This is a genomic window from Bacillus sp. ABA4_010 (assembly GCF_056159105.1).
This window is the reverse complement of record NZ_JBSWUN010000003.1, coordinates 2418819-2476489: the sequence shown is the minus strand read 5'-3', so window position 1 is coordinate 2476489 and position 57671 is coordinate 2418819. Positions and strand designations below refer to the sequence as shown.

Here is a 57671-nt window from a genome sequence, read left to right as displayed (position 1 = left end):
CCAATAAAAAACCCAAAGGCAGGTTAACTTGCTCTTGGGTTTTTTTGTTTTCGTTTAGCCTAAAAAGGTGAATAAAAGGGGATATGACTGTCTAAATTTCTCATTCGACAAAACTTATAAAGATTAGATAAAGGAATCGACAAAGCTTATTCCGAATTAATTTCAGCAGAAGAATGGAAATAAAAAGGAATAAGAAGGGGGAAGGGGATATGTTTAGCAGACTGCTTGATGTAAAAAAAGTTGTCAAAAGAGCTGTGTCGTATGATGTAACGATTATGCAAACGCCAAGTAAAGGTGAAGACAAAGGGTATCGTCAAGTGTATCGATTGGCTATTCCAGCATCTTGTCATCAGGAAACCATCCATAAAATCTTTCGGATGTTCAACGTGGCAGATACTCTTCCGGAAGATTTTAATGCACGATTTATTAGCACAGGCGATATCCTTTTAATTGATGAAGGAGCAAGAGGTCAATTTTATTATAAGCTTTTACCTGGTGGATGGAAACTTATTAACCGAATGCATATCCGTTAAAAGAATAAATAAAAGAAGGGAAGCATTCGTTCCAAAAAAATGCTACCCTTCTCTTAATCAGAATGCTATTTTAAGCGTAGTATGTGATGTTTGTTGTTTAGTAGTCCTTGCCATTATGGCCGGGACCATTTTTTCGTTTTTCGGCACTATATTCTTTGCCGTGAGCTTCCTGTTCGGCAATAATTCCTTCCGGAGGAATATGATTGTTTTTCTTTGGTGCGTTAATGCGATTTCGATGTTTTTTTCCCATGTGTGTCTCCTGTTATTATAATTTTTTATCTGATTTTGATGTAACGGGTTTATTTCTCGATCTTGATTTTGGATTGGTTTCATTTGCGTGTTGAACGGCTTGAGCGAGTTTTTTGCTCATTGCTTGGTTTGCCATGGTTCATCACCTCTTTCGCTTAATAGCATGGCCTTTCAAAGAAGGAAATAGTCACCCATATTTTGCAAACAAGACGTAATGAAAATGAGTGTAATGGGCTAAGCTATAGTTGTTGTAGCGGCGTTCGCTAAAATACGGACTTCGCCGTTTATCCGTTTTTGTGGTATAGTAAAGTGGCAGTGAATACGAACTGAGGAGGAAAATCATGAGCGTACATATTGGAGCAAAAAAGGGCGATATTGCGGAAACGATTTTATTACCAGGAGACCCACTTCGTGCAAAATATATTGCAGAAACTTTCTTGGAAAACCCAACATGCTATAATGAAGTTCGCGGGATGCTTGGTTTTACTGGTACATATAAAGGGAAGCGCGTATCTGTTCAAGGAACAGGCATGGGTGTTCCATCCATTTCTATTTATGTAAACGAATTAATTCAAAGCTATGATGTACAAAATTTGATTCGTGTTGGCACATGCGGCGCCATTCAAAAAGATGTAAAGGTTCGTGATGTCATTTTAGCAATGACTTCGTCTACCGATTCTCAAATGAACCGCATCGCGTTCGGGGGGATTGATTATGCTCCGACAGCAAGCTTTGATTTATTAAAGAAGGCATATGATGCTGGCACAGAAAAAGGGTTAAACTTAAAGGTAGGGAATGTATTTACAGCAGATCAGTTCTACAATGAGGATGCACAGTTTGAGAAGTTGGCGCGTTACGGCGTACTGGCAGTCGAAATGGAAACAACGGCTCTTTATACACTTGCATCTAAGTTTGGTCGAAATGCTTTATCTGTATTGACGGTCAGCGATCATATTTTGACAGGTGAAGAAACGTCAGCAGAAGAGCGTCAAACAACATTCAATGAAATGATTGAAGTGGCGCTTGAAGCTTCTGTAAAATAACAAACATGCTTTGTGAATGTTCGCCGATGCATCGTCCCACTAAAAGGGCTATTGAGAGTTGTTGCTCAATAGCCCTTTTTAGTATAGAGCTAAAATCGTTTTTCCCGCCTTTTATGCGCATCATCGTTTTATATAGTGTTTTTTATTCGATTCGGATATACTAAAACATACATAGTCATAGGAGGTGTACATCATACAGTTCGTACTGTATGATTGATGATTTGGAAGTATTTAATTTAGTCATGGTAGCTGTTCTTATTGCCTTTTCTGGTTTCTTCGTTGCATCGGAATTTGCCATTATAAGAGTCCGTTCTTCTCGAATTGACCAACTTGTAGCAGAAGGAAGCAAGCAGGGGGCAGCAACCAAAAAAATTATTGATAATTTAGATGAATATTTATCAGCCTGCCAGCTTGGAATTACCTTAACATCACTCGGATTAGGGTGGCTGGGTGAACCAACGGTTGAACATTTACTCCATCCTTTGTTTGAAAAATTAAATGTGAGCCCAGCGCTTGCCAGCATTTTATCGTTTGCGATTGCTTTTGGCGTCATCACGTTTTTACATGTTGTCGTTGGTGAGCTTGCGCCGAAGACGTTAGCCATTCAAAAATCAGAAACAGTCAGTCTCTGGACAGCGCAGCCTCTTATTTGGTTTTATAAAGTGATGTATCCATTTATTTGGTTCCTAAACGGCTCGGCCCGCTTTGTCACGAGAATATTTGGACTTGAACCGGCAAGTGAACATGAGCTTGCCCATACAGAGGAAGAGCTTCGCCTCATTTTATCCGAAAGTTATAAAAGTGGCGAAATTAATCAATCGGAATTCAATTATGTTGAGAATATTTTTGAATTCGATGATCGTATCGCCAAAGAAATTATGGTCCCTCGAAAAGAAGTGACTGTTTTGGATAAAACGAAGTCCATCGCAGAAAATCTTGAAATCATTAAGCAAGAAAAATATACACGTTATCCAGTCATTGATGGAGATAAAGATCATATTGTCGGTATGATTAATATGAAGGAAGTCTTTACGGATGTAGTCGTGCACAACGTAGACCGGACAAAGACGATGGAACAGTATGTGCGCCCAATTATTCAAGTTATTGAGTCTATTGCGATCCATGATTTGTTACTGAAAATGCAAAAAGAACGGATTCATATGGCCATTTTAGTTGATGAATACGGAGGAACGGCAGGACTTGTAACGGTTGAAGACATTTTAGAAGAAATTGTGGGAGAAATCCGTGATGAGTTTGATACGGATGAACTTCCGATGATTCAAAAACTAAATGATTCTCAAACGCTCCTAGACGGCAAAGTATTAATTTCCGAAGTCAATGATATGTTTGAGCTACATATTAACGATGAAGATGTTGATACGATCGGCGGATGGGTATTAACTGAAAAATATGATGTGAATCAAGGAGACATTATCGTTTTCGGGGATTACCAGTTTCTTGTGAAAGAGTTGGATGGACATCATGTTCGATGGATTGAAGTAACATATGATCCTTCGTTAAGTCAAAAGGAATTGGAAGAACGAGAAATGGTAGAAACAGATTAAAACACAACCTGTTAAGGCAATGTCTTGACAGGTTTTTTCATGATTACAAGCTGCGTAGGTTCAAAAATATTTTTCGTCTTTCGAAAAATGATGATTTTAATGAGCATAAGCGAGGAAAAAGGAGAAGAAAGCGGAAAAACGGGATGTTATCCGCTTTCACTTAGATTTTCATCGTATGAAAAGTATGTTATTCTTTTCTTTGTTCAAAACGGCCCCGGTTTTCATGAGAGTTGAAAACCATAAAACTAAATAGAGGTGATGTGAGTGAACACAGCAACATTAAAACAAGAGTGGTTCTCAAATATAAGGGGAGACGTATTGGCCGGGATGACGGTAGCGTTGGCCCTTATTCCTGAAGCCATTGCCTTTGCAATCATCGCAGGAGTAGATCCAATGGTCGGTATTTACGCTTCTTTCTGTATTGCCGTGGTGATTGCGTTCGCTGGCGGACGTCCAGGAATGATTTCTGCAGCAACAGGAGCAATGGCCTTATTAATGATTACCCTTGTCAAAGACCATGGTATTGAGTATTTATTTGCAGCCACGGTACTGACAGGTATTATTCAAGTCTTGTTAGGTGTTTTAAAGGTAGGTCGATTTATTACGTTCTTGCCGCAAACCGTCATGATTGGGTTTGTAAACGCATTGGCCATTTTAATCTTCATGGCCCAGCTTCCCCATTTTGTTGGGGCAAACTGGATGATGTATGCGATGGTAGCGGGAACGCTTGCCATTATTTATCTTTTTCCACTTATAACGAAAGTTGTTCCGTCTCCGCTTGTCGCGATTATTATTATGACCGCTGTCGCGATTTTTGGAGGTTTAGATTTAAAGACCGTTGGAGATATGGGGGAAATTACAAAAACTTTCCCGCTTTTCCACATCCCAATGGTTGAGCTATCATGGGAAACGCTTATGATTATTCTGCCATATTCGTTTCCACTTGCCATCGTAGGTATTTTAGAGTCTTTATTGACAGCAACCATTGTAGATGAATTTACGAACACGAAAAGTGATAAAAACCGTGAAGTAAAAGGTCAAGGACTTGCAAATATCGTAACGGGCTTTTTTGGTGGAATGGCTGGCTGTGCAATGATTGGACAATCGGTTATTAATGTAAAATCAGGTGGGAGTGGACGCTTATCTGCGTTGACCGCTGGTGTGTTTTTAATGTTTTTGATTATTGTATTAGGGGATGTTGTTACCCAAATTCCGATGGCAGCATTAGTCGGGGTTATGATTATGGTATCGATTGGTACGTTTGACTGGCAATCTATTAAAGATTTGAAAAAATATCCATTGCCAGATGCCGTTGTTATGGTTGTAACAGTAGCCGTTGTCGTATACACACATAACTTAGCTCTTGGTGTAGGGTTAGGCGTTGTGTTAAGTGCGCTTGTATTTGGCTGGAAAATGGCCCAAATTAAATCAACAGCTGTTAGCAAAGAAGGTGTGAAAGTTTATACGATTTCAGGCCAATTATTTTTTGGAACCATGGCACATTTTGTAGATTTATTCGACTATCAGCATGATCCGCAAACCGTTCATATTGATTTTTCAAACTCTCACGTATGGGATCACTCTGCTGTAACTGGGATTGCCAAAGTCGTACAAAAATATAAACGTTATAATAAAGACGTGATTGTGACCGGGTTAAATGAAGAAAGTAAATCAATTATTAACCGAATTGGTTTAGATTCTGTATCAGGTCATTGAGAATGTTAATGTAAAAAACGGGCTTCTTTTTTAAGAGTGCCCGTTTTTTTGTATATATTTAATGAAGGCTCTGAAAAAAAGCGACAATGCTTAAAGTGGCTTTTTTTATAAAATGCTCAAATTGAAGTACGGTTTGTTTCATCTCTTTATTGGCGTCGTTTATGATGTCGTCTCGTTGTTTTGTCGCTAATTCATGGGCCATGCGGCGATATTGATAATCCATCATGTCAACCATCTCCTTTGCCAAAGAGTGAAAATTCAATTAAATGTAAGCGTTTTCCTTTATTGTAACATAAAAAGAGAGGAAATTCCTCTCTTAAAAGACAGTTGTAAATAAAAATCGAACGGCAATAATTAAAAACCATACAACCCCAAAAAACATAACGAGGTAGGCGGCGGCTTTTAATAAAGTAATTCGAGGTTTGGCCGGACGGGGGTCTTTTTTCTTTTTTATTATTTTCATAGCTGACATATTAAATTCCTTCCTTCTCGCTCTTTTTAATGATATACCCTCATGCAACAAGCCTAAACCTTCACTGCGTGCGTTAGAATAAATGCGAAAGGAACAGCCATACTACGGGAAGGAAAGGAGCTGATTCTTTAATGGAAACCATTAAATCCGTACGTCGGGACGGGGATGGCTATATTTTAAATGTTCGCACATCTGGAGAAAGAGAAATTGGACATGAAGAAGCTATAATAGAATTAGAACGAGGAACAATTAGTGATCCTGAGGGGAAAATGGGCGATATTGTTCGGTAAGGAAAAGAACCCTTCCCTCCATTCAGTAAAAAGAATGGAGGGAAGGGTTCTCTCTATTAAAAGCATGCGTAGAACTTATTTGACAGCTGCGTTCGGGTTATTCTGAACTAAACATATAACGTTTATAATGGTAGGAAACACTAAACATGAGTCCCATTGCTAACATATTTCCCATTAGCGAACTTCCGCCGTAAGAAATGAAAGGTAGGGGAATCCCCGTAATTGGAACGACACCAATTGTCATTCCAATATTTTGGAATACGTGGAACGTAATCATGGAAATAACGCCTACACATAAGTAAGAATTAAAATCATTTTTCGTCTCAAGACCCAGCTTAATTAAATGATAAATGAGCACAAAAAACAGACTGATCACAATGCTGCATCCCATAAAGCCGAACTCTTCCCCGATGACTGCAAAAATGAAATCGGTATGGCTTTCTGGGAAATAAACTTCGCCATTTGTGAATCCTTTTCCATTAACCATGCCAGAACCGATGGCAAGGAGAGATTTCTGTAAATGATAGCCTTCTCCACCGCTATAACTGTATGGGTCCAGCCAAGAGTAGATGCGACCGAGCTGATATTGTTTTACGCCCAAATATTTTTCAAGAACCGACGGGAAATAAATAACCATCGCTAAAATCGAGCCGCCCATCGTAAATGCCCCGACAAAAATAGGTGTAATAATTTTCCATGAAATGCCGGATACGAATACCAATCCTGAAAAAATGGACAGCAGAACGAGTGAAGTCCCTAAATCTGGCTGCTGCATAACGAGCATGAGCGGGAGCAATAGTGTAAGTCCCATTTTAAACAAAAGTAAAAAGTCTTCGCGCAGCGTCCGTACACGATATTTCTCATTATGTTTAGCAATCAGATTACTTAAAGCAATGATAAGAAACACTTTTACAAACTCAGACGGCTGAAGGGAACCGATACCTGGAAGCTTAAACCAGCTTTTCGCTCCATTAATAACAGGTGCAATAGAAGAAGGAGCGATAATTAAGATGACCAGCAAGGCATTCCCTAGCCCGTATAAGTACCATGATAACTTTTGAAATTGCTCTGAATCCAAAAACATAACAGATGAAATGATAATGGATCCAACGACATACCAAATAATTTGTTTAACTAAAAAATTTTCGCCATATTGCCCAATGGTTTGTGCACTATAAATGGCAATACAACTGACACAGAAAAATAAAAAGAGAATAAACGCTAAATTTAAATCAAATTTACTCACATTTTGTTGGTTATTACTCATATTATCCACCTAACAACTTGGGATGTATACAGCACATTATTATACCTTAATTAATTAATAACATAAAGTGAAACTTTCTATATAAATCAGTCTAGAACATTCGGCATGACGAAAGAACAGCCTTGTCGAATAGGTTAGAAAAAATCTTTGAGTGCTCATGTAAAGGTTCATCTAAACGAATAAGACTAAATCTATTAATCCTTGCATATAGTAGAACTATAATGAATTGATATAAAAGAAAACTATAGGGGGAGGGAGAGAGATGACCCTGCTGTTTGGCATAGTTGCTCTATTATTTATATGGATTTTCGTTTATTTATGTCGTTACAGCCTTTTTATTACGAAGTATACAGGAGCAACAGCTGCGCTTGCTGCTGGTATGATGACAGGCTTTTTGGTGTCCACTTCAGTCAGTTTGCTGACAAATATGCATGATGAAAAAAGCATCATTCTCAGTCTTATTTTAAGCATGTTAACAGGGATGATTGTTGGTGTTCCTCATTCTTTTATAGCATGGTCAGCAGGGGCGTGCGGAGGCCTTCTCAGCGCTCCATTAGGGACAGCGGTGGCCTCACTCCTCGCACCTGATAGAGGCGAAAGTTATATAACCGTTCTATTAATTGTATGTACTGTTTTTTTATTTTGGTTGCTCGGAATGATTACGGCTGAAATTCCTTATTATTATCATGTAGCTTTTCGGAAAATGGTGCTGAACCCTCTTATCGTCGGTATTCCTTTGATTTTCATTTTCTATGTATATGAACGTTGGGCGAATAGTTTGTTTTCTACTCGTAAAAAACAAACAACCCGCCATAATAATGATGGGTTGTTTGTTGGGAAATAACGATTAATAGCAACGGAATGCAATGACTCTTCTCGTATCAAATCCGACATAGTTCCATCTGAATCCATTCCAGCGATAACCAGCGACAGAGCGTCTGCCGATATAAGTAGGGTAGAACCAGAAAGAACGGCCGCTTCGCATCCAAACATATGTGTAGCGGTATAAGCAACCGCGAAATGCCCCAGAGTCTACTGCATATGTGCTAACTCCGTTTTTCGTCCCTTGAAGGGATTGCGCTTCACTAAGAGAAGGGGTGAAAGACGGGGGAGGCTGAAGAGGCGGCTGCTGCCCACCACCGCCTGGAGGAGGACCTCCAGGAGAACCGGTGCCAGGAGGAGGTCCAGGTGGAAAACCGAATCCGGGAATATTTTGACGATACATAGTATTGCTCCTTTCCATTATATGACTAACATACTATATGAAAAAAAGGGGGGGTGGGTGAATGTCCGTTTGTGCAGAACCATTTAAAAATCAAAATAAAAGTGTTGACGAAATGAAAAATGTAGTTGTATAATAAATCTTGAAGTTGAGATAATTACTTTGAACGTAAATGTCTTATATTTTTTTGTAATATATCTCGATTTAAAAATATTTCATTTAAAATATCTCTATAAAAATAATTTAATAACGTTGGAGGATGAGAAACATGGCAAAAGTATTATATGTAAAAGCAAATCCGAAATCAGATGAAATGTCTTTTTCAGCAAGATTGGCGAATACATTCTTAGATGCATATCAAGCAGCCAATCCAAATGATACAGTTGAAGTAGTAGATGTGTATAACACATACGTTCCTTTAATTGATCGTGATGTATTAAATGCCTGGGGTAAACTAGCAACTGGCGGGGATATGACAGAAGAAGAAGCGAAAAAAGTAACTCGATTAGGGGAACTAGTAGATCAATTTTTAGCGGCAGATAAAGTGGTATTTTCAGCTCCGATGTGGAATTTTGGCTTTCCTCCGTTAATGAAAGCGTACATTGACTCCATTTCAGTAGCAGGCAAAACGTTTCGATATACAGAGAACGGTCCTGTCGGATTAGCAGGCGATAAAAAAGTTGTTTTATTGGAAGCACGCGGAGGGATTTATTCTGAAGGACCGGCCGCACCGATGGAACATACACAAAGCTATTTAAAAGCGGTTATGAGCTTTTTAGGTATTCAAGACTTTACGGTCATTGCTGCTGAAGGTATGGCGGCAGCTCCTGCCGATGCTGAAGTTATTTTGGAAGGTGCAGCAGCAAAAGCAAAAGAACTTGCTCAAACTTTCTAATTTGTTCATCAAATCATTTTTGATGGAGTAACATTTTGTAAGGGATAGGCGATTTCTAACAAATAAAATTTGCTAATCTTTTTAATGAAGAATGAAAAGTTTTTTCATTGCAAACATTTTTCGACTGTGATTTAATGGAAGATGTTAAACGAGAAAGCGTGGCAGATGGGATGTGCCCATCGTTCATGCTTTTTTGTTTTTTCAAAGGGGCGGATGGGTATTATAGTAGTAATTACATAGAAAAGGAAAGGTGAAAGTTATGTTTAAAAAATTGTTCGGTGGAAAAACAAGTCAGAAAGACGTTACTATTGCAGCACCTTTAACAGGGCAAGTTGTTTCAATTGAAACTGTGCCAGATCCAGTGTTTTCTCAAAAGATGATGGGAAATGGTTTTGCCATTGAACCGACTGATGGACAAGTTGTGTCTCCCGTAGACGGAGAAGTTATTCAATTGTTTCATACGAAACATGCAATTGGATTAAAAACGAATGCTGGTGTTGAAGTGCTTATCCATATCGGACTGGAAACAGTAGCGATGAACGGAGAAGGGTTTGAAGCACATGTAAGTCAGGGCGATAAAGTAAAAGTAGGAACACCGCTTGTGACGTTTGATTTAAATTTGGTGAAAGAAAAAGCGAAAAGTACCATCACTCCAATTGTTATTACAAATACAGATAATATGGAAAGCTTTGAAATGTTGGCGGATGGTTCTGTAGAAAAAGGTTCCACACCATGCTTGAAAGTTGTGGCGAAATAATCAGAAAATAAACGGTTGACGAAATATGTCGAAACAAATATAATGTAATTAACATATTTTTTGTCACATTGTGTAATATGATGACCACCCAAGGCCTAAGGTGCGCAAAGAGTGCGTATCTTAGGTTTTTTTCATAGATGCATGAAACTTTCTTCGGGTGACAACGTAAAACAAGAAGACATGGAGCTTAATTGCGTAAACGGTAATAAAGTGTGTTAAAATAGAAAATGTTGGATTGAAAAGCTATCGTGAAAGAGAGCATCTACTATATGGAAATCTACAGTGATTTACTATTGTTGTACGCGCTATATGCGAGTCCGATCGTTTTAATTGTCCTCGTTTTCTTTTTATGCCGCCATCTTTATGTGGTGCGTCCTGCGGCTAGCTCGAGTTATCAGCAACGAGAAACGAGCGTGTACGAACAAAGCAAATGGGTATCTCTTCGCTATTTGTGGCGATTCACTTACCTATTTGTTCGAAAGCCTGTAAAAGAAACGGACAAACAAGATGATGGTGAAGAACGTCTTTTCCTTCAAACAGGATCTTGTATATAACTAATCAAATATGTTGGAGGAAAGAGAAAAAGATGAAGAGCAAAGTTTTTGTTTTAGCTTCACTATTACTTGTTATATTAGCAGGGTGTAATCTAAATGAACCCATTACATCAGAGAGCACGGGCGTGTGGAACCATTACTTCGTCTATCCAATGTCGTTACTGTTAACGAAAGTGGCAGAAGCAGCAGGGGCAGCTACGGTTTATCGATTATCATTGTTACAATTATTATTCGTTTAGTCTTGCTTCCGCTCATTATGAGACAGCAAAAAAGTACAATGGGAATGCAGGCACTTCGCCCAGAAATGGAAGAGTTACGTAAAAAATATTCATCAAAAGATATGGAAACACAGCAAAAAATGCAAAAAGAAATGATGGAATTGTACCAAAAGCACAACATTAATCCACTTGGAGGATGTTTGCCGCTGCTCGTCCAATTTCCAATTATTATGGCATTTTATTATGCGATCGGACGTACGGAAGCGATTGCGGACCATTCGTTCTTATGGGTAAGCTTGGGGAATCCAGATCCATTTTTCCTTTTACCAATTATAGCTGCCGTCACAACATTCATTCAGCTAAAAGTAGGAATGACAGATGATATTCCTCCACAAATGAAAATTACGATGTACATTATGCCGCTGTTTGTTGTGATTGCGGGGGTTACATTGCCTTCAGCATTGGCGCTTTACTGGGTTATCGGAAATCTTTTTGGGATTGCTCAAGGGATTTATTTGAAAAAACGAATGGCTCTTCTGCAAAAAAGCGCGTAATGGTGAAAGTATTGATAAATAAGTAGAGTATATTTTCTTGACGTAGTAAGATGCTCTGTTGCTTTATAAAACTGCTTAAGGAGAAGAGTGACTGACAGGGGCTGTAATACTTGTCAGTTGCTCTTTTTTCGTTTTTCTTTACGTTCTTTTAGAAGGCACTGTGCATTTGTATGCAAAAGATCAGTTCGAGAACTTGTATACTAATAGCATTTACGGAAGGGGGCAATGTGTAATGGAGATGAAAGTTATATCAATTAACATTGGTATGCCGAAAGAAGTGCTTTTTCAAAAGAAAGCTATTCAAACGGGAATTTTTAAAACACCGGTGAACAAACGTGTATTTGTTTCACAGCTTGGTGTAAAAGGAGACGGACAAGCGGATTTAACAGTTCATGGAGGGATTGATAAGGCAGTTTGTATATATTGTATGGAGCACTACGCTTATTGGGAAAGTATGTTGAAACGCCCTTTAAGTCCAGGAGCTTTTGGAGAGAATTTGACGATTTTAGGCGCGACGGAAGAAGAAATTATGATTGGAGATATTTATCAGATGGGGGAAGCTTTATTTCAAGTGAGTCTACCGAGGCAGCCATGTTATAAGCTGTCGGTCAAATGGGCAGAACCGCGTTTGCCTCTCATGGTGAAAGAGACTGGATATTCCGGTTTTTATTTTCGGGTATTAAAGGAAGGTGCTATTGAGCCGGGACAGGTATTGAAACTAGTTGAACGCCATCCGAATGGGGTTTCTGTTGCATTTGCTAACCATATTAAATATAAAGATAAGCAAAATGAAGAAGGTTTACAAAAGCTTGTAGAAGTAGAGGTGTTAGCCGAAGCGTGGAGAGGTAAATTTCAGGAACGTTTAGCAGAGATGAAAAAAATGGATGAAACATCTTGACATGAAACCCATTTCATACTTTAAACTACAAACAACTCCATATAATCCCATATGGGCCGGCGTTACTTATCATGGTATAAGGCGTAACGGCATTCAATCATGAAAAGAAGGAGCGGTTCATCAGTCGCCCTTCTTTTTTTTGAGGAAAAATACATGAAACGTTTTCCATCATCCCAAAATAGAAAGAGGAGGATGGAAGAGATGAAGAAAATAAAAAAGTGCCTAATTACATTGTTTGCCTTGCTGTCTTTATATCCATGTAAAGCTGAAGCGAGTGAATCCCCCTTAAAAATTGCGTTTATTCGAAGGGGAGATGTATGGGTAAAGATGCAAGAACGCGAATATCGTCTTTCGTACACCGGCAATATGTCGCATCCGCAATGGTCTCAAAATGGACACGTTGTTTCCTTTTACCGAAAAGACGCGTTATATGTTCGAAATCTGATTCAGGATCGCTTTAATCAAAAAATTGCTGAACATGTTCAAGTGGCCAGGTGGTCGCCGCTTGAAGAGAAAATCGCCTATCTGACAGATGGAATCCTTCATATACATGATTTGAAGACGAACAAATCTGTACCGGTTATTACAGGAGTCGATCAGTTTTCTTGGTTTCCGGACGGAAAGCGTCTGCTCGTGACAAGTGGGGCTAAAATTCGTCCAAACGGATGGGGACAGACAGAACTTTTTGAAGTGCCAATTGATGCAAATTTAAATTTTGAAAAAAGCCGGTTGTTCTTTATACTTCCGAAACCGTCTGAAGATTTTTTTGCAGTAACGACAAGTGCCTTTAAATGGTCACCTAATAAGGAATGGCTTAGCTTCATCGCCGTCCCGACTGCGTCTTGGTCAGCTGACTCCAATACGCTTTGTTTATTGTCGGCCGACGGTGGGAAGTTTCAACAGCTTGGGAAAATGCTTAATAAAGAAGAATGGATGAATTGGGCGAGTGAGGAGGCGACTGTTGGTTTTATTAATGGAGAAGGAAGGATTGCGACCCAAAACAAAAGATTGACGATAAAGGAATTAGCGACGATGGGGAAAGAGGCGGTGACACCAAAGGGCTATGTGGATTGGGATTTTACATGGCATAATAATGAAACCATCACGGTTTCTAGGGATGAAGAAGCAGAGTGGAGCAATGATACAAATAAGCGTCCATTGCCTTCTTTGTATCAGCTATCTTTAAACGCAAACGAGCAAAAAAGAATTACTGCTCCACCCAAAAATGCCGGAGACTTTCACCCTATTTATTTATCTTCTGTTAATCAATTAGCATGGATACGGTCAGATCGCCAAAAAGCGTTTGTTTGGTTAGGAAGTAGCAGTGGACGTCAAAAGCGCATTTGGGTTCGCTATCTGGATGTCCCTGTCTCTTATTATGGTCAATATAATTGGGACGAAGTGATAGTTATTCATCAAAGCAATAGCGGAAAATGATTTTTCAGCTGTTAAGAAATGTGGGGGAATGAGCAGGGAAATAAACGTACGGGGGTGTTTGAAAAGAGAAAAACGCTCTCTTTTCAAACACCCCCGTAAGATGGAGCGTTACGAAGAGCAGTAATACGAATGATTTTTTATAAACGGGCCATTTTGAATCAGAAGAAAAACTATCATTTTCTGACCTTATTTTCTTGAGTGATGCGGGCTAAGCGGTCAGGGTAGTTTGTAAAAATTCCATCTACTCCCCATTTAATGAGTTGTCTCATTTGCTTCTCATCGTTGACTGTATATGGATGAATATGAAGACCTGCTTCATGCACTGCTTGAATGTATGGCTTCGTTAACAAACGGGCGTCCGCTCCTACACCGACAGCGTATTCTTTAATGTCTTTTAATTGATGATTGGTAATAAACCGAGAATGGTGTGAAGGGAGCAACTGAATAAGCTGTAAGGAAGGGTTTAATGTTTTTAGTTTTTGTAGACTTTGTTTACTAAATGACTGAATATATACTTGCTCTGGCGATAGATGATAAACATCCATCAATTGAAGTAGTTTTTCTTCCATTCTTTCATATTCATTAGGTGATTTTGTTTCGATGTAATAGTGATGGGTGTTGCCGAACGTTTGGAAAATCTCTTCAAGGGTTGGAATTTGCAACCCTTCGTAGTCCGCCTTTGCTTGTTGGCGGTTTAAGTGATTAAAGGAAGAACCGGCATCGAGCTGTTTTATTTGTTCTAATGTCAATTGTTTTGCTAGTCCGCTTTTGTTCGTTGTCCGATCTACTTTTTTATCATGAAGTGCAATCAATGTTCCATCTTTTGTCATTTGTAGGTCAATTTCCAAATGAGTGCTGCCTTGCTGGACAGCGAGTTCATAAGCTTTAATGGTATGTTCTGGGGCATATCCAGAAGCGCCTCGGTGGGCAATGATGAGAACATCCCGTTCAAGTGCTAAAGAAGGTGAAAGAGAGTGTGTGAAAACGAAAGCTGTTAATAGTAGCATCCATTTATATGTAATCAAATAACATCCCTCCAAATAATTATGATCTCATGAGCATCGTTTTAGTGGCAATTGTCTCTATATATTCTACTTAATAACTTGACACAGCTTCATTTGATTCAAGAACATGGACAATGATTATTGAGACCATTTGAATGGGACCTCAAATGGTCTAGATCGATTTATATATAACAAAAAACCGCCCCCGATTATGAGTGATATCTGCAATTTGGGAGCAGCTTGTTTCATGTTTTACCTTTCTGTTTTACCTGTTCTTGTGCAAGAAGAGTCGTATAAATAACGAGCCTTTTTTCATGTGTGCCAGCTACTCGGTTGAAGGAGCCTGTACATGTGATTAAATTGAGGCGCTTGGCGCTCGTTGGACCGAAAATAATTGGAAGCGGGGCATTATCTCGGTCGTATGCTTCTTTTTTCGTCACAACAAACGTGAGACGCTGCCCATTTCTATCTTCTACATGAATGAAGTCTCCTGTCGTTAAACGGCTAAGATAGAAAAAGACAGCAGGTCCTTTTTTATCATCGACATGACCTGCCATTACCGCATTTCCTTGCTGACCAGGCATGGTCCCAGGAGAAAACCAGGCGACTGTATCCCGATTGTCAGGAACGGCCATCTGTCCAGTAGCGAGCAAGCCCTTCGGTTCGATACGGGCGGTTAAAGCAAGCTTTGGAATCTCTAGATGGACAGGTGATAAAAAGTCGATGTCTGTTTGTTGAACATCTTGCTTGAAAAGTAGGTTCGGTAAGGCTGCTTCATTGTGAGAGCAGCCTGAACTGAGAAAAAGGAAGATACTCAAGTACCACGTTAATTTATGCACGGTACCGACGAACCGCAAGTAAAAGTAGACTAATGACAGCTAGGCTAGCAAAGGCGTAGAGCACGTTTTGAAACCAGTAATTGACTGCTGTTCCACCCATCCCTGTTTTTGGCATTTCTAATGGTACGACCGGTTGATCTTCGAGTATGAGTCCTTCGAGCTGGTTTGCAGTATTAATGGCAAAAATGTGGTAAATAGTATTTTCCGTTAGTTCTGTTTTAGCTAAATCAAGAACAAGTTCATTGCCGTTTACTGTTGTAACAGCTAAGTCATACGTATTTGGTTCAAGTTCTTCATAATTGGTTGTCTGTTTGAATGTTAAATCATTAAACAGCAAACCTCCACTTTTTAGACCAACATTGACGGGTGGTGCGTCAGGAGAAAAGTGTGAAACACGAATTTTCGCCTTACCGTTCGTCACCCCCATGTCGTCTTCCAGTACAGTCAAATCTAAATTTGGCAATGTATCGACAGCGACAACAGTATAAGCCAGTCCGCCTTGTAAATTAACGGTTTCTGAAAGAACAGGCGCTTGCTGCCCCTTTGTTCCGGACGCGTATATTTCTACCAAATTAGAACCTTCCGGGACGCTAAAATAATTGGTTGCATCTGCAAAAACTGCTTCAGAAACCATTTGCTCATCATTTATGTAAATATCGACAGCTGGTGCATCTGGGGAAGCGTGAACAAGACGAATGAGGGATTCCATTTGCATTTCAGCACTAGAGTGAGCTGTCGTCAAAAGCGTTGACGCCATGAGAAACAACATGAACGCAAGCGATACTTTTTTCATTCAATATCTCTCCTTTTCATCAATAATGGTTTACTAATAGACGAATTCAAAGTACATTCTTTATCATGTATGAATTTGGAAGTTTGTATACAAAAAAGAAAAAATTTCCTGTCTATTTCGTAACAAAAAAGGTGGCGAGCACGTTCACCACCTTTTGAGTATTTATTTAACAAAAGACTAGCATAGAGAAACAGGGACGTACTGTCAAAAAGAATGAGAAGGAACAAGAAATACTAAAAGGGATTTAAAATTTTTTTCGAATGAGAAGGCTTGAAGCATAAGCAATCCCAGCATAACTCGCTCCAAACATCAGCCATAATCCAATCCGTTGCATTCCTGAAAAACGATATGGAATAAACCAAAAGGGCAAGAAAAAAGAGACAAAAGCCCCTGGCCATGTTCGTTTAAAAAGGAATTGATACAACATACCTGAAACAATCGATAAAATGGGGAGACCGACGAAAAGATGTGCATATAGCAACAAGGAACCCCTCCTCGTTTTCTTATAGTATTTGATAAATCTCAATTTCTTCACATGTTAAACCTTTCTTCCTTTTCATATATATTCCACGTTATAACTTCCTATTTTTGTGCTAAGTTCAAAGGTGTTTGCTATAGTTGGTAAATTTTTGTGGTTGAGATTTTACGAGACTTTTAGCATGATAGATGCAGGGGGTCGTTAACCAACAAGGTAAAACCAAGGAGGAAAACGACATGAAAAAAACAACATCCATTTTAGCAACAGCAGCTTTAGCCACAACCATTTTTGCAGGAGGAGCAAGTGCGAATGCACAGGCACCAAACGTAATGGTTCAAAAAAAGGTTTATGTGTATAACGGACAAGCCATTAATCACACATGGATTCAACAACTTTTAAATAAATATGGATTGAAATATAATGTAAACGAGTCTGTTCCTAAAACAGCAACGACAGAAAAAGAACAGACAGAAACAGTGGAACAGCCAGCTCAAGCAACACAACAAGCAAACTCAACAACACAACAACCGGCAGAAAAGACAGAAACAACAGAAGCCGCAACTGCATCAAATGTGAGTGAATTTGAAAAACAAGTAGCCAATCTTGTGAATGAAGAAAGACAAAAAGCAGGCTTACAATCGCTTCAGCTTGATACACAATTAAGCGATGTGGCACGCGAAAAATCAAAAGATATGATGAACAACGGATACTTTAGTCACCAATCGCCAACATACGGATCACCATTTGACATGATGAAGCAGTTTGGTATTACTTATACGGCTGCAGGTGAAAATATTGCAAAAGGCCAACAAACACCGCAAGAGGTTATGGATGCTTGGATGAATAGTGAAGGGCATCGTGCGAATATTTTAAACGGCAATTTCACACATATCGGAGTTGGGTTCGTAACAGACAGCAGTGGCATGACATATTGGACTCAAATGTTTATTGGAGAATAATGACAGTAAAAGAAACAGGACATAGGCAGAGCGCCCATGTCCTGTTTCTTTTACTGAAAAAGCGACAGTATGCAAATCACTAAGGAGTTTGTATGATGAAAAACCTTGTTTTCGTTTTATTTTATTCACCAGCATACGAGCTGTTTTCATCTTCTTTTTGAGCTTTTGATAATTTGGCAGCTTGAAGGTTCTGTTCTTTTGCCCATTCTGTATCAAACTGTTTATCGGTTGTGAATGTTCGACTTGTTTTGTTGGCATTTGATGAAAACATCCCTTTATTCGGCTCGTGTTTGTTCGCCATTATCATCACCTCCATAAAAATTAATGTACCCCGTCTTTTAAGAGGTTATCCAGGCCATGGATGAGTGATAACAAGTTGACTTTACACCTAAAAGCGCGGTTTAATAGAAAATAAGGGACAAAGGCCGCAAAAAATCGATGGAGCGGCATACAGAGGATAGCTGATATTTGCTTTAGGGAAGGAACGGTTATGACAGAACAAAAAACACCAAAAAAACAGACAAACGTTTTATTTGATTTGATTTTTTATATTGTTGTGCCTTATTTAATTTGGAATCAAGGGAGAGAGTTGATTGGTGATTATTATGCCATTTTGTTATCAACTGCTCCAGCTTTCTTTTATACGATTTATAAATTTATTAAAGAGCGCCAATTCAACATTACCGGGATTTTTATCGTCGTCTCTTTGCTAGCGCGAACGATTATTGACCTCATATCGGGTGAAGCGGAAAGAATGCTTTATAACCAAGTATATTTTATGATTGGACTAGCTCTTTTCTTCTTGATTACCGTTTTAATCAATAAACCAATGGGCATGTACTTCTTTGGTGATACAGCTCAGCTTATGGGATATGAGCGTAAAGAAATTATGGTTTACTTAAAAGAAAAAGAGATGTTTAAAATGCTTCGTATCTTAACAGTCCTGTTCAGTGTTCGTTACGGAGCGGTAGCTGTGGTCAAATTGTGGCTTATCAATAAATACGGAGTAGAAGGGTATGGAACGATGATTGTTGTTATGCAAGTCGTCAACTGGATTTTCACCATTTTACTGGGAATTTACACTTACATGATTATCCGTAAACTTCAAGATAAAACGGAAGATACAGAAAATCCGAATATGCAAGCTTAATATTCATAATAGTTATCTGAAAAGAAGAAAACCATCTTCTTTCTGTTTACAATTTTAATAAGGGAAACTTTTACTTTAGAGTGAAGAAGTCTCAAACGATGCAGCTGAATTTTAATAGAGGAGAAGGAGACGAGATGAAAAGTAAAACAGCACTTATCATGATGATGATATTTTCAACGATGATGTTGGGCGCTTGTGGAAATCATAATGAGACAGCGAGCGATGAAACAGTGAAAGGTCATGCTGAGCATATGACAGGAGATGTGCGACAAGAGACGGCTGATGTAAGTCACTTGCCAGAGTTTTTAGCAGATAAGCCAGCCGATATGAAAGTTCTATATCAAGCAGCGGCCCAGCATGAAGAATTATTGCAGCACATCCCTTGCTATTGCGGGTGTGGTGAATCGGCAGGGCATATGAACAATTATGATTGCTTCCTATATGAGAAGAAGGAAGACGGTGCGGTTGTTTGGGATGATCATGGTACTAAATGCGGCGTTTGCTTAGAGATTGCCGCCGAATCCATTATTGAATATAACAATGGAAAAAGCGTTCGCGAAATTCGTCAAGCGATTGATGAAAAATACGAAGACGGATATGCCAAACCGACACCAACACCGGAAGTCTAAACTGAAAGATGAAGACAATAATATTGTTATGTCAACCAAATCCGATTGGAAGAGAAAAAAGTTCTCTCCACTCGGATTTTTTTTTGTAAATCCAAATTGTTATGAAACAATCGCAGGAAACGGTCATATGTTATATAACAAGAGGTCAATGAAAAGGAGAGGATAGCATGCAACAACAAGAGGAGAAACAAGAACAGTCCCCACAATTTGAGTGGATTGATGAATATCCGAGTATATTAGAAAGCATTAATGAATATTACGGCACATACAAGTAATGAAATGAACGTATGTCAACTGTAAAAGAGAGAAATAGTTAAGTACTTAATGGAACGAAAAACACACCTGACATATTGAAGCAGGTGTGTTTTTCGTAATTTCTTTTAAGTTTTCGGATGACTTACTCATGCGCTACGCAGACAGTATGATAAAATGGCAGTAAAGATAAAAGGGACATTCCGGTGGTGATGATTAACCGTGACCAGGCATAATGGGATGATTTTTTGGACTGAATCATGATAGATTCTATTAGAAAAACAGTATGCAAATTAAAGATTTAGTAAAAGTGCTAATTTTGAAGCAATTTCAATTAAAATAATATATAATAAGTTGTTATAAACATCTTTGAATTTTCGGTAAGAAGGGGAAGTGCTTGTGTGGTTTCAAAAAAATAAAAAGTGGATTTTTCTTATTGTAGTAGGTGCTTTACTTGTGTGGTTTTTACCGTATAGCATGCCGTTAGTGCTCGGGTTATTTACCGCTCTTTTGTTGGATGGGGCTGTCCAATTTTTTGAGAAACGCTTTAGTTTAAAAAGAGTGTACGCCGTTACGGCAACCTTTTGTTTGTTTTTGGCTGCCATTGGCTTGTTGTTTTACTTTGTCATTATCATGTTAATTGACCAAATTGTCATTTTTTCGAAACGTGTGCCCGAATGGGTAAGAAACTTTAATGTTGAACCTGTGAAAGAGTATATTTTTCAATGGCAAAAAGTGTCTGATAACTTGCCTCGAGAACTGGTAAACTCGATTGAATCGTCTATTGATTCGTCCAAACAAGCACTTATTCAGTTTGCTTCTAATATGGCAGAATTAACCTTGAATTTGCTGGCCACGATCCCTAGCTTCATGATTGAATTGATTATTTACTTTATTGCCCTATTTTTATTCAGCTTAGAGCTTCCATCGTTAAAGCGTAAAGTGACGTCATTTCTTACTGATAAAACGAAGGCAAAAGTTGAACTCATTATGCGGCAACTTGGTCGTGCTGGAATTGGCTTTTTAAAAGCGCAGTTTTTACTGAGCTTTATCACATATGTTATTTCATTTATTGGATTATCCATTATTGGCGTTAAATATGTCTCAGTTATTTCGCTGCTGATTGTTTTTGTTGATTTACTTCCAATTTTAGGGACAGGTTCTGCGCTCGTACCGTGGGCTGTGTTCATGATTATAAACGGTGACAGTAAGACAGGGGTTGGCCTTATTATTTTATTTGTGGTCATCACGGTTGTGAGAAGGGTAATTGAACCAAAAGTATTTGCGCAAAATCTTGGCATTTCACCACTTGCTTCTCTTATTAGCATTTATTTAGGATTTAAAATGCTTGGATTTATCGGATTGCTTGTAGGTCCTGCTCTTGTCATTGTCATCGAAACCATTATTCGAGCAAACATTTTAAAGCTTAATTTTAAAATATAGAGAACTTTTTTGTTCAGGTGTCTGAAAAGGAATGATTTTCCCCTTTTTAGGCACCTTTTTTATTGTTTAATAAAACCCTTGTTTTGAATGAAAGGTTAACGTATAGCGTCATGGTTTTGTGCATAATGTGTAAGGAGGGAGACTCATTCCTCATAGGAGATTATGTGATGAATAAATAAGAATGGAGATAAAAAGAAGGTAACAGACAGCGAATTTTTTAGTAAATATGCTTTGATATTAAAATAGAGAGGGTTATTCTCATATGAGAAAGGAATGTCTCCATGCGGACATTTATGATTCGTCTTAGTCTTTTCTTTGTCGGGATTTTGTTGCAGTCAGTAGGAGCACTAGGGTTAATGTTCGAGTTGAATTTGCTCCCGATTCATACACGAACAGCAGAGCATTATGCACAAGCTCTTACAGTAAGGATGCCATTTATCTTGTTTACAATTGGCTTTGCTTTTATTATTTTTAGCTTTTATTTTCCGAATATTAGAAAAAATAAAGGGCGTTTTTAAAATGGTACAACCAAAACGATTGACTGTATGCTTTGAAGCGATTTAAAATAGAAACTAAGAAACAACCATGAGGTGATAAAATGGGGCAGTGTACAAAATTGGTGAGTTAGCTTCAGTAGCCAACGTTTCAAAACGCACGATTGATTATTATACAAAATTAGGGTTACTGCAAGCAAAACGTTCTCCTTCCAATTACCGTTACTATTCGGAAGAAGCTTTAGAGGATTTGAAGTTCATTGAAAATTGCAAGAAACTTCATATCCCGTTGGATGAGATTCGAAAAAAAATTGAATTGGTTAAAGGCGAGCATGTTCAGGAAGAGGAAGTGCTGGATCAAGCCAAAGCCATTGCTAAGCATTTAGAACATTTAAATCAAGAACTATCAGGCTTTATGCCGATTGTGGAAAAGCTGGATGATGATCAAAAGCGCTTGTTGTCCACGCAATTATCAAATCAAAGCATGTCCCTTATTCAATCTTTGCTTGTACTCTTAGTTTAATAGAATCAAGGAATAATATGAACGTGTGTCACGAAACAAAGGTTAGATAGAGCTTAACAAAATAAAAACATAATAACTAACTTTTTTAGGAGGTGACTCCTTACTCGTTTCGTGCGAGATAAGGAACTTTTTTGGACATATTTAACTTGGTTTTAGTGGCGATTTTAATTGCCTTAACCGCCTTTTTCGTAGCGTCGGAATTTGCGATTGTGAAGATTCGCAGTTCCCGCATTGATCAGTTGATTGCAGAAGGAAACAAAAATGCACGTGCTGTTAAATTAGTCATTACAAATTTAGATGAGTATTTATCGGCATGTCAGCTTGGAATTACGATCACTGCACTAGGATTAGGATGGTTAGGAGAGCCGACAGTGGAACGATTACTTCATCCGCTTTTTGAAACATTGGCTCTTTCTGACTCTGTGGCCAGTCTTCTTTCATTTGGAATCGCCTTTGCATCAATAACTTTTCTTCACGTAGTTATTGGAGAATTGGCACCTAAAACAGTCGCGATTCAAAAAACAGAACGAGTGAGCTTATTGTTTGCGCCGCCGCTGATTGTTTTTTACAAAATTATGTTCCCATTCATTTGGGCACTTAACGGCTCAGCGCGTTTATTGACAGGGATGTTTGGCCTTAAGCCTGTATCTGAACATGAATTAGCCCATTCAGAAGAAGAACTGCGCATTATCTTGTCAGAAAGCTATAAAAGCGGAGAGATTAATCAATCCGAGTTTAAATATGTAAATAAAATTTTCGAATTCGATGATCGCATTGCGAAAGAAATTATGGTTCCACGAACTGAAGTGGTTTCTTTTTCGAAAGACGATACCCTTCAAGATGTGCTGGATATTGTAAGGGAAGAAAAGTATACACGTTATCCGATTGTCGATGGAGATAAGGACCACATTATTGGGATGGTCAACATGAAGGAAGTATTTACAGACTTCGTATTTGATGATAAGCAGGAGGAGTTAAAGCTGGAAGGATACATTCGACCAGTTATCCAAGTAATTGAGTCTATTCCTATTCATGATTTGTTACTTAAAATGCAAAAAGAACGAATCCATATGGCCATTTTAGTCGATGAGTATGGTGGTACGGCAGGGTTAGTGACCGTCGAGGACATTTTAGAGGAAATCGTTGGTGAAATTCGCGATGAATTTGATGCAGATGAGCGTCCTCTCGTTCAAAAAATTAAAGATGACCATTACATTCTTGATGCCAAAGTATTGGTCGGCGAGGTCAATGACTTATTAGGAACAGAAATTGACGACACCGATGTCGATACAATTGGTGGCTGGCTATTGACTGAAAACTATGATATTAAAAAAGGTCAGGTTCTTTCATTTGATTCTTATCAATTTAAAGTAGCTGAAATGGAAGGTCATCATATTCAATACGTTGAAATTACGAAGAAAAGAGATGTATTAGAGGGGCATGAACCGGTTGCAGCAGTGAACTTAAAGCAATCTGAAGTGTCTGCATAGCATCATGCATCTGTCTTATGAAATGTAAAAAGATTTTATAGAAAAACCCGGCATAAAAATCCGAATGTTTACTGGATTTTTATGCCGGGTCTTTTTTAACCTCGTGCTTTTTCAAACAGCTCTTCTTCTGTTACAGCTTCTTTTTGAGTGTCGATAACGAGAGTGCGGGTAGGGAAAGCAAATTCTACACCAGCTTCCTCTACAATTTCCATGATTTTAAAATTCACTTGCTCTTTCACTTTCAAATAATCATTAAAGGCAATTGTATTAGTGAAGAAATATAAATAAATGTCCAAACTTGAATCGTTAAAACGATCGAAATTGACTAAAATAGTTTCATTATGAATATCTTCATCATCAATGAGCATTTGCTTAATGCGGTATACGATGGTTTCTAATTGTTCGCGGGTTGTACGATAAGTCACACCTAAGTGAAAGGCAACTTGACGTTTCCCCATTTTGGACCAGTTGATAATAGGTTCATTGGATAGTGTCGCATTTGGAACGGTGACGAGTGCCTGAGCGAATGTACGCACTTTTGTGCTTCTAAATGTAATATCTTCGACGACACCCTCTACACTCGGTGTTTTAATCCAATCGCCAATTGTAAATGGTTTTTCTGTAATAATGACAATTCCGCCGAAAAAGTTGCCGATTGTGTCTTTTGCTGCTAAGGCGAAGGCAAGGCCGCCAAGACCAAGGCCTGCGATAAATCCATTTACATTAAAGCCCCATTCTTCGGCAATAATGGATGCAGCAAGTACGACGACAATCGACCGAATCATTTTTTCCAAAAAAGGAATGAGAATTTGGTCTATTTGGAAATCAAATCGTTTCACAAAATGAGAAACAATAAATGCAGTGGAGGTGGTCAAATTGTAAAGACCCCATGCTGCAAGCCAGATGAATAAAGAGCGCACAATTTTATGTTCGGTCGATGTAGTAAACAGCTCAAACGGTAAATATGGCAGAGCTAACTGAATCCCGATAATAACAAACAGCCAGCGAAGCGGTTTTTCAAAGGCTTCCAAAATTTTTGTCATAAAGTCAATTTTAATGTTTTTTGTAAATCCGATAATCAGTTTAAACACATATGTTGTAAACAATTTGCGCAAAGCTAAGAAAATAAGGAAAATCCCTAATGCAATTCCGAGGCTCTTCCATTCTTCTAAGGAAAGGATCATATCCATTATTTTAAAAAAACCTCCCAATATATAGTTCAATTAATAAGTCGACACGGCTTCTTTCCGTCGAAGGGCGTTTGTAAGAGGATGTTTAGTTCTCTTGAATAATCCCCTCGAAGGCTCACTTAAGCGGATGTTACTAAAATAGCACATTCAACGTTTTTGTTCTACTAAAAAAGTAAGCTGTGAATCTCTCAATAAAAGGTATTGTATGCAAGAAGAAGAGAAATAACAACGGGAGGATGTACCTATTTCAATGATTCATTGAAAAAGTATGGTGTACAGTAGTATCCTTATATTTGGAATAAGGATATCAAAATGGAAGTATTTCACTTTCTCTAAACGTTATTTTAACGTATGATAGAAAAGGAAAAGATTCTATAGTTCTTTAGTCAGCGAGAGGGGTTTACATATGACATCGAAACGTTTGGAACAAGTAACGAATTGGTTGAAAGAAAAAGAATATGATGCAGGTTTTTTGCATTCGACTGAAAATGTCTTTTACGTAACAAATTTTTATACGGATCCTCATGAGCGTTTAATGGGTGTATTTTTATTCCCAGAAGAAGAACCTGTTTTAGTTTGTCCTTTTATGGAAGTAGGGCAAGCAAAAGCGGCAGGCTGGGCATATGAAATCATCGGATATCAAGATCATGAAAATCCGTGGCAGATGGTGAAGCAATCGTTGGAGAAACGAGGAATCACGAAAGCATCTGCTATCGCGGTGGAAAAAGAAACATTAGCATATGCACGTGCTGAAGCACTTTTGCAATTGTTTCCAGAAGCTGCTCTTTATGCGGCAGAAGAAAAAATGAATGAACTGCGCTCTGTGAAAGAGCCGCTTGAAATTGCCATTTTAAAGCAAGCAGCCGAATTGGCGGATTATGGTGTTGAAGTAGGTGTAGCAGCACTGAAAGCCGGCGTAACAGAAATGGACGTATTAGCGACCATTGAATATGAATTAAAAAGAAAAGGTATTCGAGAAATGTCCTTTTCTACCATGGTTCTATTCGGTGAAAAATCAGCTGACCCGCACGGAAATCCTGGGCTTCGACAGCTGAAAGAAGGAGATTTTGTTCTATTTGACCTCGGTGTTGTGCTTGACGGATATTGCTCTGATATTACGCGTACGGTGGCTTTCGGTGACATTAACGAACAACAACGCGAGATTTATGACACTGTATTAAAGGCTGAACTAGCGGCACTGGAACAGAGCAAACCAGGTACACGCATTGGCGATTTGGATATGACGGCAAGAGACATTATTACAAAGGCTGGATACGGGGATTATTTTCCACATCGGATTGGACACGGTCTTGGAATTAGTGTGCATGAATTCCCATCCATGAGTCAAAACAACGATGGTATTTTAAAAGAGGGTATGGTTTACACGATTGAACCGGGAATTTATGTGCCGGGAGTCGGCGGTGTGCGGATTGAAGATGATGTTGTGGTTACAAAAGACGGCTATAAAACATTGACCAACTATCCGAAAGAACTGCAAATTATTAAATAGAAAACAAAGGGGCTATGTAAAAAGAGGAAACTTATCTTTTTTACACAGCCCCTGTTTTTTTGTTTATGAATCCCATTTGTTGAACGCTGCCGCAGACGGTATGTTACTCCGTAATCTCGATGCTGAACACATATACAAAATCGTTTTGTAACGTTTGTGGAGAAAGTTCTCCATCTGCTGTTGTTAATGAAAAGTCAATGTTAATATTGCCATTTCTTCCGCCTAAAAGAGCTCCTAGAATATAGGTCGAATGCTCGCCAATGACATATTCACGATCTTCCCTTTGCAGTGACCATCCTGTCATTTCCTCATTTGTGCTATAGGTAGATGTAAATGAACTTCCAGGCTGATAAGAGACAATCCATTCCGTCTCTGAGGGAGAGTTCGAGTTATCATGTTTGGAGAATGTCAGTAAATGTTCTTTATCAGGACTATCTGTTGTTAAAAGAGCATCTTCAAAAATAGCTTGTTTAAATTCACCATCCTCATATACATCAACTCTTGCTTGCAGCGGCTTCGGTTCTTGTCCGTTCCAATCTACTACAAAGGCAAGAAAATCATTCGTATCAACACCAGATCCTCGTAATAAATGAAGCTCCCGTTCACTTAATTCGTAAGGGTAGATGACAGGTGTATCTGCTTTTTCTTCCATACGGGGCTCAGGCTGCTTCACTGTAGGTTCTTCTTTCTCAGAGGCGCAAGCCGCAAACAAGGAAAACACAATAAAACAAATCGTAAATAGTTTAATTAAAAAAAATGTGCGCAATCTTATTTTCAACTCCTAAAGAAGAGGTTGTTCGTATAAACATTATAATCTTTTTTGGAGCTATTGTTAAATAAGGGAGAACAATTATGGGTAATTTGTGAATGTTACGTCAATAAAGCCTTGCAGAAGCTCTTTCCTATATGAAACAAAAGCTGTAAAAAGATAAATGTCCATGCTACTTCTATTCATATGTTAAAATAGAAAGCCTATTAACCGTTAAAACAAAAGGAGCAGTACAACATGAAACGGTCAGTTCAAGGTTATTTAAAAGAATGGCAGCGTGCATTAATGATCGAAATTAATCATTTGAAGGAATATGGGGGAGAGCGTTATACGTTAAGGAACGGTATCCTTCTTACCCGTGGACAGGACGAGACCATGTATTTATTTGCACTATCGACCGACCTTTATTTGCCTGACGGAGCGCCTGTTCGTTTTATTTTTCAAGGAGAAGAAGATAAAGGTGAAATCATTACCGCAGACCGTCAAGAAGTCATTTTGAAACTCCCTTTTTATATAGGTCATAAAGTCGAGAAACTGGATATATATAGTGAACCGTGGGAGCTGCTAGAGTCATTGAATGACAGGCTTCGTGAAATAGAAGAAACGAAACAAAAGCGTGTGCGAATTAAACGCCTTTTATCAGGTGATGTACCCGTTAAGCATACAGAAAAAAAGGCTGAAAATGCGCTGCATGAAGTAATTCTCCGGTCGCATTATAACGCAGTCACATACATTTGGGGGCCGCCTGGAACAGGAAAAACGTATACATTGTCGCGTATTGCGGCAAGTCATTATCGCAAAGGGAAAAAAATTCTTATATTGGCACACAGTAACGCGGCGGTAGATGTATTAATGCTTGCGTTTACGGCTTACGTAGAAGAAAAACATCTTTTTAAGCGCGGCGCAGTCATCCGTTACGGAACGAGCCGAAATGAACAAATAAAAAATCATGCTGCTTTGCTGTCTTCCAAATTAGTAGAAGATGAGCACCCACATCTGGCAGAAAAGCGAGCATTGTTGGAAGACGAGCGGAGACGTTTTGTCCATGGGGCGGCTCAACGACTTGCTAAGGTGGATGAACAATTGCAGTACGTTCGAAGTACGATAGCGGAATTAGAAAAAGAGCTAGTGGAACAAGCGCAAGTCATTGGTGTGACGCTGTCAAAAGCGGCCGCAGATCGGGTGATTTATGAACAGGAGTATGATTTGATCATCATTGATGAAATGAGTATGGCATATGTTCCGCAAGTGGCATTTGGAGCAGCACTTGGAAAAAAAACAGTCGTGTGCGGAGATTTTAAACAACTCCCCCCAATTGCCATGTCCGAGCATGCCTATGTCAATGAATGGCTAAAGGAAGATTTGTTCTATCAAGCGGGAATTGCTCAGAGAGCCGAAAAGGGGGAAGGGCATCCACATTTATTTATGCTGACACGCCAACGGCGGATGCATGAGCAAATCGCTGCCTTTACAAACGAGTATATTTATCAAAATAAGGTGTCGAACCATCCATCTGTTCGTCTAAAAGAAAGCATTGCGCACCATCTGCCTTTTGCAAATGAAGCCGCTGTTTTCCTAAATATGAGAGACATCGGGGCATTTGCTTTAAAGGATGCCTCCTCTGATTCACGCTTTAATTTATTATCCGCTTTGCTAGCAGTCAGCTACATGATTAGGGCCACCAAAAGCGGGATAAAGTCTATTGGCTATGTGACCCCATATAAAGCGCAAGCTCGTCTTGTAAACGCGCTCGTGCAAGATATTTTACCGGGAAGAGAGATTTTGGCCGCAACGGTTCATAAGTTTCAAGGGTCCGAATGTGACATGATGATTTTTGATTTAGTGGACAGCTTCCCGCAGTCGCGTCCAGGTGTTTTATTGACGGAAAAAAAGGGTGACCGTCTCGTTAATGTAGCGATGACAAGAGCGCGCGGTAAGTTGCTGGTCATTGGAGATAGTGATTATATGAAGGGACGTGTCCCGAAAGAGCGCGCTATTTTTAAACTTATTCGGCACTTTCATGAGAACGGACAGTTTTATGAAAAAAGTGGCTACTTACGCGAACTGATTCAGCATAAACATCTTACTTGGTATAAAGCAGCCGATGATAAACAATGGAAGCAAGATATCATCAATGCAAAAAAGTCCATTGTGTTATGTATTCCTTATGCGAGTCAAGTATCGGAAGAGGCATGGACGTTTTTGAACAAGGCGAAAGGGACAATGACCGTTTTGACAAAAGAACCTTCATTTGTTGGCATTCAAGGAGCAAACGTAATTATGTCTCACAACCCGCTTGCCTTTTCACTCATTGATGAAAAATTTGCATGGATTAATCAGCCGTATGCTGCTCCTTCTTTTCCTTCAATTAGACTGTATGCACCAGATTCGATCGATTTACTGATGGAATACATCGATTGGACGCCAGCTGAACTGGAAGAAGCGGAGCGTAAAATGCAAATAAGAACAGGAAAAGGTGATTATCCTCTATCCAAATATTTAGATATTTGGGAACGTTGTCCAGAATGCAACAGTCGGAGGGAAGGGGAAGTTACTGCGAAAGGAAAAGTACGCCTTCTTTGTCATTATTGCGGTAACGTCGGAGGTGTGACGCGTTTCATCTTTGAACGGTATCTTCAATATGCGGACGTAAGATGTGCGCCGTGTAATCAAGAACTAGAAGTCACATCAGACAATGGCGCGGTGTATGCATCATGCAGACGCTGTAAACAAACGGTACAGCCTAGAGAATTGTTTTATTAATAAAAAAGCGTGGAGGGTGGCTTTCCTTTTTATAGCCCATTCAATCAAATGGACCGTTATAAAGCCTTAGTAACATCAGGAGGTTTCACAAACGGTCTATTTTGTATAATACAAAAAAGTACCTATTTTTTTATTGTTCAGGCCTTGTATGAAGAGATGCTTCTTTGTCTACTTTAATAAGGAGGAGGTGTTGAACAATGGCACAAGACGTATTATGTGAAGTCGTTAACTGTGTGCATCACAAAGACGGAAACCGTTGTGGCGCATCAGAAATTTATGTTGTCAGCCATAAAGGAAAACAGGCAGACAGCAGTCAAGAAACAGACTGTAAAACATTCGAACCAGGCGGATTGTAATGATGAACGAGGGCAGCCAATGGCGTGGCTGCCTTCTTTACATCTATTATTGATAATAATTATCATTATTATTCACCATTTAGTGTAAATTAATTTCAAATTTTTCTTAGTTTATCCGTTTTTTGAATAGGAAAGGGCACTGTGATCTACGTTTTGCTGCTTAGATTGAGCCCCAGCTTTGGATGAAAGCAAGACAGCTGAAATAACAATACATCCGCCAACTGCTTGATACCATAATAAAGTTTCATCTGTAAAGAGAATCGAGAAAACGGTCGCAAAAACGGGAAGTAAATTAAGAAAAATCCCAGCTTTAGCCGGACCAACTTTTCGAACACCGGTATTCCACGAAAGGAAAGCCATAATAGAAGCAAAGATGCCAACGTACACTAAAATGGAGACAGAGGGACCATTGAAAGAAACAGGAATATCTGTTTGGCTCATTTCAAGTAAGCTTAATGGAATAAGTGAGAGAACGCCTAGAAAAGCCGTTACATATAAAGTTGTCAGAATAGGCAATATGGTGGCATATTTTTTTATAATAATGGAGTACAGGCTCCAGCAAACGACCGCTACTAATACAAACAAATCACCAATATTGAAAGATAATGTTTGCAAGGCATGAATCGACCCTTTTGACAAAATAAAGATGACACCTATAATTGATAAACTAATGGCCCCGATCTGAATCGGTGTAAGTCGCTCGCGCAATAAAAAAATAGAAAAAATAGCAATGAACAAAGGGGTCGTTGAATTAACGACCGCAGCGTTAATCGATGTTGTAAAGTGAAGGGCCAAGTAAACAATGGTATTATAGCCGGCAATACCGGTTAACGTTAATAAACATAAAACCCATCGATAATTCCAAAGAGTGCGCCAGTCCTTTTTTAATCTTCCCATCATAAAGGGGGTAAGGACAACAAAGGCGATAGTCCACCGAAGCAGCGAAAAGGTAACTGGGGGGAAGTAATCGACCGCAATGCGACCGATAACGAAATTCCCGCCCCATATCATATTTGCTAAAATTAAAAGGGCGTATGCATAATTATTTTTTAGACTTTCATGGATCATAAGTTTAAACCTCTTTTCCAATAGTGCTTTACTCGGCGGAGAGCTCACTTTCGTCTTTGTTTCCCCGTTGCTGTTTCTTCATTGGCTGAAATTGTCCGTATGTGAAGGAACGCCATAGCCATTCAAGCGGTCCGAATCGATAGGTTTGCAGCCATACATAACTGAGAAATACTTGCCCTGTATAAATAAGGACCGCAATGATTGTACCTGTAACTAAGCTTACGTGGCCGTAAAAATCAAGAGCGACAAATAAAAAGACGCATATGATAGTTTGGGACAAATAGTTCGTTAGTGCCATTTGGCCAACATAGCCGAGTGGTCGAAGTCGTTTTTGCCATTGAGGACGGCGAAGAAGCAATAAAAAAGAAGAGATATAAAACAAACATAAAGCAAAGCCGCTTAAGCTTGTGAAAAGCTGAATGGCTGCTTCTTCATAAACATCTACGTCCCATCTATTCAGCTTTAAGGCCGCAAGTCCGCCAACAAGTGGTATCCCAAACAGAAACGAGATTAGCTGTGTTTTTTGAATCAAGGTGATGCGAGTTGTATCAGACTGGAATACGCCCATCCTTCCAGCATATAGTCCAAGCAAAAACATCGCTAATACGGGAATGATGGCAATGGGTAAGTTTCCTAAAATGAGACTGATTTCTGTTTCAATTCGATAAGCGATCCATTCTAAATAAGGAGCCTCCTCATAAACGCTCACATATTCAGATAATGTACGGGAGTGTGCTGAACGGCTTTCTGCTTGTATTTCTTCTAACATATCACTCGGGAGGAAGAACGAAATACTCATCAGCGCATGAATCATTAAAAACAGACTAAAAGCCCAAATAAGCAAGGTTTTGTTTTTTCGTTTATAAAAAAACAATAGAAAAAGGCCTGCTATTGCATACGTATGTAAAATATCTCCAAACCAAAGAAAAACGAGATGGGCGGCTCCAAACAGCAGTAGCCCCAACATTCGCCTCGTAAACAATCGTTTCATCTGAAGCCCTTTTTGTTCGGAACGGCTCATAAAAAGATAAAATCCAAGTCCGAATAAAAAGGAGAAAATCGTATAAAACTTCATTTGAATAAAGAGCTGGAAAAATAAATCAATCCAATAATCTATCCCAATATACGAGGTAGGCATACTATACATTTGCCTCATAAAATCAGCAGAATGATAGGCCGGCATATTGACGAGAAAAATACCAAGCAAGGCGAATCCTCGAATAATATCAATCGTGACAATCCGGTCTTTTGTAGAAATAGGTGTAGACTTCATGACGATAATTCTCCTCTCTGAATCATTCCATCGTTGTAGAAAACATGTTCAACTGGAAGGAAGATCAACTAAGCAATACCCTTCGTTCAGTTTCGCACACACCCTAAATTTTGTAAACGTCAAAATGCAAAAGATTTGAGAGGAAGAGTATAATCCGCTAACAAGTAAATAAATTGAAAATACAAAAAATTATTGAGATAATAAATAAAAGGAAATGGTGGGAATAATTGTGTAGGGATGGCTTTCGGCAATTTTCTCGCTATATTTTCAAATCGTATACATTGAAGGATTGGGATGGAAATGAGCAGAACGAAGCGGAATAAACAAACAAAGCAAAAAAAACAAAAAAGACAGCTTATTTTTCGTCTGAATTTTTTTTTCTTACTCGTCTTTCTTCTTTTTTCTACATTAATTATTCGTTTAGGTCTTGTGCAGATTGTACAAGGGGAAGAATATCAGCGGGAAGTATCAAAGACGGAAAATGTGATTGTGAATACGCCTGCTCCAAGGGGAAATATTTATGATCGGAATGGTAACATTATTGTCGGAAATGCTTCTTTAAATGCAATTACTTATACGAAAGCGCAGCAAACAAGTCAAAAAGAGAAGCTTGACGTGTCCAAAAAGCTTGCTGAACTAATTGAAAAAGAAACAGATCGTGTGACGGAACGAGATTTGAAGGATTATTGGATGTTAACACGACCTGATAAAGCAGATAAGAAAGTAACGGCAAGTGAAAAGAAGGAGTTGTCGGATAAAAAGATTTATCAGCTCACACTTGATCGCATTACACAAGAGGACTTGAATGAAATAAGTGTAGAAGAGCTGGAAATTGCGGCGATTAAAAGGGAATTAGATAGTGGTTATGCGTTAACTCCGCAAATGGTAAAAAACGAAGGAGTGACAGATGAGGAGTATGCCAAAGTGAGTGCCAGGTTGAGCGATTTACCTGGTGTCGACGTCACAACGAGCTGGGAGAGAGATTATAAATATCCGCTTATTCTTCGATCAGTAATGGGAAATGTGACCTCAGACCGCGAAGGCATCCCAAAAGAGCAGCTGGACCATTTTCTGGCAAGGGGCTATAGCCGAAATGACCGGGTAGGTAAAAGTCAATTAGAGGCTCAATATGAACATGTGTTACGAGGGGACAAGGCGCAAATAAAAAATGTTGTGGAGCGCTCTGGAAAAGTCATAGGCATAGAACAAATAACAGATGGCCAGCGAGGGAAAGACCTTGTTTTATCCATTGATATCGAGCTGCAGCAACAAGTAGAAACCATTATTGAACAGGAATTAAGAAAGGCGAAAAGTGTTGGAGGGACGAGATTTCTCGACCGAGCGTTTGTAGTTATGTTGAATCCAAAGACAGGCGAAGTGCTGGCAATGGCCGGAAAACAAGTCAAGAGTGAGAATGGCAAGCTTGTGTTTGATGACTTTGCTTTAGGAACGGTGACAACGTCGTATGCGATGGGGTCTACAGTTAAGGGAGCGACAGTTTTAACCGGTTACGAAACAGGCGTTATTCAGCCTGGATCTTATTTACGGGATGAACCGTTGCAAATTAAAGGCACGCCAATCAAAGGCTCCTATAAAGCGATGGGAACTATTAATGATTTAGATGCATTGCGCATGTCCTCAAACGTATATATGTTTAAAACGGCGATGAAAATCATGGGAAGAGATTATTATCCGAATATGAAGCTTCCGTATAGTCCTGAATCCTTTGAAACGTTTCGCTACTATTTCAGTCAATTTGGACTTGGGGTGGAAACAGGTATTGATTTGCCATTGGAGGCTGTAGGATTCCAAGGAAAAGACGTTCGCCCAGGTTTCCTCCTTGATTTGGCCATTGGACAATACGATACGTATACGCCGATGCAGCTTGCGCAATATGTTTCAACCATTGCCAATGATGGTTATCGAATGAAGGTGAAGCTAGTGAACGAAATTCGAACGCCTTCCCGTGAACAGGGAGAAATCGGTCCTGTATTAAAGCAGTTTGAACCAGTTATTTTAAATCGACTTGATATGTCCGATTCCGAAATTGCGCGTGTGAAGGAAGGTTTCCGAAAGGTGATGCAGGCTCCAGGTGGAACGGCAGCAAAGTACTTCAGTACAAAGCCGTACCAACCAGCTGGAAAAACGGGGACAGCTCAATCCTTTTATTATCACCCCGAACAAAAAAAATCGTATGAAACGTACAATTTAACCCTTGTCGGCTATGCTCCGTACAATAATCCTGAAGTCGCTTTTTCTATTGTTGTGCCTTATTTGGACAATGACAAAAATCCGATAAACAAATATATCGGACAACAAATTTTGGATGCTTATTTTTTGAAAAATAGCCAAGATAATAAGGAAAGTTAAAAAATGGAGGCCCCATCATACAAATCCAGTTAAAAGGATTCTCATGACGGGGCCTCTTTGTAGTTTATACACTATAAAAAGTCTATTTTGTAGAGTTTATCGTAAAGAAGGGCGGTGTCCCCATGTTTTGAATAGCTGTTCAAAGCGCGGGTAAAAATATTGAACAACTAGTCCTAACGTAAGAGTGACAATAATTGTTCCAAAGCCAATCGCCCCTTGAAATAAAAAGGCAAGCGTCAAGGCAAATCCTTCACTTATAATACGGGATGTGCGTAAGTTTAATCCGAATCGTGTATGAATCGCTACCATCAACGTATCCATTGGACTTGCGGGAAATTTCGCTTGCAAATAAATAGCAATGCCGATACCCATTGTCAAGATTCCAGAAGCAAGGCTTGTTGATTGAGCCACTAATCCTTCTGGAGAAAAGCCTTCAAATACAATTAACAACCAAAAATCAATGAGGGCACCGATGACAAAAATCGTAGCAGCCGCCAGTACTTCTGGTTTCTTTTTTAACAAGACTGCATTCAGGAAGATTAACACAATCCCATTGATAAATACAGCTGTTCCGACGGTAAATCCAAATAGATTGGACTGTCCGACTGCTAAGGCATCCCAAGCTGATGCACCTAGTCCAGATTTAATAATGAGGGCGACGCCCATCGTTAAAATCAATAATCCAATTGTAAAAAATAAGCTTCGTTCTTTCATGCTGCCGTCTCCTTATACGTAAAATTAATCTTTTCATGAATCGTGATTAAGGATCATGAATTGTTTGAAGAAATCGTTGTTAGTCGTCAGACTTCTTTTTTAAGCGTTTACAATTTCAAATCTACTCTATTTCAAGTCGATAATCAAGCAGTAATTTTTAGAAAAAAACAGGAATGAAGAGAGAAGAAACATTCCTCTTCATTCCTGTTTTCAAGAGTGTAAATCTTTTGCTACAGAAATAAAATGTTGATTGGGTGTATTCAAGTATTAAATAAAAACAGGCTTTTTCTCTTCAGCAAGTGAAAGTAGTCGTTGTTTAATTTGTTCTGAATCGATGAATCGTTGGGCAACTCTAGTGTCCATCGCTGCTTGAGCAACAGCTGCTGCCACATGGGCTGCAACCCTGTGATCAAACGGATCCGGAATGACATAGTCTGCATGTAGTTCATGGTTTTCAATAAGGCTAGCGATCGCGTATACTGCGGCCAGTTTCATTTCTTCGTTAATGTCTGTTGCTTGCACATCCAGAGCACCGCGGAAAATACCTGGGAAAGCAAGAACATTGTTTACTTGGTTCGGAAAATCTGAACGACCTGTGCCGACGACAAGAGCTCCCGCTTCTTTTGCTTCTTGCGGCATAATTTCTGGTGTTGGGTTAGCCATGGCAAAGATGATAGGGGCATGATTCATTGATTGAACCATCTCTTTTGTGACAGCTCCTGCTGCTGATACGCCAATAAATACATCGGCTCCTTTAAGGGCGTCTGCCAATGTGCCTGTTTTTTGTTCTTTATTTGTGATGCGAGCCATTTCATCTTTAAAACTGTTCATACCGACAGGACGTCCCTCATAAATAATGCCTTTCGTATCGCATAAAAGAATGTCTTGTACGCCCATCTGAAGCAGTAGTTTCACAATAGCTACACCGGCAGCTCCCGCTCCGTTTGCGACGACGCGAATATCTTCCAGTTGTTTTTCTGCCAGTTTGAGGGCATTCAGCAGTCCCGCAGCAGTTACAATGGCCGTTCCGTGCTGGTCATCATGAAAGATGGGAATATTGCACGATTGGCGTAATCGTTTTTCTATTTCAAAACATTTTGGTGCAGCAATATCTTCTAAATTGATACCGCCAAATGTTGGTTCCATCAGTTTTACCACTTCGACTATTTTTTCGACATCGCTCGTATCAAGGCAAAGTGGGAATGCATCGACATCTGCAAATGCTTTAAATAAAAGAGCCTTTCCTTCCATGACGGGAAGTGCAGCTTTTGGTCCAATGTTTCCAAGACCGAGTACAGCCGTTCCATCAGACACAACCGCTACTAAATTTCCTTTCATCGTATAATCATATACTTTGGCTTCATCATGATGGATTTCCACACATGGCTCTGCTACACCAGGGGAATAGGCGAGACTTAAATCGCTCGCATCACGGACTGAAACTTTTGAATAGACACCAAGCTTTCCTTGATTTTCTTTATGTAAATGCAATGCTTTTTCACGTAGACTGTTCATTTTCATGTCTCCTCTCAAATTTTGTTTGGATGGGAGCAGAACGGAAGGGGAGATTCTATTCTGCTTTGCATCTATAATATCGCTTGTTAGAGCGCACCGTTGCGTTATTGTTTATCAAATAAAGAAGCGCCAGCAATTCCAGGGTTGGTCATTTCATAAGGATTTAAAATAAGATCAAGCTCTTCTTCTGTTAATACATCGTACTGTAAGCACAAATCTCGCACAGATTTCCCTTTTAAAATGGCTTCTCGTGCGATGCGAGCGGCTACTTCGTATCCAATATGTGGATTGACGGCTGTAATAATTCCTACACTTTTTTCAACGTATTCTTTTAAACGTTCTTCATTTGCTTCAATTCCAGCAAGGCAATAGTCGGTAAAGGCGCGGAAGGCGTTGTTCATAATGCTGAGTGATTGTAGCAAGTTGAACACAAGTACAGGTTCCATTACGTTTAGTTCAAGCTGTCCAGCTTCTGATGCGAGACAGATTGTATGGTCGTTGCCAATGACTTGGAAGGCGACTTGGTTAATCATTTCCGGCATGACCGGATTGACTTTTCCTGGCATAATTGATGAGCCTGGCTGACGAGCAGGTAAGTTAATTTCACCAAGACCCGCACGTGGTCCTGATGCCATTAAACGTAAATCATTGGCGATTTTTGACATATTCATCATGCATACTTTCAAGGCAGCGGATACTTCTGTGTATGCATCCGTATTTTGGGTCGCATCAACAAGATGCTCTGCACCTGTAAGAGGAAGACCGCTAATATCTGCTAAATGCTTCACGACACGTTCAATATAGCGGGGATCTGCATTCAAACCTGTACCAACCGCTGTGGCACCCATGTTTACTTCGTATAGATGCTGACGTGATTGCTTAATACGTTTCATATCACGGTCTAATACTCGGCTGTAGGCCTCAAATTCTTGACCGAGACGAATCGGAACGGCATCTTGAAGATGTGTTCTTCCCATTTTAATGACATGGTCAAACTCGATTGCTTTTGCTTTAAACACGGCCTGCATATTTTTCATTGTGTCTAATAAGGTGTTAATTAAATGAAGGGTTGCGATGTGAATAGCTGTTGGAAACGCGTCATTTGTTGATTGTGACATGTTAACATGGCTATTCGGACTCAATTCGATATAAGCGCCTTTTTCCTTCCCGAGCAGCTCAAGGGCTCTGTTTGCAATGACTTCGTTTGCATTCATGTTCATGGATGTCCCTGCTCCGCCTTGAATTGGGTCAACGATAAACTGATCATGCCATTTTCCTTCAATAATTTCGTCAGCCGCTTGAACAATGACTTCTCCAAGTCCTTCATATAAACGTTTCACATCCATATTGGCAAGGACCTGCTTTTTTTACAATGGCTAATGCTCTAATAAGCTGTTCATGGATGCGATAGCCTGTAATGGGGAAATTTTCTGTAGCTCGTAATGTTTGAATGCCGTAATAGACGTCATTTGGCAGTTCTTTTTCTCCTAAAAAATCTTTCTCAATTCGTACTTTTTCTTTGATCATATGTATTCCTCCATATGTGGTTGGTCAATGTATAAACGGGATAGTGTTTGAAGGGAAGAATATGCCCCTTCAAACACTATCAGCAAAATAGAAAGTTACAGCTTATATTGGAATTCGACTAAATAGTCCTATTTGCATAAAATAACTAAACACTTCTTTTATTCTTTATTAATGGGTAGTCCCCTTATCAATAAGAGTTTCTTTATGCAGCCGTTGTTTCGCCTTTCGATTGAAATGTTTCAACATAGTCCTGTGCTTTTTGGCTATCAAACTGTCCTTCCCACTTAGACATAACAATAGCAGCAAGAGAGTTGCCAATTACATTTACAACTGTACGAGCCATATCTAAGATGCGGTCAACCCCCGCGATGAAAGCAAGCCCCTCCATTGGAAGTCCAAGTGCACCCAATGTTGCAAGCAATACGACAAAAGAGGCACCTGGAACTCCGGCAATCCCTTTAGATGTGACCATTAATACAAGCACAAGTGTTAGCTGTTCTACAATGGACATCTCGATTCCATACATTTGCGCGATAAAAATGGCCGCAATGGCTTGATAAATCGTCGAGCCGTCTAAGTTGAACGAATAGCCTGTTGGAATGACGAAAGAGGTAATGGCTTTCGGGCATCCGTAGCGCTCCATTTTTTCCATAATCTTCGGAAGAACAGACTCTGAACTTGCAGTAGAAAAGGCAAGGATGATTTCATCTTTCAAAATTTTGATGAGGGTTAAAATATTTACTCCGCACCATTTCGCGACAAGACCTAAAACAACGATGACGAAGAAAATCATGCCTCCATATACCGCTAGAACAAGCTTTCCGAGTGGAATGAGGGAGGCTACTCCAAATTTCGAGACTGTCACCCCAATAAGAGCAAACACCCCAAATGGAGCAAACTTCATGACTTGATTTGTCACCCAAAACATGGCTTCTGCTACGCCGTCAAAGAAAGAAAGAACAGGCTTTCCTTTTTCGCCGAGCGATGCGACACCCAGTCCAAACATAACTGAAAAGAAAATGATAGCGAGCATTTCGCCTTTCATTAATGAATCGAAAATATTCGATGGAACAATATGAATAAAGGTTTCGGCAATGCCATGGCTCTGCTGTTCGTGGGCAGAGTCTACATATTTATTGATGTCGGTTGTTCCTAACTCGTTCATGTTGACGCCAGCTCCAGGCTGAGTTAAGTTTCCAATGAGCAATCCAACAATAATGGCGACAGTTGTGATAATTTCAAAATATAAAATGGTTTTGCCGCCTAGCTTTCCGAGCTTTTTCATGTCTCCAACACCGGCTACGCCAACAATGAGTGTCGCTACAACAATTGGAATCACAATCATTTTAATTAAACGAATAAAAATATCTCCAATTGGCTGAAGAAAGGCTTCAACATTTGGGTTTCCGTAAAATAATGCACCGATGACAATCCCGCTGCAAAGCCCGATGACAATTTGCCACGCTAATCCAAGTTTAAGTTTTTTCATGTTTCTCCCACTCCTTTTGTTCTTTACTGATAGAATTGTAAGCGATTACCTACAGGAACCTACGGAAACCTACAAAAACATACAGAGAGAGAAAAAATAAAAAAATAATGTGAAAAACTGTTTCTACTTTTTTCTTGTTTCAGTACAATGTGTATGTTTACAACATCGTGAGAGGAGAACGGAAATTGAAAGAACGCGTATGGGTGTTAGTCATTATGATGCTGGCGGTTCCTCTTGCAGGCGAATTTAAATTTTTTCCATTCGAAGATGCGTTTAGGGTGAGCCTAGGGACACCTGTTTTTTTCTTGCTCCTGTTGTGGGGGAAAGGGATTCACCCAATGGCTGCAGGCTTTTTCACTGGGGCAAGTGTCTTCTTCTTTCGATTTGGGCTAGCTGTTGGAATACGAGAATTAGCTATAGCTGATGCTTTGTATTTTCATTTTCCGGCTTTTTTCTATTACCTTGCATACGCTTTTGCCTTCCATTGGACGAAGCTCAATGAACGTCATAACAAGCCGATGCTCATTGGCTTGCTTGGAGTTGTTGTTGAATTTTGTGCGAGCATATCGGAAATGGCTATTCGTTCGTCTTTAACTGCTCAAACGATTTCACTTATGGAGATGGAACAACTTGTTTTAATCGCATTTATCCGAAGTTTTTTTGTTCTTGGTTTCTTTAATATCTTTAAATTAAGAGAGGTGAAACTTGAGGAAGAAAAGCAACGAAGGCAAAAAGAAGAAATGTTGTTGTTTATTTCTAATTTATATGAGGAGTCTGTTCAGCTCAAAAAAACGATGCAATATGCGGAAGATATCACACGAATGTGCTATGATTTTTATCGGAAATTGAAATTGGTAGAAGTGGCAAAAGATGAAGCACAGACGGCACTGCAAATTGCCGGCCTCATCCATGAAATTAAAAAGGATAACGAGCGTATTTATGCGGGACTTTCTAAGCTCATATCATCTGAAGATCTACAGGATTATATGAAGTTGGAACAGCTTGGAAGTATTATGTTTCGATCAAATGAGCGATATGCCGAGTTGCTTCAAAAAGAGGTTTCTTTTTCGCTTCACGTTAAGGGTGTTCATCCTCCATACCACGTATATAGTGTGCTGTCATTAATCAATAATTTATTAGCCAATGCCGTGGAAGCGATTGAGAAGGAAGGGCATGTTAGTCTGGATGTGACACGTAAAGGAGAAATAGTAGAATTTCGCGTCAGCGATAACGGCTCTGGCATCGCACCGAGATTAAAGGAAGTGATTTTTACAGAGGGCTTTACGACTAAATTTGATGAAGATGGGAATTCTTCAACTGGTATTGGTCTGTCGTATGTAAAGCAAACAGCCGAAAAATGGGGAGGGAAAGTTTGGCTGAGAGATGATTATAAAGAAACGACATTTGTATTAGAAATTCCAGTAGATTCAATCATACAAAGGGGATTAGGATGATGAATTATTTTATTGTTGACGACGATCCCGCGATTCGGGCTATGCTTACTGATCTCATTGAAGATGAGGATTTAGGAAAGGTTGTAGGTGAAGCGGAAGATGGAGTTTTTATCGATCATAATTTGCTTCTTCTTAAAAAAGCGGATGTCGTTTTAGTAGATTTACTTATGCCAATAAGGGATGGTATTGAAACCGTTCGCATGCTCGCGCCGGACTTTATAGGAAAATTTGTGATGATTTCACAAGTGGAAGCAAAATCATTAATAGGCGAGGCGTATAGCTTAGGGGTGGAGTACTATATTACAAAACCGTTGAATCGCCTTGAGATTTCAGGTGCGTTAAAAAAAGTGAATGAGCGAATATTGCTCGAACAGTCCATTCGAGGTGTTCAACAATCGTTGAGCTTATTTACGAATCGATCGATCCTTCCGTTTCAAGAAAAAAGTATCATAGAAGCAGGGCGCACTTTAATTTCCGATTTAGGAATGATTGGAGAAAGCGGAAGTGAAGACTTAATCAAAATTTTGGGCTTTCTCCAGCAGGAAAAGCAAAGATTAGGGAGTGCCTATATTTTTCCTTCTTTAAAAGAGATTTTTTGGGGGATTGCAGTAGACAAATTGGGGAAAACAGCGGATGATAGCGACATTCAGAAAGAAATGAAAGCTTCAGAGCAACGTGTACGCCGGGCTTTGTATCAAGCGCTCATCCATATCGCTTCCCTCGGCTTGACTGACTACTCGAATCCAAAATTTGAAGCATATTCCGCTACGTTTTTTGACTTTTCCGAAGTGCGTAAGAAAATGCTGGAGCTGGAGAATAAAAACAAAACAGCGAGTAATCAGAGCCGAATTAATATGAAAAAATTTATTCAGGCACTTTTTATCGAAGCAAGACAGCTAGTGGAATAAATGAGTTTAGTTGATGGCCCAAACTTGCTTTGTGTACCATGGACAACTGATCCGTACTTTAGTATCGCTCGTGACGTCCGCTTTCAAGACGCTGTCTGAAAAAGGAGGATGATTCCATTTCAGACAGCCCTATTCTTAATACAAGTAATCTAATAATCTCCGATTCGCAAGGTTTGTATCGACTGGACAAATCGAAGAATCTCTTCCATATTGCCAGAGCCAAACATTGGCTTTGCATTTTGGAGCAGCTGGCTTAAAAGCTGGAGCGCGCTGTTCTTTTGTTGTACCGGGTCTTGGCATACAGCTCCAAAGAATGGTTTGCTCGGCGACGAGTGGATTATTTTGAACGGCTTCGCAATAAGCAGCTGAAAAGGCTCCTTTGACCGGATCTTGATAGATGCCAGGTCGATACCCGCTCGGATACATCGCCTCTACCCATCCCCGAATCCATGCTTCATCTACTTCAAAGTAATCCTCAATATTTGCGAATAGCACTTTATTTTTAGGAATCCCTAGTCTTCGTGCGTGAAACAGTGTGTTGACGGCTCGAGCTCTTCCTTCGGTATAGCCTACCGCTTCCTTTAATTTGTTATAGATAGGGACGACTTTGATGTCTCGATTTCGGAGAAAGGTAATCTCTGATTTTGTCAAACCATCTGATACGTTTGAAATCTCAGTCAAATAACGCCCCCAATATTTCGGATAACCGAGCTTGTTTTTGACACAAGTAAATAACTCTTCCGTTACTTTTGCCGCCGAGTCGACACCCCATACCACTCTTACCATTTTGTCACCTCCGCGATAGTAAGTCGAACCTCCTTCATGTATATGATAGAACAGTCTGGGCTAAACCTTCTTTCATTGATATAAATCGACCTAGGACATTCGACATCACTAAAGAGTGGTCATACTAAATGTTCTAAAGCTTTGAGAGAAAACTTAAGTTGTCTGAATCAATGATGGTGGTACTTCTCGATTGAATGAAGAGGTGTCGAATTATGCAAGTAAATCTATATAAAACAATATACCTATGAAAATAGTGGTGAATGTCGAATTTTAAAGAAAAAAATCCAGTTATTTGTAGAAAAATGTAGATATTTATTCTTATTTATACTAAGATAGTCTTGTGTTTCATTTCATTATTATTTTCCGATAAAGGCAAACTTGTTGAAAAGCAAGGACGCAAAGCCACGGGTCTAAAGCGTGATGCAATGGCAGCCGGGTTACCGAAGAAGCTGGAATACATTTTGTTGAACAATGTATGAATCCACTCTTTTTCGGAGTGGTTTTTTTATGACAGCAAAACCCCGAGCTTAAAATTGGTGAACAGAAAAAGTGTTAGGCGGAAAGTAGCGATAATGAAGGGATGCCAATGCTAATCGACTCGCAGCAACGATGAATCCGAATTGAATGTACAATCAGCTAGGAAAGGAATGGTTATATGATTATCATTAATGAACAAATTATTTCACCCCTTTTAGTCGAAACGTTAAAGAAACTTGAAATTCCTGTGTTAAAAGAGGAAACAGATAAAGAGAGTTCAAGTGAATTATCCGGCTTACGCGCAGAAGATTTTTTCACTAGATGGAATGATCAACAACGTTTGCTAACGAATTCGGAGAGTTGTTTAACTTTACTTGAAGCGAATGCACCTGATAGTAAGCAATATCTGTGGTCAAAAACGTTGAAAGATAAAGGGGAACTCCGAAGTCTTCTTTCTAACATATATCCTGATTATTTTTATAAAGTGGTCGGTATTGCTGAGCTGTTTAAACTGGACACAGAACGTATTCCATTTCCAGTCGTCATCAAGCCAACGATGGGCTATTCAAGTGTCGGAGTTTACAAAATCAAAAATGCAGACGAATGGAACCAAGCTCTTGATAAACTCCATGCCGATTTTATTCTTTCTCAAAATGTTTACAATCAAAATGTCATCAATGGGAATCATATTTTAATCGAAGAATGGATTCAAGGCGACGAGTATGCAGTAGACGGTTACTTTGATCATGAAGGAAATCCAGTGATTTTGAACATGTTTAAAAGGCAATTCAAAGACGAATATGATACGTCTGACCGGATTTATTTCACCTCGAAGGAAGTAATCGAAGAGATTCATGATGATATTCTTTCATTTATGATGAAATTGAAAGAAGTTGTTCCTTTAAAAAATTATCCAGTTCATTTTGAGATCAAGAAGCATAGGAGCCGTGTTGTGCCAATTGAAGTGAACCCGTTGCGTTTTGCAGGAGCTGGAACAACGGATTTAGGTTTTTACGCGTACGGATGTAACGTATATGAACATTACTTCCTTGGAACAAGTCCTGATTGGAAAGCTGTGATGGAAGAAATGGATACAGCTGTTTACAGCTTCTGTTGTGCAGAAATTCCATCGAATGTTTCACAGTCTCTTGTCGAGAAGGTAGATCATAGCGCGTTTAAAAAAGAATTCACACATCTTTTAGAATATCGGGAAATTCATGCTCAAAATGATCGAACATTCGCGATTGTTTTCTTTAAGAGCCCTGATTTACAAGAAAACAATAAAGTGTTACAGCTAGATTTGACGCAGTTCATTCAAATGAAGCAATTAAAAACTTTTCAGGAGAAGAACCGATGAAAAAAATTCCCTTGTTACATCCTAAAACGTCGATTAAAGCACAGCTTGTTGTTAGTTTTTTAGTCCCTTTTCTTATTTTTGCACTTGTAATCGGTGGCTTCTTAGGAAATGTTATGAATTCTATTACAAATAATCATGTATTATCTCAATTTGATAATAGACTGCAAGAAAATGGAAGGACGTTAGCTGGGGGACTGGATAGTGACTTTATCGAGCAGGTAATGGAAAATCCTGAGGAATACGGTAATGACTTAAAGCAATACTTAGATACTTTCATAGAAGCACGCAAAGGTATTGAGTATGTGTATGTGTTATCACGGGTAAATGGTCAAGATGTGATAGTGGCGTTGAACGGCAGTGAAGATTTCATGGTTGAATCGCCTTTTACAGCTGATCAAAAACAGTCGTTCGAGCAAAAAAGCGAAGTGTCCAGTGATATTTATGAAGATAAGTGGGGAGTACATAAATCGTTTTTCCTCCCAATTGATAATGCCGATGCTATTATCGGAATTGATATGGATGCAACCTTCGTCATGGATTTGCAAAAGCAGATGATTTTGTATCCGTCTATTTTCCTTATTGCGGCTGTAGTACTTGGCGGTCTTTTAGCGTTTTATATTGGAAACCGTATTTCGAGTCCTATTAAGCGTTTAGCGGACTTTGCGAATAGTATTGCATCAGGAAATTTGAGTCACGAGATTAATATAAAACGTGATGATGAAATTGGATTATTAGCGGCCAGCTTCGAAGAGATGAGACAAAATCTACAGAATATCATTGAGAGCGTAAGAGAAAAATCAGAAACTATCAATGAAACGAGCGATACTCTTCTTGTGTCATTTGAAGAGTTAGAAGGAGCATCTCGTCAAATTGCGACCGGAACAAACGAAGAAGCACATGGAGCGGAAGAAAGAGCGAAGCATATCGAGTACATCTCGAATATGACTACTGAAATGTCTGCAGCTATTGAAGACATGGATCAACAAACGAAACAAATTAAAGAATTTACGCATCATACGAGTGAACTGTCTGAAAAAGGGTCTGAGCAAGTGAATATTATTTCAGACCAAATTAATAAAATTAAAAACAATGGAGCAGCGACGAAAGAAAATCTATCGGCATTAAATTATAAGTTAGAGCATATTAACAGAATCATCGATTTAATTCGGGATATTTCTGCTCAAACGAATTTATTATCATTGAACGCTTCCATTGAGGCTGCACGTGCAGGCGAAGCAGGAAAAGGATTTTCAGTTGTTGCCCAGGAAATTCAAAAGCTAGCTAATCAAACGGCTTCTTCTATTAAAGATATTTCAGATACAATCAATGAGATTAACAAACAAACGAGCAAAGTTTTAGAACTTAACGAACAAGATTTTGAAGACATTGTCAGAGGGGTAGAAATTGTAGAGGATAATGGCCGCCTTTTCAATGAAATTTTTGAGTCGGTTGAACAGCTTAAAACGAGATCTGATATCATTTTTGCAAGCTCTGGAAAAATTGCGAAAGCATCGGATACTGCTCTTTCTTCTATTCAAGAAATTGCAGCGATTACTGAGCAAAGTGTCGCGACGACCCAAGAGATTGCCGCGGCTGCTATTCAGCAAAACAACACAGTTGAAACATTGAAAGAGCAAAATAAGCAACTGAGAGATGTAGCGAACGTTCTTCAAGATACCGTTGGGAAATTTAAATAAACCAATAATTCCTAACGAACAAAAAAGAGCAGGGCTGTCGGGACATCATCTCGTCCTTAACAGTCTTGCTCCAATGAAACCCGTCAATTATCCTGCAAAATCAAGGATAAATTGACGGGCTTTTTGTTGAATAGATATGTTGAATCATATGCACTGCTGAAGGCGGTTATAGCTGGTAGACAGCTCGGATATACTCAATCTCACGGGCAATTCCTTCTCGTAAGGTGACATGTGGGTTGTAATGGAGCAATGAGGTGGCTTTCGAAATGTCGGCCCACGTATGCTTTGGTTCTCCGCTAACTTTTGGTGAGTAGTGAACATCGGCCTTTTTACCAGTTAATTCCTCGATGATGGCAATCACTTCTTGCACAGATGCCCTCTCTTTTCCTCCAATATTAATAGTTTCTCCTATTATGTTTTTAGCGGAAAGAACAGAAGCAGTCCCTGCCACACAATCGCTAACATAAGTGAAATCCCGTGATTGCAATCCATCACCATAAACCGTTAAGTGCTGTCCCGTTAAGATTTGATTAATAAAGCGATGAAAAGCCATATCCGGACGCTGTCTCGGACCATAGACCGTAAAGAAGCGGACAATGACGAGCGGGAGTCCGTAGCTATTATGATAAACTTGGCATAAATGCTCTCCTGTTAATTTTGTAATGCCATAAGGAGAAAGGGGAGATGGGCATGATTCTTCTGTAACTTTGCCGCTTTTTTCTCCATATACAGAAGAGGTAGAAGCATAAATGAATTTTTTTAATGGCTCACTTTTAGCAGCTTCTAACAATCGCTGTGTCGCAACAATGTTGTGTGTAACATATGGATCAAAGTCTTTTCCCCAGCTGGACCGAACACCAGGCATGCCTGCCAAATGGTAAACAGCATCTACCCCTTTTAATAAATTGTGTAAATCAATTGTAAGCAAATCTTGTTGAATGAGTTGAAAACGCGGGTGGTGAAGAAGAAGCGAGAGGTTTGGTTGTTTTAAGTCAATTGAAGTGGGTCCTGTAAACGTATCAATCCCAATTATGTTGTTTTTTTCATCTTCGAGCAGCTTCTCACATAAATGCGAACCGATAAAACCTGCAGCGCCAGTTACAACAATGTTCATAGCTGACCCACTCCGATATATGTGAAGCCGTGCTCTCTTACCGTTTCAGGGCTCAGGCAATTTCTAGCATCCATGATGACAGCACCGTTCATCTTCTTTTTCAGATTCGCAAAATCTACATTCATAAATTCGGGCCAGTCTGTGGCAATAATAACGCAGTCAGCGTTTGTTACGGCTAGTTCTAGGGAGGCATGCTGAGTAATGCTTTCTTTTAAAGAGTCCGGCAACATTGCTTTTGGATCGTACGTATGAATATGACATCCAAGTTTTACGAGTTTTTCCATTAATCGAAGGGCAGGAGAATATCGTGTATCGTCCGTTTTTGGTTTGAAGGCAATGCCTAAAACGGTAATCGTTTTTCCGTTTAGCTGTTCGAAAGCCGCTTTTAGCTTTTTGATATATACATCTACTTGTGTCCGGTTTACGGTTTGAACCGCTTGTAAAATAAGTGGAGTGACTTGTTTAGAGAGGGCGCTATGTTCAAGTGAATGAACATCTTTTGGAAAGCAAGACCCGCCGTAGCCGATGCCTGACTGAAGAAAATGTGGACCAATTCGAGGGTCCGTGCTGATGCCTTTCACAACGTCATTGATATTTACGCCATATTGGTCGCAAATTCTAGCAATCTCATTAATAAACGAAATTTTCGTTGCAAGAAAAGCATTAGATGTATATTTAATCATTTCAGCACCACTTAAGCTTGTTACGATGTAGGGAGCCTCCAATCCTTTATACATTTCCTTTAAGACAGGGAGTGAAGTATTGTCCTCTTTCCGAATTCCAACCACAATTTTATCAGGGTGTTCCATGTCATAGATGGCGGTTCCTTCTTTTAAAAATTCAGGATTTGACACAATGTCGAATAGATGAGAGGGAACACCTTTAGCAATGAGTGTATTGTAAATCCATTCATTCGTACCAGGTGGCACTGTACTTTTCGTAATAATGGTTTTATAAGCGGATAGAGACCCAGCAATCTCATTAATTACGGAAGTGACATAGGTTAAGTCTGTTTTTCCGTCAGGAAGAGAAGGGGTGCCTACGGCAATGAGTAGAACAGAAGCCTTCTCTATACTTTTTTGTAAGGACGTCGTAAAGGTGAGGCGTTCTCTATTTTCCTCAAATAATTCTTTTAATCCCGGTTCATAAATGGGGATATCTCCTTGTTGCAGCATATCAATACGTTGGAGGTTCTTATCTACGCAGCAGACCGAGTGCCCAAGGTTGGCTAAAACGGCAGCGGTGGTTAACCCAACATATCCTGACCCAATAATACAAATCTCCATCTTTGCTTTACTCCTTTCTAAGACGAACTCTGTACACGTTATATCGTATTAACGTACAAGCGTCTCTTGTGATAATTAAGATTAACAATTCCTTAAAAAATGTGCAGGTTCCCTGCGCTTTTTTAGCACAGGACAACTTTCTCCTGTTATGAACAAGAATACGATGTATATATCCATCTAGAAACTGTAGTTAATCAGCCATCGTGCCGAACAATGGAACCTTTTAAAGATGAATTTAAGATATTTATAGAATATCGGCCGATCGTTTTGAGGAACTCAATGGAACTCGTATAAAGGCTAGCGATGCCTGGAGTGGATAAACGGAAGAAGGGAAGAGAAAACATTGATCAAAAAAGCCATCATACCAGCTGCCGGCTTTGGTACAAGAAGTCTTCCGATTACAAAAGTCATTCCAAAAGAAATGTTTCCGATCGGAGTGAAGCCAGCCATTGAATATGTAGTGGGGGAAGCGGTTGCAGCGGGGATTGAACAAGTATTAATTATTGTCTCGCGTTCAAAAAATTTAATCGTGGATTACTTCGATCATTCTTTTGAATTGGAGGCATTTTTAGAGAAAAAAAATAAACAAGATTTGCTAGAAAAGCTGACCGTTCCTGATGTTCAAATTTTGTATACACGTCAGCCATACGCAAAAGGACTTGGAGATGCGATTCGACTCGGTAAAGGGTTCGTAGGAAATGATCCGTTTGCGGTGCTGCTTCCAGATGACATCATTCTCGATTCGGAAGGAAGTGGACTAAAGCAACTTCTTGATGCTTATGAGCAGCAGCAAAGCAGTATTATCGGTCTTGCAGAAGTGGAGCAGGAGCAATTGAAGCAATATGGTGTTGTGAAAGGGAAAAAAGCGGCAAACGACTTGTATGAACTGTTAGATATTGTTGAGAAACCACAGAAAAATCCGCCGTCCAACTTGGCGGTCATTGGCCGATATGTGTTTACACCTGAAATAATGTCTTACTTAGACAAACAGAGTCCCGGATTGGGCGGTGAGGTCCAATTAACCGATGCGATTAAAGAAATGTTAACTAAGGACAAGTGTTATGGGACTGTAATAGGTGGGGAGAGATACGACATTGGAGTAACGTCGGATTATATTAGGCTCATTAATACCATCTATCAGCTAGAAAAATCCTCGCAGTAAGATCGGCAAGAAGGATAAATTAACAGGAGGGGCAGTATGGATAACAAAATGATTGAACCGTGGATAGTCGATGAGCTTGTTCATGATGAATTTTATGTGCCGGACTATATTGAGCAGATGGGGCAAGAAGTTCTTCGCCATTACGACTTTTCCGTCAGCGATATGCAAGTAGTCACGACCAAATCAGATAAGGGCGGAGCAATTTGGAAGCTTGAAACAAGTGCAGGGCCAAAAAGCTTGAAGCTCCTCCACCGAAGACCTACAAGAAGTTTATTCAGCTTAGGCGCACAAGAATATTTAGTAGATGTCCAGAAGGCAAGAGTCCCGCCAATTGTGAAAACAAAAGATGGAATCAATTATGTGGAAGCAGGAGGGAAGCTATGGTTTGTTGCGGAATGGATTGAATCGCTCGCTCCGGTTTCAAAAGATTTGGAAGGAGCGAAACACCTTTGTCATGCGCTTGGTGAGTTTCATCATCTAACAAAGGGATACGTGCCTCCACAGCAAGCTGAAAATGCCTCAAGGCTGTATAAATGGTTAAAAAGCTATGAAAAAATTATTTATAAAATGGATTGGTTTCGAACGATTGCCAAGGCGTACGATGAAATGCCAGCAAGCGCTTCTGTATTAAACGTAGTGGACCAGTTTGAGGAGCAGGCGAGAAAAAGTTTAGAAAGGCTACAGCAATCGAGCTATTTAGAACTAACGAAGCATGGCAATCCATATTGGGGGCTCGTTCACCAAGATTACGGATGGTCCAACGGTCAAATGGGATCAAATGGAATGTGGATTATTGATTTAGACGGAGTGGCTTACGATCTCCCAATCCGTGATTTAAGAAAATTAATTACAGGGACAATGGCTGACTTATTTCATTGGGATGTGACGTGGATTCGTGAAATGATTAACGCTTATCATGAAGCTAATCCAATTACACCAGAGCTGTATGATATTTTAATGATTGATTTATCGCTGCCAAACGAGTTTTATAAAAATGTAAAAGAAATGGTATATGAGCCAGAAGTGTTTTTAAACGACGAAACAGCGCAAATGATTCAAATTATTGTAGACACCGATCAGTCCAAATGGCCTGCGTTAGAGGAAATTGCAAATGATTGGAAAGGGAGGGAATAAAAATGAAAATCTTAATGATTTGTACGGAGAAACTTCCTGTGCCTCCGGTATTAGGGGGAGCAATTCAAACGTATATATCCGGGGCTCTTCCGTACTTAGGTCGTCATCACGATATTACAATTTTAGGAACAGATGATCCATCACTGCCTAATGAGGAGACGATTGAAGGCATCCATTATATACGCGTCCCGGGGAAAATCTTTGAGATTTATCGCGAAGGGGTCGTTAACTATATTCAATCCAATCAATTTGATCTTATCCACATTTTTAACCGTCCACGACTCGTGAATCCTGTACGTCAGGCAGCTCCTCAGTCTAAAATTACATTAAGTATGCATAATGACATGTTCAATCCGGAGAAAATCAACCCGGAAGAAGCGGCACGTGCGGTGGATGAGGTTTCAAATATCGTTACCGTCAGTGACTACATTGGCAATGTTATAAAAGGTTTATATCCCCAAGCTTCCTCGAAAGTAAGAACCATTTATTCCGGAGTCGATATCGATCGATTTTTACCTGGAAATCACTCCAGCATGAAACGAACAAGAAATACGATTCGACAGGAGCATGGATTAGAGAATAACACGGTCATTTTATTTGCGGGAAGGCTTTCGCATAATAAAGGTGTCGATAAATTAGTCAGAGCGATTCCCGAGCTTTCCAAGAAATTTAAAGACATTGCACTTGTCATCATGGGAAGTAAGTGGTTTAGTCAAGAAGATACAACAGATTATATTGCCTACGTGAGGGCCTTATCAAAAAAACTGACGGTTCCGGTTGTCGCAACAGGATTTGTATCGCCAGATAAAATTCACAATTGGTTTGCGGCTGCAGATTTGTTCGTATGTACGTCACAATGGCAAGAGCCGTTAGCACGGGTGCATTATGAAGCGATGGCAGCAGGCCTTCCAATTGTCACGACAGCAAGAGGTGGAAATCCAGAAGTTATCCTTCCAAGAGAAAACGGTCTCGTTGTAGAAAGACCAGAAGATCCGAATGGGTTTGTTGAAAATATCTCTGAAATTCTTTCGAATCCTTCTTTGATGAGAAAGATGGGGCAAAAAGGAAGGGAACTCGCGGAGTCTTTATATACATGGGATCGGGTAGCTGCTGAGTTGCTGGAAGTTTGGGAGCAATCGATGAATATGCCGTCTGTTTCTTTAGCATCGCAGACTGCTGAAAGTGTAGTACAACAGGAAGTAGAAGCGGTGAAGGAGCCTGTAGGGACAGAGGAACAAGTAGTCTCACTGGAAAGTACGGGATTGGCAGAAAAAACAAAAGAAAAAAAGAAAGAAAAAGCGCAAGACGAAATGCAAGCTGATGTTGTAGAAGTAGAGGAAGTTGAAGTAGTGGAAGAGATGGAAAATGATGTTGTGTTGGACGATTCCGAGGAGCATGAATTACTGGAAGAAAGTGAGCAACCACAGATAGACGAAAGAAGAAAAAAACGAAGAAGACGGAGAAGAAGAGCGGTCATCGGAAACAACTCCAACATTCATAGCACATCCTATCGTTCTATTTACTAATCAGTAGGGGTTCACGAGCAAGATGAACTATGAACAGAATAAATCACAAACACTGACTACAGAATGCTTTTGTAGTCAGTATTTGTGATGGAAACGATCAAAGAACGTTGACACAGATACAACTGTGATATAGAGACAGACTGAATCGAAACAGGCTCGTTCGATATGTCCTTCTTGTTAAAAAAGATTGAAACAAAAGGGATATGAGAGTTAACATGATAAAGTGGGAATAATGAAGCGGCTGGCAAAAAGGGCGTAACCTATTTGCCAGCCGCTTAAACGAAATGTTTGAGTAATATACAACATCCCCATTTTTTAAAAGGTACATAGAGTAAATCGTTTAGGGGGAGAAAGAGATGACATTGCAAAATATAAACAAGGCTCTCGAAAAAAGCATGCCATTCATCACGCCGATAAGTGTCGTCTTGGGGGTTATTTTTGCTGGCACGATTGAATCGTATGCGTTTTTAGTGCCATGGATTTTTGCATTTATGACATTTACGGGGAGTTTAAGTTCCAATTTTAAGGCATTGGGTCGCGTATTGCTCCACCCGTTTCCAGTAGTGCTGGCGTTGCTTGTTTTGCACATCTTAATGCCAATTTGGGCGTGGGGGATTGGGTATGCAGCATTCAACGGGGATGAGCTGACAATGACCGGCTTAATTTTAGCAGCAGTAATTCCAACAGGTATTACGAGCTTTATATGGGTTTCTATTCATAAAGGGAACATTCCATTGGCGTTGTCGATCATTTTAATTGACACGTTTCTTTCTCCGTTCATTGTCCCATATGCGCTGTCATTAGCAGCGGGAGAGTCGGTACAAATGGACATATGGGCCATTATGAGAGGGCTCGTGTTTATGATTGTTTTACCTTCTTTAGTGGGGATGATGTTGAATCAGATGACATCAGGAAAAGTTAAAAGCACGGCAGGGATATGGCTTTCTCCGCTGTCAAAAGTCGGTTTGGCAGCTGTTGTGATGCTTAACAGCTCTGTGGTAGCTCCCTATTTAAGAGAAGTGGATCAAAAGCTCGTTTCAATCGCTATTGTTGTGTTATTTATTTCATCTTCCGGCTATTTGTTTTCATGGCTCATTAGCAAGTGGCTAAAACGTGAGACAGATGAAATTATTACTTTAACCTTTACAGGTGGGATGAGGAATATTAGTGCCGGTGCTGTCGTCGCCGTTGCCTATTTTCCTCCGCCGGTTGCGGTTCCTGTAGTCCTTGGTATTCTGTTCCAGCAACTGCTGGCTTCTTTTTATGGGCATATGCTGCATCGTGCTTACGACAGACCTGCCGCTCAGTCTGTTGATGTATAGCGGAAAGTTTCCAATAGTAGACATATTGTTCGTATGAAGAGAATAGTGGTTCAAGCACCTTACATCCATCGAAGTGTGATGGTTAGATGACAGCATTCGGTTCCGCCCGCTTTAGAAGATAGTTTTAGTTGGATGCCGTCAGGATTAAAGGATGTGTTCACCGTAGATTGAATACCAGTTGATTTAATCAATTCATCGACTGCTTTTGAATTGGATTGCTGTGCGGCCTTCATAATCTTGGAGTCAAACTCTTTTGATTCGGCCAACTTGTTTAGCAAAATACTTGCATCTTTCATGAGCGTTTGCATGGCGATGGCAGATTGGTTAAATAAAGTCGGATCTACATCTGGATAAGGTCTCACATCTATGGACATAGTCGTGTAAGATAAAGGATGAACAGGTGAATATACGCGGACTGGTTGATGAATAGACACCGGCTCATAATATAGCCAGGAGGCCCCATGAGGATATACATATATATACGGATTCATAAACATCGTAGACTTGCTCCTTCCCTTGATAAAGTTCTTTACACTATACGGAAAAAAGCTTGGCGCTGTGCAGAGTTCGTATGTAGATGGGAAGGGTAAACACGTAAAGAAAAATATTTTTATTGAACATCCCAATTAAATGTGTTAAAAATAATGAAGAGGTTGTCTGAAAAGGAGAAAATTCCCTCTTTTCAAATAACCGTAACAAAATAAATCTACCAAATACATTAATACAGAGATTTTGGTAAACAGTCTGTTTTTATGTAATGGTACACACATTCACCTAATTAAATAGTAATCACCACTAGGGGTGCTTAGAAAAGCTGAGAGAGGCGAATATGCCTTAACCCTTACCACCTGAACTAGGTAATACTAGCGTAGGGAAGCGGTGTTGTAATCCGTTGTATCGCCATCATCGTGTCATGGGTGGATAAATGGAATAATCTACGTTTACAACCGCTTCTTTCTCAAATAGAAGCGGTTTTTTATTTGTTCAAAAGGAGGGATGAACATGGAGAACATCTTGCAACCATTAATTGATCAAGTGGAGGAGCGTCAAGAAGAGCTCATTGATTTGTTGAAAACACTCATTTCGTTTCAAACACCTGCTCCGCCAGCCCGTAATACGGCAGAGGCCCAATCATATGTTGCTTCTTTTTTGAGTAAGCTTGGTTTCGAGATTGATCAATGGGATGTTTATCGAAACGACCCGAATGTAGTAGGTGTATTAAAGGGAGTGAAGCCAGAGAATTATAAAAGTTTAATTGTGAATGGCCATATCGATGTTGCAGAAGTGAGTGAAGAGGAAGAATGGGAAGCGGACCCTTTCATTCCCATTGTAAAGAATGGGGCAGTGATTGGACGCGGTGCAGCAGATATGAAAGGTGGCCTTGCTGGAGCATTGTTTGCGATTCAGCTTCTTCGCGAGGCAGGCATTGAGTTTCCAGGGGACTTGATTTTTCAATCCGTTATTGGCGAAGAGGTAGGAGAAGCAGGAACTCTTCAATGTTGTAAAAGGGGTTATACCGCCGATTTTGCGGTAGTCGTCGATACGAGTGATTTACATATTCAAGGGCAAGGCGGTGTCATTACGGGGTGGATTACAGTCAAAAGTCGCCAAACATTCCATGATGCGACAAGAAGAAGTATGATCCACGCTGGCGGAAATTTATTCGGGGCAAGTGCCATCGAAAAAATGATGAAAGTAATAGAAGGCTTACAGGAGCTTGAGCGTCATTGGGCAGTGACGAAAAGCTATCCGGGCTTTCTTCCAGGAACAAATACTATTAATCCTGCGGTTATTGAAGGGGGCCGGCATGCTGCATTTATTGCGGATGAGTGCCGACTATGGATCACCGTTCATTACTATCCGAACGAGTCGTACGAACAGGTGGCCAAAGAGATTGAAGAACATATCAGTCATGTCGCAAGGGCTGACATTTGGCTAAAAGAAAATCCTCCGATATTTGAATGGGGCGGAACGTCGATGATTGAAGATCGGGGCGAAATCTTTCCGGCGTTGGAAGTCGACCCAAATCATCTAGGTGTTCGCTTGCTAGCAAAGTCACATGAAGAGGTGCTGGACCAGCCTGCTGTGATGGATGTTTCACCGACTGTGACAGATGGAGGCTGGTTAGGGGAAGCGGGGATTCCGACAGCAATTTATGGTCCCGGTGATTTACATAACGCTCATGCCGTCAATGAGCAAATATCCATTGAGCAATTACTGGATTATACGAAAGTGATGCTGCGATTTATTTTCGAATGGACGCATACACAAGCAAAGTAGATGAGCAAGATGTGAGTTTTAAAATGATACTAACAATTAAAGGGGTTTGAAGGTCATGAAATTTAGTGAACGTTTACAGGAAAAACTACAGCCAATTTGGCGTCAAAATCATGCCCATCCATTTGTTCAGGAAATGGGAGCAGGAACACTTGATGAAAAGAAATTTCGCTTTTTTATGGTTCAAGATTATTTATATTTAATTGATTACGCGAAGCTATTTGCTATCGGTGCAGTTAAAGCAAGTGATGTGGAGACGATGGCGAAATTTGCGGGATTGCTCGATGCTACACTGAACGGTGAAATGGCGCTCCATCGTCAATATGCCGCGAAATTTGGCATTACGGAACGAGAGTTGGAAGAAGCGCAGCCCTCCCCGACTACGTTAGCCTATACGCATTATATGCTACATGTCAGCCAAAACGGAACGCTTGCAGAGTTGGTGGCAGCGTTACTGCCTTGCATGTGGAGCTATTGGGAAATTGGAAAAGAACTAAGTCAGCTGCCTGGAGCTCCGGATCACGAACTATATGGGGAGTGGGTGAAAATGTACAGTTCAGAAGAGTTTGGAAGCTTAACGCAATGGTGCATCAATCTTTTGGATGAATTAACAGATGGAAAACGAGAAGAGGAACTCGCTAAGTTAGAAGACATCTTTTTGAACACAACTCGTTTTGAATATATGTTTTGGGATATGTCTTACAACGAGGCGATGTGGCCGGTCCATGAGTAAGGTCGTGTTGGAGTTTAACGATGTGACTTTTCATTATAAAGAAGAAACAAAAGAGCAAATTGTTCACATGTTAGACTCCTTGAACTTCCAGATTGCTGACGGGGAATTCATTAGCATTATCGGGCCAAGCGGATCTGGGAAGAGCACTCTTTTTCGACTGATTACAGGCC

55 protein-coding genes, 2 pseudogenes and 2 riboswitches (2 of these 59 cut by a window edge) are annotated in these 57671 nt (G+C 39.7%); of the genes and pseudogenes, 35 read left to right on the top strand and 22 right to left on the bottom strand.

Annotated elements, in window-relative coordinates:
- Positions 1-27: the 3' end of a hypothetical protein gene (locus ACXAEO_RS13475; RefSeq protein ID WP_474881834.1), read on the top strand. 480 nt of this gene lie to the left of the window's left edge; the window shows 27 of its 507 coding nt (coding positions 481-507); the start codon falls outside the window, past its left edge; the stop codon is at positions 25-27.
- A 182-nt stretch (positions 28-209) separates the two neighbouring features.
- Entirely contained in the window at positions 210-533 is a 324-nt protein-coding gene (locus ACXAEO_RS13470) for a hypothetical protein (RefSeq protein ID WP_474881831.1), read from the top strand.
- A 97-nt stretch (positions 534-630) separates the two neighbouring features.
- Here ACXAEO_RS13470 and ACXAEO_RS13465 read toward each other — a convergent pair whose 3' ends face one another.
- The gene (locus ACXAEO_RS13465; RefSeq protein ID WP_474881829.1) at positions 631-783 is read right to left on the bottom strand and encodes a hypothetical protein; all 153 of its coding nucleotides are present in this window, start codon (positions 781-783) and stop codon (positions 631-633) included.
- 340 nt (positions 784-1123) lie between these two features.
- Here ACXAEO_RS13465 and deoD point away from each other — a divergent pair, with 340 nt between their 5' ends.
- From deoD to ACXAEO_RS13450, 3 genes are all read left to right on the top strand, one after another.
- Positions 1124-1825, top strand: a complete 702-nt coding sequence (gene deoD, locus ACXAEO_RS13460) for a purine-nucleoside phosphorylase (RefSeq protein WP_474881827.1) — start codon at positions 1124-1126, stop codon at positions 1823-1825.
- Positions 1826-2046: 221 nt separating this feature from the next.
- On the top strand, positions 2047-3390 hold the full coding sequence (locus ACXAEO_RS13455) for a hemolysin family protein (RefSeq protein ID WP_474884149.1): 1344 nt from the start codon (positions 2047-2049) through the stop codon (positions 3388-3390).
- Positions 3391-3654: 264 nt separating this feature from the next.
- Positions 3655-5106 (top strand): SulP family inorganic anion transporter, encoded by a 1452-nt coding sequence (locus tag ACXAEO_RS13450; RefSeq protein WP_474881825.1) that lies wholly within the window; start codon positions 3655-3657, stop codon positions 5104-5106.
- A 58-nt stretch (positions 5107-5164) separates the two neighbouring features.
- On the opposite strand, the gene ACXAEO_RS13445 is transcribed toward ACXAEO_RS13450, so the two are convergent.
- Both ACXAEO_RS13445 and ACXAEO_RS13440 read right to left on the bottom strand, forming a co-directional pair.
- On the bottom strand, positions 5165-5332 hold the full coding sequence (locus ACXAEO_RS13445; protein ID WP_474881823.1) for a hypothetical protein: 168 nt from the start codon (positions 5330-5332) through the stop codon (positions 5165-5167).
- A gap of 90 nt (positions 5333-5422) precedes the next feature.
- Positions 5423-5578 (bottom strand): hypothetical protein, encoded by a 156-nt coding sequence (locus ACXAEO_RS13440; RefSeq protein ID WP_474881821.1) that lies wholly within the window; start codon positions 5576-5578, stop codon positions 5423-5425.
- Positions 5579-5709: 131 nt separating this feature from the next.
- On the opposite strand from ACXAEO_RS13440, the gene ACXAEO_RS13435 reads away from it, so the two are divergent.
- The gene (locus ACXAEO_RS13435) at positions 5710-5868 is read left to right on the top strand and encodes a hypothetical protein (RefSeq protein ID WP_474881819.1); all 159 of its coding nucleotides are present in this window, start codon (positions 5710-5712) and stop codon (positions 5866-5868) included.
- Between the two features lie 97 nt (positions 5869-5965).
- Here ACXAEO_RS13435 and ACXAEO_RS13430 read toward each other — a convergent pair whose 3' ends face one another.
- A complete protein-coding gene (locus ACXAEO_RS13430; protein WP_474881817.1) occupies positions 5966-7135 on the bottom strand; it encodes an FtsW/RodA/SpoVE family cell cycle protein in 1170 nt (389 codons plus the stop codon).
- A gap of 262 nt (positions 7136-7397) precedes the next feature.
- On the opposite strand from ACXAEO_RS13430, the gene ACXAEO_RS13425 reads away from it, so the two are divergent.
- On the top strand, positions 7398-7979 hold the full coding sequence (locus ACXAEO_RS13425; RefSeq protein ID WP_474881815.1) for a hypothetical protein: 582 nt from the start codon (positions 7398-7400) through the stop codon (positions 7977-7979).
- A gap of 3 nt (positions 7980-7982) precedes the next feature.
- Here the strand turns inward: ACXAEO_RS13425 and ACXAEO_RS13420 are convergent, their stop codons facing one another.
- On the bottom strand, positions 7983-8360 hold the full coding sequence (locus tag ACXAEO_RS13420; RefSeq protein ID WP_474881813.1) for a transporter: 378 nt from the start codon (positions 8358-8360) through the stop codon (positions 7983-7985).
- A gap of 265 nt (positions 8361-8625) precedes the next feature.
- Between ACXAEO_RS13420 and ACXAEO_RS13415 the strand changes: the two genes are divergently transcribed.
- From ACXAEO_RS13415 to ACXAEO_RS13390, 6 genes and pseudogenes are all read left to right on the top strand, one after another.
- Positions 8626-9252, top strand: coding sequence for an FMN-dependent NADH-azoreductase (locus tag ACXAEO_RS13415; protein WP_474881810.1), 627 nt, complete (start codon positions 8626-8628; stop codon positions 9250-9252).
- 259 nt (positions 9253-9511) lie between these two features.
- Positions 9512-10009, top strand: coding sequence for a PTS sugar transporter subunit IIA (locus tag ACXAEO_RS13410; RefSeq protein WP_474881808.1), 498 nt, complete (start codon positions 9512-9514; stop codon positions 10007-10009).
- 269 nt (positions 10010-10278) lie between these two features.
- Positions 10279-10563, top strand: coding sequence for a hypothetical protein (locus ACXAEO_RS13405; RefSeq protein ID WP_474881806.1), 285 nt, complete (start codon positions 10279-10281; stop codon positions 10561-10563).
- A gap of 32 nt (positions 10564-10595) precedes the next feature.
- Positions 10596-11335: pseudogene (gene yidC, locus ACXAEO_RS13400) on the top strand (membrane protein insertase YidC).
- A 232-nt stretch (positions 11336-11567) separates the two neighbouring features.
- On the top strand, positions 11568-12233 hold the full coding sequence (locus ACXAEO_RS13395; RefSeq protein ID WP_474881804.1) for an MOSC domain-containing protein: 666 nt from the start codon (positions 11568-11570) through the stop codon (positions 12231-12233).
- 201 nt (positions 12234-12434) lie between these two features.
- A complete protein-coding gene (locus ACXAEO_RS13390) occupies positions 12435-13670 on the top strand; it encodes a hypothetical protein (RefSeq protein ID WP_474881802.1) in 1236 nt (411 codons plus the stop codon).
- Between the two features lie 173 nt (positions 13671-13843).
- Here ACXAEO_RS13390 and ACXAEO_RS13385 read toward each other — a convergent pair whose 3' ends face one another.
- From ACXAEO_RS13385 to ACXAEO_RS13370, 4 genes are all read right to left on the bottom strand, one after another.
- Positions 13844-14695, bottom strand: coding sequence for a glycerophosphodiester phosphodiesterase (locus ACXAEO_RS13385; RefSeq protein ID WP_474881800.1), 852 nt, complete (start codon positions 14693-14695; stop codon positions 13844-13846).
- Between the two features lie 224 nt (positions 14696-14919).
- Entirely contained in the window at positions 14920-15513 is a 594-nt protein-coding gene (locus ACXAEO_RS13380; protein WP_474881798.1) for a class F sortase, read from the bottom strand.
- Positions 15506-16306, bottom strand: a complete 801-nt coding sequence (locus ACXAEO_RS13375) for a DUF4397 domain-containing protein (protein ID WP_474881796.1) — start codon at positions 16304-16306, stop codon at positions 15506-15508. The genes ACXAEO_RS13380 and ACXAEO_RS13375 overlap by 8 nt, the downstream gene beginning before the upstream one ends.
- 244 nt (positions 16307-16550) lie before the next feature.
- A complete protein-coding gene (locus ACXAEO_RS13370) occupies positions 16551-16790 on the bottom strand; it encodes a hypothetical protein (protein WP_474881793.1) in 240 nt (79 codons plus the stop codon).
- 230 nt (positions 16791-17020) lie between these two features.
- On the opposite strand from ACXAEO_RS13370, the gene ACXAEO_RS13365 reads away from it, so the two are divergent.
- Positions 17021-17743 (top strand): CAP domain-containing protein, encoded by a 723-nt coding sequence (locus ACXAEO_RS13365; protein ID WP_474881791.1) that lies wholly within the window; start codon positions 17021-17023, stop codon positions 17741-17743.
- Positions 17744-17864: 121 nt separating this feature from the next.
- Here the strand turns inward: ACXAEO_RS13365 and ACXAEO_RS13360 are convergent, their stop codons facing one another.
- Positions 17865-18044, bottom strand: coding sequence for a hypothetical protein (locus ACXAEO_RS13360; RefSeq protein WP_474881789.1), 180 nt, complete (start codon positions 18042-18044; stop codon positions 17865-17867).
- A gap of 189 nt (positions 18045-18233) precedes the next feature.
- Here ACXAEO_RS13360 and ACXAEO_RS13355 point away from each other — a divergent pair, with 189 nt between their 5' ends.
- The 6 genes from ACXAEO_RS13355 to ACXAEO_RS13330 all read left to right on the top strand — a co-directional run bounded on the left by ACXAEO_RS13355 (position 18234) and on the right by ACXAEO_RS13330 (position 23724).
- Positions 18234-18893: a VC0807 family protein gene (locus tag ACXAEO_RS13355; protein WP_474881787.1), complete on the top strand. Its 660-nt coding sequence runs from the start codon at positions 18234-18236 to the stop codon at positions 18891-18893.
- 134 nt (positions 18894-19027) lie between these two features.
- Positions 19028-19522 carry a PCYCGC motif-containing (lipo)protein gene (locus ACXAEO_RS13350; protein WP_474881786.1) on the top strand — a complete coding sequence of 165 codons (495 nt, stop codon included), beginning with the start codon at positions 19028-19030 and terminating at the stop codon, positions 19520-19522.
- Between the two features lie 651 nt (positions 19523-20173).
- A complete protein-coding gene (gene ytvI, locus ACXAEO_RS13345) occupies positions 20174-21217 on the top strand; it encodes a sporulation integral membrane protein YtvI (RefSeq protein WP_474881784.1) in 1044 nt (347 codons plus the stop codon).
- A gap of 281 nt (positions 21218-21498) precedes the next feature.
- Complete coding sequence (locus ACXAEO_RS13340; protein ID WP_474881782.1) at positions 21499-21735, top strand: YuzI family membrane protein; 237 nt, start codon at positions 21499-21501, stop codon at positions 21733-21735.
- Positions 21736-21823: 88 nt separating this feature from the next.
- Positions 21824-22234, top strand: a complete 411-nt coding sequence (locus ACXAEO_RS13335) for a MerR family transcriptional regulator (protein ID WP_474881779.1) — start codon at positions 21824-21826, stop codon at positions 22232-22234.
- Between the two features lie 131 nt (positions 22235-22365).
- On the top strand, positions 22366-23724 hold the full coding sequence (locus ACXAEO_RS13330; protein WP_474881777.1) for a hemolysin family protein: 1359 nt from the start codon (positions 22366-22368) through the stop codon (positions 23722-23724).
- A 95-nt stretch (positions 23725-23819) separates the two neighbouring features.
- Here the strand turns inward: ACXAEO_RS13330 and ACXAEO_RS13325 are convergent, their stop codons facing one another.
- Positions 23820-24914 carry a mechanosensitive ion channel family protein gene (locus tag ACXAEO_RS13325; protein WP_474881775.1) on the bottom strand — a complete coding sequence of 365 codons (1095 nt, stop codon included), beginning with the start codon at positions 24912-24914 and terminating at the stop codon, positions 23820-23822.
- A 406-nt stretch (positions 24915-25320) separates the two neighbouring features.
- Between ACXAEO_RS13325 and ACXAEO_RS13320 the strand changes: the two genes are divergently transcribed.
- Positions 25321-26424, top strand: a complete 1104-nt coding sequence (locus ACXAEO_RS13320; RefSeq protein WP_474881772.1) for a M24 family metallopeptidase — start codon at positions 25321-25323, stop codon at positions 26422-26424.
- A 103-nt stretch (positions 26425-26527) separates the two neighbouring features.
- On the opposite strand, the gene ACXAEO_RS13315 is transcribed toward ACXAEO_RS13320, so the two are convergent.
- On the bottom strand, positions 26528-27190 hold the full coding sequence (locus ACXAEO_RS13315) for a hypothetical protein (protein ID WP_474881769.1): 663 nt from the start codon (positions 27188-27190) through the stop codon (positions 26528-26530).
- A gap of 240 nt (positions 27191-27430) precedes the next feature.
- Between ACXAEO_RS13315 and ACXAEO_RS13310 the strand changes: the two genes are divergently transcribed.
- Positions 27431-29956 carry an AAA domain-containing protein gene (locus ACXAEO_RS13310; RefSeq protein ID WP_474881765.1) on the top strand — a complete coding sequence of 842 codons (2526 nt, stop codon included), beginning with the start codon at positions 27431-27433 and terminating at the stop codon, positions 29954-29956.
- Positions 29957-30153: 197 nt separating this feature from the next.
- Complete coding sequence (locus ACXAEO_RS13305) at positions 30154-30312, top strand: DUF1540 domain-containing protein (protein ID WP_474881763.1); 159 nt, start codon at positions 30154-30156, stop codon at positions 30310-30312.
- A 111-nt stretch (positions 30313-30423) separates the two neighbouring features.
- On the opposite strand, the gene ACXAEO_RS13300 is transcribed toward ACXAEO_RS13305, so the two are convergent.
- Positions 30424-31380, bottom strand: a complete 957-nt coding sequence (locus ACXAEO_RS13300) for a DMT family transporter (RefSeq protein ID WP_474881761.1) — start codon at positions 31378-31380, stop codon at positions 30424-30426.
- A 28-nt stretch (positions 31381-31408) separates the two neighbouring features.
- Positions 31409-32653, bottom strand: coding sequence for a DUF418 domain-containing protein (locus ACXAEO_RS13295; protein ID WP_474881758.1), 1245 nt, complete (start codon positions 32651-32653; stop codon positions 31409-31411).
- Positions 32654-32953: 300 nt separating this feature from the next.
- Here ACXAEO_RS13295 and ACXAEO_RS13290 point away from each other — a divergent pair, with 300 nt between their 5' ends.
- Positions 32954-35023 (top strand): peptidoglycan D,D-transpeptidase FtsI family protein, encoded by a 2070-nt coding sequence (locus ACXAEO_RS13290; RefSeq protein ID WP_474884147.1) that lies wholly within the window; start codon positions 32954-32956, stop codon positions 35021-35023.
- 96 nt (positions 35024-35119) lie between these two features.
- Here the strand turns inward: ACXAEO_RS13290 and ACXAEO_RS13285 are convergent, their stop codons facing one another.
- From ACXAEO_RS13285 to gltP, 4 genes and pseudogenes are all read right to left on the bottom strand, one after another.
- Positions 35120-35737, bottom strand: coding sequence for a YczE/YyaS/YitT family protein (locus ACXAEO_RS13285; RefSeq protein ID WP_474881755.1), 618 nt, complete (start codon positions 35735-35737; stop codon positions 35120-35122).
- Between the two features lie 267 nt (positions 35738-36004).
- Entirely contained in the window at positions 36005-37252 is a 1248-nt protein-coding gene (gene ystJ / locus ACXAEO_RS13280) for an NADP-dependent malic enzyme (protein WP_474881752.1), read from the bottom strand.
- A 104-nt stretch (positions 37253-37356) separates the two neighbouring features.
- Positions 37357-38779, bottom strand: a pseudogene (gene aspA / locus ACXAEO_RS13275) (aspartate ammonia-lyase).
- Between the two features lie 202 nt (positions 38780-38981).
- Positions 38982-40268 (bottom strand): glutamate/aspartate:proton symporter GltP, encoded by a 1287-nt coding sequence (gene gltP / locus ACXAEO_RS13270; protein ID WP_474881749.1) that lies wholly within the window; start codon positions 40266-40268, stop codon positions 38982-38984.
- 185 nt (positions 40269-40453) lie between these two features.
- Between gltP and ACXAEO_RS13265 the strand changes: the two genes are divergently transcribed.
- Together ACXAEO_RS13265 and ACXAEO_RS13260 are read left to right on the top strand one after the other, a co-directional pair.
- The gene (locus tag ACXAEO_RS13265) at positions 40454-41722 is read left to right on the top strand and encodes a sensor histidine kinase (RefSeq protein ID WP_474881747.1); all 1269 of its coding nucleotides are present in this window, start codon (positions 40454-40456) and stop codon (positions 41720-41722) included.
- Positions 41722-42630, top strand: coding sequence for a response regulator (locus ACXAEO_RS13260; RefSeq protein WP_474884145.1), 909 nt, complete (start codon positions 41722-41724; stop codon positions 42628-42630). Before ACXAEO_RS13265 ends, ACXAEO_RS13260 begins: the two co-directional genes overlap by 1 nt.
- Before the next feature lie 135 nt (positions 42631-42765).
- Here ACXAEO_RS13260 and ACXAEO_RS13255 read toward each other — a convergent pair whose 3' ends face one another.
- Positions 42766-43416, bottom strand: a complete 651-nt coding sequence (locus ACXAEO_RS13255; protein WP_474881745.1) for a glycoside hydrolase domain-containing protein — start codon at positions 43414-43416, stop codon at positions 42766-42768.
- 361 nt (positions 43417-43777) lie between these two features.
- A riboswitch (cyclic di-GMP riboswitch) is annotated at positions 43778-43861 on the top strand.
- Between the two features lie 210 nt (positions 43862-44071).
- Here ACXAEO_RS13255 and ACXAEO_RS13250 point away from each other — a divergent pair.
- Entirely contained in the window at positions 44072-45250 is a 1179-nt protein-coding gene (locus ACXAEO_RS13250; RefSeq protein WP_474881742.1) for an ATP-grasp domain-containing protein, read from the top strand.
- Positions 45247-46947 (top strand): methyl-accepting chemotaxis protein, encoded by a 1701-nt coding sequence (locus ACXAEO_RS13245; protein WP_474881739.1) that lies wholly within the window; start codon positions 45247-45249, stop codon positions 46945-46947. The genes ACXAEO_RS13250 and ACXAEO_RS13245 overlap by 4 nt, the downstream gene beginning before the upstream one ends.
- Before the next feature lie 166 nt (positions 46948-47113).
- Here ACXAEO_RS13245 and ACXAEO_RS13240 read toward each other — a convergent pair whose 3' ends face one another.
- Positions 47114-48061: an NAD-dependent epimerase/dehydratase family protein gene (locus ACXAEO_RS13240; RefSeq protein WP_474881736.1), complete on the bottom strand. Its 948-nt coding sequence runs from the start codon at positions 48059-48061 to the stop codon at positions 47114-47116.
- On the bottom strand, positions 48058-49347 hold the full coding sequence (locus ACXAEO_RS13235) for a UDP-glucose dehydrogenase family protein (RefSeq protein ID WP_474881734.1): 1290 nt from the start codon (positions 49345-49347) through the stop codon (positions 48058-48060). The genes ACXAEO_RS13240 and ACXAEO_RS13235 overlap by 4 nt, the downstream gene beginning before the upstream one ends.
- Before the next feature lie 343 nt (positions 49348-49690).
- Here ACXAEO_RS13235 and ACXAEO_RS13230 point away from each other — a divergent pair, with 343 nt between their 5' ends.
- The 4 genes from ACXAEO_RS13230 (at position 49691) to ACXAEO_RS13215 (ending at position 54491) form a co-directional block, all read left to right on the top strand.
- Positions 49691-50509, top strand: a complete 819-nt coding sequence (locus tag ACXAEO_RS13230) for a UTP--glucose-1-phosphate uridylyltransferase (protein WP_474881730.1) — start codon at positions 49691-49693, stop codon at positions 50507-50509.
- 36 nt (positions 50510-50545) lie between these two features.
- Complete coding sequence (locus tag ACXAEO_RS13225; protein WP_474881727.1) at positions 50546-51643, top strand: CotS family spore coat protein; 1098 nt, start codon at positions 50546-50548, stop codon at positions 51641-51643.
- 2 nt (positions 51644-51645) lie between these two features.
- Positions 51646-53169 (top strand): glycosyltransferase family 4 protein, encoded by a 1524-nt coding sequence (locus tag ACXAEO_RS13220; protein WP_474881725.1) that lies wholly within the window; start codon positions 51646-51648, stop codon positions 53167-53169.
- 356 nt (positions 53170-53525) lie between these two features.
- Positions 53526-54491 carry a bile acid:sodium symporter family protein gene (locus tag ACXAEO_RS13215; RefSeq protein ID WP_474881721.1) on the top strand — a complete coding sequence of 322 codons (966 nt, stop codon included), beginning with the start codon at positions 53526-53528 and terminating at the stop codon, positions 54489-54491.
- Between the two features lie 59 nt (positions 54492-54550).
- Here ACXAEO_RS13215 and ACXAEO_RS13210 read toward each other — a convergent pair whose 3' ends face one another.
- Positions 54551-54988, bottom strand: a complete 438-nt coding sequence (locus tag ACXAEO_RS13210) for a YuzC family spore coat inner layer protein (protein WP_474881719.1) — start codon at positions 54986-54988, stop codon at positions 54551-54553.
- Positions 54989-55278: 290 nt separating this feature from the next.
- A riboswitch (TPP riboswitch) is annotated at positions 55279-55383 on the top strand.
- 110 nt (positions 55384-55493) lie between these two features.
- Here ACXAEO_RS13210 and ACXAEO_RS13205 point away from each other — a divergent pair.
- The 3 genes in view from ACXAEO_RS13205 to ACXAEO_RS13195 are tightly spaced (at most 55 nt apart) and all read left to right on the top strand, a layout consistent with a single transcriptional unit that may run on beyond the window.
- Positions 55494-56771 (top strand): acetylornithine deacetylase, encoded by a 1278-nt coding sequence (locus ACXAEO_RS13205; protein WP_474881717.1) that lies wholly within the window; start codon positions 55494-55496, stop codon positions 56769-56771.
- A 55-nt stretch (positions 56772-56826) separates the two neighbouring features.
- On the top strand, positions 56827-57501 hold the full coding sequence (tenA, locus tag ACXAEO_RS13200) for a thiaminase II (RefSeq protein ID WP_474881714.1): 675 nt from the start codon (positions 56827-56829) through the stop codon (positions 57499-57501).
- On the top strand, positions 57494-57671 hold the 5' portion of the coding sequence (locus tag ACXAEO_RS13195; RefSeq protein WP_474881712.1) for an ABC transporter ATP-binding protein. The gene runs 599 nt beyond the window's last position; the window shows 178 of its 777 coding nt (coding positions 1-178); its start codon is at positions 57494-57496; the stop codon falls past the right edge of the window. The genes tenA and ACXAEO_RS13195 overlap by 8 nt, the downstream gene beginning before the upstream one ends.

What these genes read in the sequence shown, in the direction of transcription:
- ACXAEO_RS13210 (WP_474881719.1), bottom strand. Translation starts at nt 54,988, where the DNA reads ATGTTTATGAATCCGTATATATATGTATATCCTCATGGGGCCTCCTGG.
- ACXAEO_RS13360 (WP_474881789.1), bottom strand. Translation starts at nt 18,044, where the DNA reads ATGGCGAACAAACACGAGCCGAATAAAGGGATGTTTTCATCAAATGCC.
- ACXAEO_RS13340 (WP_474881782.1), top strand. Translation starts at nt 21,499, where the DNA reads ATGCGGACATTTATGATTCGTCTTAGTCTTTTCTTTGTCGGGATTTTG.
- ACXAEO_RS13445 (WP_474881823.1), bottom strand. Translation starts at nt 5,332, where the DNA reads ATGATGGATTATCAATATCGCCGCATGGCCCATGAATTAGCGACAAAA.
- ACXAEO_RS13425 (WP_474881815.1), top strand. Translation starts at nt 7,398, where the DNA reads ATGACCCTGCTGTTTGGCATAGTTGCTCTATTATTTATATGGATTTTC.
- ACXAEO_RS13395 (WP_474881804.1), top strand. Translation starts at nt 11,568, where the DNA reads ATGGAGATGAAAGTTATATCAATTAACATTGGTATGCCGAAAGAAGTG.
- ACXAEO_RS13435 (WP_474881819.1), top strand. Translation starts at nt 5,710, where the DNA reads ATGGAAACCATTAAATCCGTACGTCGGGACGGGGATGGCTATATTTTA.
- ACXAEO_RS13430 (WP_474881817.1), bottom strand. Translation starts at nt 7,135, where the DNA reads ATGAGTAATAACCAACAAAATGTGAGTAAATTTGATTTAAATTTAGCG.
- ACXAEO_RS13205 (WP_474881717.1), top strand. Translation starts at nt 55,494, where the DNA reads ATGGAGAACATCTTGCAACCATTAATTGATCAAGTGGAGGAGCGTCAA.
- ACXAEO_RS13325 (WP_474881775.1), bottom strand. Translation starts at nt 24,914, where the DNA reads ATGGATATGATCCTTTCCTTAGAAGAATGGAAGAGCCTCGGAATTGCA.
- ACXAEO_RS13235 (WP_474881734.1), bottom strand. Translation starts at nt 49,347, where the DNA reads ATGGAGATTTGTATTATTGGGTCAGGATATGTTGGGTTAACCACCGCT.
- ACXAEO_RS13220 (WP_474881725.1), top strand. Translation starts at nt 51,646, where the DNA reads ATGAAAATCTTAATGATTTGTACGGAGAAACTTCCTGTGCCTCCGGTA.
- ACXAEO_RS13290 (WP_474884147.1), top strand. Translation starts at nt 32,954, where the DNA reads ATGAGCAGAACGAAGCGGAATAAACAAACAAAGCAAAAAAAACAAAAA.
- ACXAEO_RS13410 (WP_474881808.1), top strand. Translation starts at nt 9,512, where the DNA reads ATGTTTAAAAAATTGTTCGGTGGAAAAACAAGTCAGAAAGACGTTACT.
- ACXAEO_RS13350 (WP_474881786.1), top strand. Translation starts at nt 19,028, where the DNA reads ATGAAAAGTAAAACAGCACTTATCATGATGATGATATTTTCAACGATG.
- ystJ (WP_474881752.1), bottom strand. Translation starts at nt 37,252, where the DNA reads ATGAACAGTCTACGTGAAAAAGCATTGCATTTACATAAAGAAAATCAA.
- ACXAEO_RS13255 (WP_474881745.1), bottom strand. Translation starts at nt 43,416, where the DNA reads ATGGTAAGAGTGGTATGGGGTGTCGACTCGGCGGCAAAAGTAACGGAA.
- ACXAEO_RS13225 (WP_474881727.1), top strand. Translation starts at nt 50,546, where the DNA reads ATGGATAACAAAATGATTGAACCGTGGATAGTCGATGAGCTTGTTCAT.
- ACXAEO_RS13250 (WP_474881742.1), top strand. Translation starts at nt 44,072, where the DNA reads ATGATTATCATTAATGAACAAATTATTTCACCCCTTTTAGTCGAAACG.
- ACXAEO_RS13310 (WP_474881765.1), top strand. Translation starts at nt 27,431, where the DNA reads ATGAAACGGTCAGTTCAAGGTTATTTAAAAGAATGGCAGCGTGCATTA.
- gltP (WP_474881749.1), bottom strand. Translation starts at nt 40,268, where the DNA reads ATGAAAAAACTTAAACTTGGATTAGCGTGGCAAATTGTCATCGGGCTT.
- ACXAEO_RS13470 (WP_474881831.1), top strand. Translation starts at nt 210, where the DNA reads ATGTTTAGCAGACTGCTTGATGTAAAAAAAGTTGTCAAAAGAGCTGTG.
- ACXAEO_RS13300 (WP_474881761.1), bottom strand. Translation starts at nt 31,380, where the DNA reads ATGATCCATGAAAGTCTAAAAAATAATTATGCATACGCCCTTTTAATT.
- ACXAEO_RS13305 (WP_474881763.1), top strand. Translation starts at nt 30,154, where the DNA reads ATGGCACAAGACGTATTATGTGAAGTCGTTAACTGTGTGCATCACAAA.
- ACXAEO_RS13320 (WP_474881772.1), top strand. Translation starts at nt 25,321, where the DNA reads ATGACATCGAAACGTTTGGAACAAGTAACGAATTGGTTGAAAGAAAAA.
- ACXAEO_RS13245 (WP_474881739.1), top strand. Translation starts at nt 45,247, where the DNA reads ATGAAAAAAATTCCCTTGTTACATCCTAAAACGTCGATTAAAGCACAG.
- ACXAEO_RS13440 (WP_474881821.1), bottom strand. Translation starts at nt 5,578, where the DNA reads ATGTCAGCTATGAAAATAATAAAAAAGAAAAAAGACCCCCGTCCGGCC.
- ACXAEO_RS13390 (WP_474881802.1), top strand. Translation starts at nt 12,435, where the DNA reads ATGAAGAAAATAAAAAAGTGCCTAATTACATTGTTTGCCTTGCTGTCT.
- ACXAEO_RS13415 (WP_474881810.1), top strand. Translation starts at nt 8,626, where the DNA reads ATGGCAAAAGTATTATATGTAAAAGCAAATCCGAAATCAGATGAAATG.
- ACXAEO_RS13365 (WP_474881791.1), top strand. Translation starts at nt 17,021, where the DNA reads ATGAAAAAAACAACATCCATTTTAGCAACAGCAGCTTTAGCCACAACC.
- ACXAEO_RS13405 (WP_474881806.1), top strand. Translation starts at nt 10,279, where the DNA reads ATGGAAATCTACAGTGATTTACTATTGTTGTACGCGCTATATGCGAGT.
- ACXAEO_RS13295 (WP_474881758.1), bottom strand. Translation starts at nt 32,653, where the DNA reads ATGAAGTCTACACCTATTTCTACAAAAGACCGGATTGTCACGATTGAT.
- ACXAEO_RS13375 (WP_474881796.1), bottom strand. Translation starts at nt 16,306, where the DNA reads ATGAAAAAAGTATCGCTTGCGTTCATGTTGTTTCTCATGGCGTCAACG.
- ACXAEO_RS13260 (WP_474884145.1), top strand. Translation starts at nt 41,722, where the DNA reads ATGAATTATTTTATTGTTGACGACGATCCCGCGATTCGGGCTATGCTT.
- ACXAEO_RS13215 (WP_474881721.1), top strand. Translation starts at nt 53,526, where the DNA reads ATGACATTGCAAAATATAAACAAGGCTCTCGAAAAAAGCATGCCATTC.
- deoD (WP_474881827.1), top strand. Translation starts at nt 1,124, where the DNA reads ATGAGCGTACATATTGGAGCAAAAAAGGGCGATATTGCGGAAACGATT.
- ACXAEO_RS13285 (WP_474881755.1), bottom strand. Translation starts at nt 35,737, where the DNA reads ATGAAAGAACGAAGCTTATTTTTTACAATTGGATTATTGATTTTAACG.
- ACXAEO_RS13355 (WP_474881787.1), top strand. Translation starts at nt 18,234, where the DNA reads ATGACAGAACAAAAAACACCAAAAAAACAGACAAACGTTTTATTTGAT.
- ACXAEO_RS13420 (WP_474881813.1), bottom strand. Translation starts at nt 8,360, where the DNA reads ATGTATCGTCAAAATATTCCCGGATTCGGTTTTCCACCTGGACCTCCT.
- ACXAEO_RS13240 (WP_474881736.1), bottom strand. Translation starts at nt 48,061, where the DNA reads ATGAACATTGTTGTAACTGGCGCTGCAGGTTTTATCGGTTCGCATTTA.
- tenA (WP_474881714.1), top strand. Translation starts at nt 56,827, where the DNA reads ATGAAATTTAGTGAACGTTTACAGGAAAAACTACAGCCAATTTGGCGT.
- ACXAEO_RS13465 (WP_474881829.1), bottom strand. Translation starts at nt 783, where the DNA reads ATGGGAAAAAAACATCGAAATCGCATTAACGCACCAAAGAAAAACAAT.